This is a genomic window from Rossellomorea vietnamensis, from assembly GCF_001305855.1.
Classification (GTDB): domain Bacteria; phylum Bacillota; class Bacilli; order Bacillales; family Bacillaceae_B; genus Rossellomorea; species Rossellomorea vietnamensis_A.
Map to the genome: position 1 here is coordinate 173,015 of NZ_LIXZ01000006.1, position 57,671 is coordinate 230,685.

Below are 57,671 nucleotides of genomic sequence, written 5' to 3' on the forward strand. Positions count from 1 at the left end.
GTACAGTGGATTTCGACTGCCATGTTATTGCAGATAGCCCTTGATACACATGAAAAGGTTACAATCTCTGAACGTGATTCCTTAAAGGAAAGGCAGCTGACTGTACTCGCTGGAGTTTATTTCAGCAGCCTCTATTACAAGATCCTCGCAGCAACAGATGATGTAGAACTTATCTCACATTTAGCAAAAGCAATTAAAGAAATAAATGAAAGCAAAATTTCCATATACAAGGACGAACATAAGAGCATAGCAGAACTCATGAAGAAGTTAAAGACCAGAGAATCAGCGATTGTGTCCAACTTCTATCGTTCCTTTGCAGATAATCAATGGATCGAGATCGTAGAAGAAGCGTTGCTTTACAAGAAGCTCGTTCAGGAGAAAATCAGTCTTGGGCATTCGCAGTATACGAGCTTTATCCGGGCTTTGACCACTTTGTCCAATCGAACGGATCATGATGCACCGGACTTCGACTTAACAAAGGAACAGACGGGACATCTGCTACTTCAAATAGATGGACTCATAGAAGTGACAAAGAGAAAGGTCCAAGAGCAGTTAGAGACCATCGAGCCGGCCACGCCCTATTTTAAGAAGCTTATTGTAGAGCTGTTACCTTATGTGGAGCCTGAACCAATGACCAAACTATACGCGGAAGAAGGGTAAAACGACATGCAGCAGTCGAAAGAACAAAAAGTCCACGGAGTATTTGAAAAAATTTATTCCAATTATGATAAGATGAACTCCGTAATCAGTTTCCAACAGCATAAAAAGTGGAGAAAAGAAACCATGAAACATATGAATGTGAAGCCTGGCTCCAAGGCACTTGACGTTTGCTGCGGTACTGCGGACTGGACATTGGCCATCGGGGAAGAAGTCGGTGAGTCCGGCAGTGTGGTGGGTCTTGATTTCAGTCAAAATATGCTTTCGATCGGTAAAGAGAAAGTCAAAGAGTCCCACCTGAACAATATCGAACTGATTCATGGGAACGCCATGGAGCTACCTTTCGACGATAATACGTTTGATTATGTGACCATTGGCTTCGGTTTACGTAATGTTCCCGACTATCTCCACGTCTTGAAGGAAATGAACCGCGTAGTGAAACCCGGGGGGATGGCCGTCTGCCTTGAAACCTCCCAGCCCACCATGTTCGGGTTCAAGCAGATGTATTACGCATATTTCCGTTTTGTGATGCCTCTGTTCGGGAAGATATTTGCCAAAAGCTTTAATGAATATTCCTGGCTTCAGGAATCTGCCAGGGATTTTCCGGGAATGAAGGAGCTTGCCCAGATGTTTGAAGAAGCCGGCTTTAAAGACATACATGTGAAGCCATATAGTGGCGGCGTTGCTGCTATGCATGCCGGCAAAAAGTAAGAAATTCGTAAATTAGGTGGAAAAACTATGAAGCTAAACAGGATGTATTCGTATCTTAAAACGGATATAGATGAAATTGAAAAGGAATTGGAAGTAGCGATCGAGTCAGAATCCCGGCTTTTACAAGAAGCCTCCCTTCACCTTCTTCAAGCAGGCGGGAAGAGAATCCGGCCGGTGTTTGTATTGCTGTCTGCGAAATTCGGACAATATGATATTAATATTGTTAAAAATGTAGCAGTTGCATTAGAGCTGATGCACATGGCTTCCCTCGTACACGACGATGTGATTGACGACGCAGAGTTGAGAAGGGGAAAACCGACGATTAAAGCCCAATGGGATAATCGTATTGCGATGTATACTGGGGATTATATTTTTGCACGGGCCCTTGAATATATGACATCTATAAAAGTTCCTGAAGCACATCAGATTTTATCACACACACTGGTGGAGTTATGTAAAGGTGAAATCGCTCAAATCGAAGACAAATATCGATTTGATCAAAACCTGCGGGATTATCTTTTACGGATTAAAAGGAAAACCGCTTTGCTTATTGCCGTAAGCTGCCAGCTCGGTGCTATCTCTTCCGGAGCGCCTGAAGAGATTCACAGGCGCCTTTACCGATTTGGTTACAATGTGGGAATGAGTTTTCAGATCACGGATGATATCCTGGACCTTACAGCAAGTGAGGAAGAACTGGGGAAACCTGCGGGAAGTGACTTGTGGCAAGGGAATATCACCCTTCCGATTCTCTACGCCATGGAAAACCCGGATTTGAAATCCAAGATTGAAAGAGTGACGGAATATACCACCCCCGAGGAAATGAAAGAGGTCATATCCTCCATCCTGGCTACCGACGCTATAGACCGGTCCCATGAGCTCAGCAGGATGTATCTGGACAGAGCCTTGAAAGATCTGGAGCACCTTCCATATAACCGGGTAAAGAAAACCCTTAAAAATATCGCAAACTATATCGGCAAGAGAAAATATTAAGAAAATTTAAAATGGAAACGTTGCCAAAACCCCCAATCAGTGTTACTATTTTCGTGGGATGTCCTTAGGAGTTCCATACATACATATTAGGAGTGGGGAAGATGGAAAAGACATTTTTAATGGTAAAGCCGGACGGCGTACAAAGAGGGTTAATCGGTGATATCGTATCCCGTTTTGAAAAAAAGGGCTTTCAATTGGTCGGTGCCAAGCTTATGAGCATTTCAAACGAGCTTGCCGAAGAGCATTATGGTGAGCATAAGGAAAGACCATTCTTTGGGGAACTTGTTGACTTTATTACTTCAGGACCTGTATTTGCAATGGTCTGGCAGGGTGAAAACGTCATCACGACTGCACGTGGCATGATGGGGGCTACTAATCCTAAAGATGCCGCTCTTGGTACGATCCGCGGTGATTTCGGTCTGACTGTCGGCAAGAACATCATCCACGGTTCGGACTCTGCTGAAAGCGCTGTAAGAGAAATCGGTCTATTCTTCAAAGAAGAAGAACTGGTTGAATATTCCAAGTTAATGAATGAGTGGGTTTACTAATATTCGTAAGCCTTTACGATTTAGAAGCAGGTCGTGATCAGCGGCTTGCTTTTTTCTATGGATAAAGGTTTAACATTTCCTTGAAACGTTCGATATAGATAATATAGCTTTATACCTTTATCGCAGCAAAGAGAGTGTGGATCCGAATGTCAAATGATTATAGTGAGTTTATTCAAGGGATTAAACGAAAAACGGGTATTGATCTTTCCCTTTATAAAGAAGCACAGATGAAAAGGAGACTGACTGCCCTTTATGAAAAGAAAGGATTTGGAAGTTTTCAGGAATTCTTTAGTGCGTTGAATCGGGATAGAGAAGAAATGGAAGGGTTTCTGGATCGTATGACAATCAACGTGTCAGAATTCTTTCGTAACTACAAGCGTTGGGAAATACTCGAAACAAAGATCCTTCCGAGACTGTTAGGCGGGACTGCAACTTTGAAAGTATGGAGCGCAGCATGCTCAACAGGTGAAGAACCTTACACCCTTTCTATGATGCTGTCGAAGTATATTCCCCTTTCAGGCGGTTCCATCATCGCAACAGACATAGACAAAAATGCACTTCAACGCGCCAAGAACGGGGTCTATCCGGAAAGGTCACTATCTGAAATCCCGGAAGAAATGAAAAAAATCCATTTCACCCGGGAAGGACCCTTGTTTAAACTGAAGGACGAAGTAAAGAGAACGGTGACCTTTAAGCAGCAAAACCTGCTATCGGACCCATTCGAAGGGAAATACGACCTGATCGTATGCCGAAATGTAATGATCTATTTCACAGAAGAGGCCAAACACCTTCTTTACCATAAATTCAATAGTTCACTAAAGCCAGGCGGCGTTCTCTTCGTAGGCAGCACAGAACAAATCTTCAACCCCTCACAATACGGCTTCGAAACAGAAGACACCTTCTTCTACAAGAAAATATAATAACCGACGATGTAAATCTGCATATCTTGAATCACCTTTTTCTTCCCTTAGGGGGGGGAAGAAGTGAACTCTCAAAATATGATGGATTCACATCGTTTTATATTTTTCAGGAAAATAGAATATTAGAAAAGTTTTTAAACGTAAGGACTAGGAAAGAATATAAATTCTATGTTATATTGGTACATAATTCTTTAACGAGTTGAAGGGGGAAAGTAAATGAGATACTTAACATCTGGAGAATCACATGGACCACAGTTAACGACCATCATTGAAGGGCTGCCGGCTGGAATGCCGCTTGAAGCTGAAGATATAAATGAAAACCTGGCAAGAAGGCAGAAAGGGTATGGACGCGGACGAAGAATGCAGATTGAAAAAGACCGTGCCTCGATCGTCGGCGGGGTGAGACATGGATATACTCTCGGATCCCCATTAGGATTGGTAGTGGAGAATAAAGACTGGACTCACTGGACGAAGGTGATGGGGATCGATCCCCTTCTTGAGGGTGGAGAAGAAGAAGTGAAGAGAAAGATCTCGAGGCCGAGACCAGGGCATGCGGATCTCGTCGGTGGAATGAAATATGGTCATAGAGATCTCAGAAATGTCCTGGAAAGGTCTTCTGCAAGGGAGACGACTGTAAGAGTAGCAGCAGGAGCTGTTGCCAAGAAGCTATTGAAATTACTGGATATTGAAGTTGTCGGACATGTCCTTGAGATTGGGGGCATTAAAGCCGAGAAGCTTCATTATGATTCTATAAATGAACTGAGAGAGATCACAGAAGAATCACCTGTTCGCTGCCTGGATGAAGAAGCCGCCGGGAAAATGATGAACCTGATTGATGAAGCGAAGCAGAATGGTGATTCCATAGGTGGAGTGGTGGAAGTCATTGTTGAAGGGATGCCTGCAGGAGTGGGAAGTTACGTTCACTATGACCGTAAGCTTGATGCGAAGATTGCAATGGCGGTTATGAGTATTAATGCATTTAAAGGAGTCGAATTCGGCTTGGGCTTTGAAATGGCAAGGAAGCCTGGAAGTGAAGTGCATGATGAAATCGCGTGGAGTGAAGAGTTGGGATACTACCGGAAAACGAATCGTTTAGGAGGGTTTGAAGGCGGTATGACAACGGGGATGCCAATCCGTGTCAAAGGTGTCATGAAGCCGATCCCTACTCTGTACAAGCCTCTTCAGAGTGTGGACATCGAAACGAAGGAACCTTTTAAAGCAAGCATCGAAAGATCCGACAGCTGTGCGGTTCCAGCTGCAAGCGTAGTAGCAGAAGCCGTAGTGGCTTGGGAACTTGCCGCTGGCATCGTCGAACAATTCAATAGTGATCAATTCGAGAAGCTTCGTCAGGATATCGACAGACAACGTCAGGAATCAAAGGAGTATTAAAGAAATGAAACAGATAACCATCCAAACTGCTTCCAAGACATATGACGTGAGAATTGGAGTGGAGATGACGAATGAGATTGTTTCTTTTATTAAAAAGTACTTCCCTGATGTTTCAAAGCTATGGCTCATTGCCGATGAATCAGTATATAAGCTTCATGGGCGAACATTCTCAGAAGATCTAGCTCAGTCCTTTGATTTAACCATTTATCAGGCTCCCAAAGGGGAAAAGGCGAAGACCTTTGCCACATATGAAGAAGCGATAACACATGGACTCAAACATCATGTGGATCGTAAATCCATCGTGATTGCTTTCGGTGGCGGTGCCATAGGTGATCTTGCGGGCTTTATCGCTTCCACTTATATGAGGGGGATCCCTTTCATCGGCGTACCGACAACGATATTGGCCCATGACAGTGCCGTGGGAGGGAAAGTGGCGATCAATCACCCCCTGGGGAAAAATATGGTCGGTCAGTTTTATCAGCCTGAAGGCGTATTCTTTGATTTGAATTACTTTTCGAGCCTCCCCGAAACGGAAATCCTATCGGGATTCGCCGAAGTGATCAAACACGCCTTCTTATCTGATCAGGAGTTTTTACAGAAACTCATGCATTCCTTCCGATCGCCGGCAAAACTGGATGAAGACTTTTTAACAGATTGCCTGATTAAAGGAATACAGGTAGCGGCTATGGGAATCGGACACACGGGGAATCGGTGATGATCGGGATGGTCTATGCTTTGTATCTCAGTGAACGCTGCTGCAACCTCTCATTTGACATGGAGAGGTTCATAGGGTGGATAGAGTCTCTTGGGTACAATCTGAAGGTCCCGTCAAACATCGGTTTTGACACATTATATGAAGGGATGAAGCGTGATAAGAAGTCCCTGAACGGCAATCCGGTTTTCGTGTTGTTGAAGGATATCGGTGAACCCGTGTTGGCAGACGTTACGGACGAGGATTTAAAACAGGCGGATGCATACATTCGACAGTTATAGATCACGGCGTTTAAGAAAGCATAGAATATCAAGAAAAAAGGGAGAGTGGAAGAATGATCAGGGGAATTCGAGGTGCCACTACAGCAGATCGAGATAATGAAAAGGACGTTCTCCTTTCAACTGAAAGTCTCTTAAAGGAAATGATTTTACATAATAATATTACGGCAGAAAATGTGGCTTCCGTTTTTATTTCTGCCACAAAAGACATTACGAGCGTATTTCCAGCCAGAGCATTAAGATCATTAGAAGAGTGGAAATATGTCCCCGTTATGTGCATGCAGGAGCTGGAAGTGCCTAATGGACTGCCCCTGTGCATCAGAGTGATGATCCACTACAATACATCAACACCCCAGAGTGACATCCAACATATTTATATGAAAAATGCAGTCAGCCTTCGCCCTGACTTGAAGAAATAAGCGGCTTTTATGAAAACGACTGAAAGGAAGTTAAACATGAAGTGGAAATCCCAGATACAAAATCTTAAAGCATACCAGCCTGGAAAAACGATGGATGATGTAAAAGAGTTATTCAATCTTGAGAAGGTAGTGAAGCTTGCATCGAATGAAAATCCCTTTGGATGCTCCAGAAATGTTGAAACATATCTGAAAACCAGTGCCCTTTCCCACGCGATCTATCCTGACGGTTATGCGAAGGAGCTGCGTTTTAAGGTGGCAGGACATTTATCTGTAGAACCTGGACAGTTGTTGTTTGGGAATGGCTCGGATGAAGTGATCGAGATCATCTCAAGGGCGTTATTGGATGGTGGTAAAAGTACGGTAATGGCAACCCCTACCTTCCCTCAATATAAGCATAATGCCATCGTTGAAGGAGCAGAGGTCCGTGAAGTACCCCTGGATGCGGAAGGAAGGCATCAACTGGACAAAATGCTGGAAGAAATCGATGACACCACTTCGGTCGTCTGGTTATGTTCGCCCAATAACCCAACAGGGGAATATATCCGTAACAGGGAACTCATTTCCTTCTTGGATGCTGTCCCTTCCCATGTCCTTGTCGTATTGGACGAAGCTTATTATGAATATGTAGTGGCAGAGGATTATTATGATTCTTTGGAATTGTTGAAGTCATATCCTCAATTACTGATTACACGCACCTTTTCAAAAGCGTATGGCCTTGCCGGGTTCAGGGTGGGATTCGGGATCGGGAATAAAGACGTGATCGGGAAACTGGAGCCGATCCGTGAACCTTTCAATAATAATACACTGGCTCAAGGAGCGGCTTCAGCGGCAATCGAAGATCAGACCTTCATCGAGGAATGCAGGAGGGAGAACCGAAAAGGACTAGAGCAGTACTACCGCTTCTGTGAGGAACAAGGCCTCGCCTATGTCCCGTCTCAAGCGAACTTCGTATTGATCGATTTCGGCGTAAGCGGGGACGAAGTATTTCAATACTTGATGAGCAAGGGCTATATCGTCCGGTCCGGAGAAGCACTTGGATACCCTCATTCTGTCAGGATAACAGTCGGATCCCATGATCAAAATAAAGAGGTCATCGAAAGAATGACGGAATTTCTGCTGCTTCAGAAACAAGCATGATGAGCGGTCGGAGGGGCGTTGGTCCTTTCCGGCTTTTTTAAATCGGATGATGGAGGGGAAACGATGAATGGAACAGTGTTGATCATTGGGATGGGGCTGATCGGTGGGTCCCTTTCCCTCTGCATAAAAAAAGAACACCCACATACCACAATCATTGGGCATGATGTGAATCATAAAGAATTAAGGCTGGCAAGATCACTGGGGGTAATCGACGAGATGTCCCTTTCTTTACAGACTGCCGCCGAACGAGCGGATCTTATTGTTATCTCTACACCTGTTTTTCAAACAGAAAAGATACTCGCACAATTTGAATCCCTTTCCTTGAAAGAAAATGTCTTGATCACCGATACAGGCAGTACAAAGGAACAGATTATGAGATGTTCGGAGAAGCTGACCAAAAATGGGATTCAATTTATCGGGGGCCACCCGATGGCAGGATCTCATAAGAGCGGTGTGGCAGCTGCGAAAGAAATCCTATTTGAAAATGCCTTCTATATGCTTACGCCTGGATCCGGTGTGGCAGAGGAAAACGTAGGCAGGCTTCAAGACTGGCTGAAAGGAACTCATGCAAAATTCTTAATAATAGAACCAAGGGAACATGATGAGTTAACGGGCATGATCAGCCACTTTCCCCATATTGTTGCGGCATCACTGGTTCATCAGGCGAAGGGCTCATCGACTGAACACCCCTATTTGAGAAGGCTTGCTGCAGGAGGCTTTCGTGATATAACCCGTATAGCCTCATCCAACCCAACGATGTGGAAAGACATCACCATTCAGAACAGAGGGGTCCTGCTTTCCTTGTTAAGGGAGTGGAAAGTGGAGATGGATGAGGTCGTATCGCTCATCGAAATGAATGATTCACAGAAAATATACGATTATTTCAACGATGCGAAGACATTCAGGGATGAGCTGCCGATCTTAGAAAAAGGGGCCATTCCTTCATTCTATGATTTATTTGTGGATGTCCCGGATTATCCAGGGGTGATCTCCGAAGTGACAGGGTATCTTGCACAGGAGAAGATCAGTTTGACGAATATCAGGATAATGGAAACAAGAGAAGATATATACGGAGTATTAGCGATCAGCTTTCAAACGTTGGAAGATAGAGAAAGAGCTTTGAACTGCTTAAGAGAACAAACAAATTATGAACTATTCTTAGGATAAAGGGTGATAAGGATGGAAGCGAAGAAAAGACTGACGAATCCAAACAGTGGTCTGAATGGAGAGCTTCATGTACCCGGGGACAAATCAATCTCCCACCGCTCCATTATGTTTGGGTCGGTTGCTGAAGGCAAAACGGTTATACATAATTTTCTTATGGGGGAGGATTGTTTAAGCACGATTTCCTGCTTTCGTAAATTAGGCGTTGAGATTGAGGTCTCTGAAGGTGAAGTAATCGTCCACGGTAATGGCTGGGATCACTTGAAAGAACCTGTGGAAATCCTTGACGTTGGGAATTCAGGGACCACGACCCGTCTCATCATGGGAATTCTGGCAGGAAGACCATTTCATTCGGTTCTGATAGGTGATTCCTCGATTGCAAGAAGGCCTATGAGTAGGGTGACAGAGCCCTTAAAGCAATTCGGGACAGTGATAGATGGTCGTTCCGGAGGCAACTTCACGCCAATATCCATTAGGGGCGGCAATCTGAAAGGAATCCACTATTCTTTGCCTGTGGCAAGTGCACAGGTGAAATCAGCCCTCATATTGGCAGGACTTCAGGCTGAAGGGATGACTGAAATAGTTGAAAGAGAGCAAACGAGGAATCATACAGAAAAGATGATTGTCGAGTTTGGCGGAAAAATTGAAAAGCATGGAGATACGATTAAGGTAGAGGGAGGGCAAGTATTGAAAGGGACGGAAGTCTATGTTCCCGGAGATATTTCCTCGGCGGCCTTTTTCATGGTGGCGGCAGCCATCGTTCCGGAAAGCAGAGTACGGTTGAAGAATGTAGGGCTGAATGAAACGCGGACGGGCATTGTGGAAGTGATGAAGAAAATGGGTGCGTCGATTGAAGTCGTGGAACATTCGAATGAAGGGGAACCGATTGGGGATATTCTCGTGGAAACATCCAATCTTACAGGGATTGAAATAGGAGGGGACCTGATCCCATCATTGATTGACGAAATTCCGATCATTGCTCTTTTAGCGTCACAAGCTGAGGGGAAAACGGTGATCAAGGATGCCGAAGAATTAAAAGTGAAGGAAACCAATCGAATCGATGCCGTTGTGAAGGAGCTTGGAAAACTGGGGGCGAAGATTCAGGGTACGGCCGACGGGATGATCATCGAGGGGAAAACCCCATTACACGGTGGAGAAGTCCATTCCTGGGGCGATCACCGGATTGGTATGACATTGGCAGTCGCGTCCCTTCTGACTGACTCAGATGTATATTTAGAAGATGCAGAGGCCGTAAAGATCTCGTATCCGACTTTCTTTGAACATATCAATAAACTGTTGACGAAATAAAACTGAATAAATTATGTGAGAGGTGGTTGGTCTGCTTGAAGGCTGGATCCGCCTCTCTTTTTAATGAGCGGGTGGCATGAATTCTCCCTTCCCTTCATAGCTTGTCTATAAAGGAAGGTGATGAAGGATTGAGCACTTATATTATTGATAACGCCAATTGGGTAAAGGGCACCAAGCTTACTCACAGTTCTCTATTGGTAAAAGACGGAAAAATTTCAGCCATCAGGGACAGCTTTCAGTACTACAAGTACACGAAAATGGATGTTTCACATTTTCTGATGACCCCCGGACATGTCATGTGTGACTTAATGGTACCCCAAGGGAGTGATTTCATCACCGTAAAGAACTATTACCTTGACAACTTTATTAAAAGAGGGTGCACCACGGTTTTAACGGCTTTTTCCATACAGTATGAGTATGAATTCCTTCCACAATTAAATAAACGGAGAACATCGTTGCTCAACAGTCCACTTGATTATACAATTGGCTTAAAAACACCTGCGAATCTGGTTACCCCGAACATCATCCGGGCATGTAAGCGGCATAAAGTTCCTGTCATCTGGATCGATCTGGATGAAGCAGGTGGATTCAAAGACATTCCATGGGGATGGATAAAAGGATTATTGTATGATTACCCTATTACTTTTGTCCCTTTTTTTACGACAAACATAGACAATAAAACCAAAATGAAGAATCTTAAAATATGGCAGAATTCGATGAAAAGCGAGGGTATTCCCCATATTCCCGTTGAAATCCCCGAAAAACAACCACTGAACTTAAACATATTGAAGAAAATTGGAATATATCCCCTTAGAGGAAATTTTTTGGTTGGTGGAGAAATATGTTATAACCTCTATATGAAGCCTGAGGATGAGCCGGGTACTGAGCCATTATCATTTCAATATGATCATCATGTGCTAAAATGTACTATGAACAAAGGGAAATATCATTATGTGAATAATAGAGGTCATTTTTATCCTGGAGCGGGTGAAGAACTGATCATACAAACCCCGGGATATTTTACTTAATTGAATACAAGCTTTTTTATAGAAAGGGATTGACCATGTCATACAAAGAACAAATGTTAACTTCTTTAGAAGAAGGTAATTTAGAAGAAGCAAAGAAACAGTATAATCAGGTTCTGAAATTCGGAAGTCATGAAGAAAAATTCAGTCTTGCCGAAGAATTACATCATTTGGGATTTCTGGAGGAAGCAAAAGAGCTGTACGGAAATCTTCTTCAATATTATCCAGGTGAAGGTGAGCTTCTCATTGAACTGGCAGAAATTCTGGTGGAGATGGACAAAGAAGAAGAAGCCATCGAGACGCTTGCAGAATTGGATGAGGGAGACCCTACCTATCCAAGGTCACTTCTTCTGTTAGCAGACCTTTATCAAATGCAGGGTTTGTTTGAAGTAAGCGAACAAAAGCTTCTTCAAGCTAAGAAGTTATTGCCTCATGAACCCGTCATCGATTTCGGACTGGGGGAATTGTATTCTGAAACGGGCAGATTCCTGGAAGCGATCAGGCATTACCAGACCCTAATAGAAAAGGGGACGACGGAGCTTGGCGGAACCAATGTACACCAGAGATTGGCAGAGGCCTATAGTGTAGGGGGAGCATTTGAAGAAGCTTTGACTCATTATGAAAAAGCACTTCAAGAACATCTGGAAATCAATACATTGTTCGGCTATGCCTTTACAGCCTATCAGGCAGGTTATTACGAAAAGGCGATTGAAAAATTCGAATCCGTCAAGGAACTGGATCCTGAATATCATTCTGTCTATTTACTATTGGCGAAGTCGTATGAGCGTGAAGAAAAGCTTCAAGAGAGCCTGGAAGCCGTTCAGGCTGGGGTGAAGCAGGATGAATACAATAAAGAACTGAACGTTTTCGGAGGGAAAATTTCATTGAAGATGGGCCTTGAAAAAGAAGCGGAATCGTTTCTTCGGGAAGCCTTGGCGCTCGACCCCGGTTATGTGGAGGCTGCGCTTATCATCAATAAATTGTTCTTTACACAGGAGCGGTACGAAGATGTGCTGGAAATAGCGCAGATGCTTACGGTTGAAGGAGAAGAAGAGCCTCAGATCAACTGGGATCTGGCAAAGGCTTATGAAGGGCTTGAACAATATAATCATGCATTAAAACAATACCGTATTGCATATACTTACTTTAAGAATCATCAGGAGTTTTTACTAGAGTTCGGACAATTTCTAGTAGAAGAAGGACTCAGGGGTGAAGCAGTAGAAGTATATAAACACCTGATTGAAATGGATCCTTCAAATGACGAATGGCAGTACCTGATTGAAAGATTGCAAGACTGATCAGTGACGATGGGTTCAAGGGACTTGGACGTTGGTAAATGTATATGGCTAAGAGCTTATTAATGTGACTTAAACTTTATGATGAAAGAAAAACGGACCTTTTAAAAAGGATTCTGCAGAGGAGGGAAAACCATGACCACCCCTGTTTCTGTCAACGAGAAGAAAGAATTTATCCGCTGGTTTTTGAACCGGTATCAATTAAAACGAAGAGAATGTGTGTGGATCTTGAATTATCTGATGAGTCATGACCAACTCATGAAAAAGGTTCACTTTGTCGAAGAATCCCAGTACTGTCCGAGAGGCCTGGTGATGTCCACCCATTGTGTCGAAGATGTTCCATTCCGATTCTACAAAGAGAATATCATGACAACGGACGCCGAAAAGTCATTTCATGATATCCGATTGAATAAGGATGAAGATATTTACATTCAGCTTAACTTCAGTAAGGCCAATTCCAGTTATCAGTTTGCAGCCGTACTGGAAGAAAATCCGTTTATGCCGAAATACTTACTTATCAATGAAAAAGACAGAATGGTAGCTGAACAGTTTCTGGAGGACAGCCTGCAGACGTTCAGGAAGGACCGCTTGTTAAAGGCCATCGATCAAGCATTGGATACCGGTGACAAAAAGGCTTTCAATAAATTGACCAAAGAATTGAATAGCCTGACCTGATAAGTCGAATGAAGAGAAATCCTCTCTTCATTCGATTTTTTATTGTCTTTTTAGATAGTAAGATTCAGAATGGTGCATACTATGAACGAGGCTCTTTTCGTGTCCTGAGTTGAGAATTATCCATTAGTTTACTTATCCCGGGGTCTATTTCACCGGGAAGCACGTTTAGTTGTAAAGCGCTTGTATAAAAAAAGTGAAATCGCTTTATATGAGGTGATATAAAGTGATAAGATGGGAAGTGGAAAATGAAAGAAAAAAAGTGAGGGTTATACATGAATTGGAACGTAAAAGATATTGAAGTATTTGAAGCCGAAAAAGCATATGTTGATACGGCTGTCATCCCTGTTGTCCCTGTTGATTTCGGGGAGGATAAAAGAGTCTCAGCAGCACAATCAGAGTTTATCAATCTACTCACCCTGCATCTGGAAAGGCAATTCAAAGGAAGAATGATGATGATCCCTTCATTTACATATAGAATGTCATCATCGATGGATAGCGAGGTATCCGAATTATCCCAATGGGCCGAGGAATTAACCGGGAGTGGTGTGAAGCATGTCTTCTTTCTGACTTCAGACAGCGGGTGGAAAAAGGTCGAGGATAAACTCGGGGAAGGCTTGATCTGGGTCCCATCTATCCCACTTGAAAACCTGGACGAACAATATAAGCATTCGATCATGGAAGATCAGGTAAAGCAACTGTTAAATGTGATTGTACAAAAATGGCAAAAAAATTCATAAAAACTTCACATTGTTTCCATCTTTTAGATTAGAGAGTTATTGACCTTGTATAGAGTTTAATATATCATAGTTATGTCCTAGTTTTATATTTGTGCGAAATATGTCCGACGGACTTACCTTACGATAGAGGGGGGAAAAGGATGAGCAAACATCGTGTATCTAGACGTCAATTCCTTAACTATACACTTACGGGTGTAGGCGGTTTCATGGCGGCGGGAATGTTAATGCCGATGGTTCGCTTTGCAGTGGATCCAGTATTGAAAACGGAAGCTGCGGGAGATTTTAGAGCGACTAAGCAAAAGGTTTCAGAATTAACGAATGAACCAGTACGTGTCGATTTCTCATATGAGCAAAAAGATGCGTGGTACACATCAGAAGTGACACAAACCGCTTGGGTTTATAAAAACAAAGAAGGCAAGGTCGTTGCTCTTTCACCGGTTTGTAAACACCTGGGTTGTACAGTTAACTGGAATGGGAATCCGGATCATAAAGAAATGTTCTATTGCCCATGTCATGGCGGAATGTACCACAAAAACGGTAAAAATGTACCTGGTACACCACCGACAGCACCGTTGGATTCATATCCAACAAAAGAGAAAGACGGGATTTTATATCTTGGAAAACCAGAACCAAATAAATTTGTTAAGTAAGGGGGCGTAATCTGTGCTGAACAAGATCTATGATTGGGTTGACGAGCGTTTAGACATTACGCCTTTGTGGCGCGATATCGCGGATCACGAAGTACCTGAACATGTAAACCCTGCGCATCACTTTTCTGCGTTTGTTTACTGCTTCGGAGGATTGACATTCTTCGTAACCGTCATTCAAATTTTATCCGGAATGTTCTTAACGATGTACTATGTTCCAGATATTAAAAACGCTTGGGAATCTGTGTATTATCTGCAAAATGAAGTTGCATTTGGACAAATTGTCCGCGGAATGCATCACTGGGGAGCCAGTTTGGTAATCGTAATGATGTTCTTACATACACTGCGCGTCTTCTTCCAAGGTGCATACAAAAAACCTCGTGAATTGAACTGGGTTGTTGGGGTTCTTATTTTCTTCGTTATGTTAGGGCTTGGCTTCACCGGTTATTTACTGCCGTGGGATATGAAAGCGCTATTCGCGACGAAAGTAGGTCTTGAAATTGCAGGAGCGACTCCATTTATCGGAGACCAGGTGAAAATGTTATTAGCGGGTGATGCTCACATCGTCGGAGCACAGACTCTGACTCGATTCTTCGCTATTCACGTATTCTTCCTGCCTGCTGCTCTACTTGGTTTGATGGGAGCTCACTTCCTGATGATCCGTAAGCAAGGTATTTCCGGACCACTATAAGAAACAATTGTAAATGATAAACCTAATAAAAGGAGGGGGACACTATGCATCGAGGAAAAGGGATGAAGTTTGTAGGGGACTCCCGGGTTCCTGCAGACAGAAAGCCGAATATACCGAAAGACTATTCGGAGTTCCCTGGTAAAACAGAAGCTTTCTGGCCGAACTTCTTATTGAAGGAGTGGCTGGTAGGAGCTGTTTTCCTTATCGGTTATCTTTGTTTAACGGTTGCTCATCCATCACCGTTAGAACGTATAGCCGATCCAACGGATACTGGATATATTCCATTACCTGACTGGTATTTCTTATTCTTATACCAATTACTTAAGTACACATATGCATCTGGACCTTATAATGTTATCGGAGCGTTCGTCGTTCCTGGAATCGCGTTTGGGGCACTTTTACTTGCACCATTCATCGATAAAGGACCTGAACGCCGTCCAACAAAACGTCCATTTGCAGTCGGATTCATGTTATTGGCGTTGGCAGCTACGTACTTCCTGACTTGGGAATCCGTTGCGACTCATGACTGGGAAGCGGCAGAGGAACAAGGAAAGATCCGTGCTGAAGTAGATATCGATAAAGAATCTGAAGGATATAAGATATTTTCTGATCAGAAGAATGGTTGTATCAACTGTCATGGTGAGAATTTGCAAGGTGGGGCGGGTCCTTCCTTAATCGGAACGGGTCTTGCACCTGAAGAAATTGCGAAAATTGCTAAAAACGGTAAACCACCGGGCATGCCTGCAGGTTTATTTAAAGGGACAGATGAAGAGTTGAAGAAACTCTCTGAATTCATCTCTGGTTTAGAAGAATAATGTTTGAGAAAGGGCCGGCTGCTGTTGGCCCTTTTTTTCTACTTTAAAGTGAGGTGCAATACATGCTCTGGCTCATGACGATTTTAAGAAATAAAATGTTTTTATGGTTGCTGCTTTTAGTGAATGTATTCGGTACCATCTATGGATACATATGGTATATTCCACAACTCCGAAATACTCCTCCCCAGTTTTTATTGTTTGTCCCTGATAGCCCGACAGCCAGTTTGTTTTTTTGTTTCGTATTAATCGCATTTATACTTAAACGTAATTGGCCGATTTTCGAAGTGCTGGCGATCATCACCCTGTTTAAATACGGTGTTTGGGCAGTGATCATGAACTTGTTGACCCTCATGGTATCGGGAGATTTGCCTTGGGAAGGGTATATGCTGATGGCTTCACACGCGGCAATGGCCGTGCAGGGTATCCTATATTCCTCGTTTTATCGGGTGAAGTTGTGGCATATTGCCGCAGGGGCAGTCTGGACCGTCCATAATGATATCATCGATTATGTTTATATGCAGTTTCCTGTTTATTCAAGACTCTATATGTATATCCAGAATATTGGATATTTCACTTTCTGGTTAAGTATCATCTCCATCGCCATTGCGTATTATTTCACCCAGAAAACAAATCGTCTCTCACTTGACTATAAGTTTGACTGATTTATGGTCTACTCTTGTCCACCCCTTCATAAACTCTATTAGTAGTTTTAGGGGGGACAAGTATGAAATTAATCCAATTTTTTATCACGCTTTTCTTATTTCTCATTTTAGTACCTCACCCATTAATCGCAGTAGAATCTCCGTCTCCAATCAACGAGCTCGATGATATATCAGATCAGGCTTTACAGATGACAAAGGCTGGCCGGTATGAAGAAGCCAAGCATCTGTTGGTTTATTTCTCCGAAGAATTTGCCTCTTTGAGTGCCCAACAGTCCTTCTCGATGGATGAGCTTAGAATTCTTACCATTTCACATAATCTTGCATTGGAAAGTATCAACCAATCCTCCCTTGCTCTTGAGCAAAAGGTGAATGCCGTTACGAAGTTCCGCCTGGTGATGGATGCATTAAACAGTCAGCATCAGCCTTTATGGGTCGAAATGGAAGACCCGATCATGGAAGCCTTTAATGGTGTAAAGGTTGCGGCGGAAAATGGAAACGTTGATGAATACCAAACGACATTGAATGTATTTTTATCAAAATATAATATCATTCAACCGAGTATTAAATTGGATATTCCAGTTGAGCGGGCTCAATCACTGGATGCGAGGATCACTTACTTGGATCATTATCGTCAGGATGTGCTGGAAGGGGAGCAAACGATGAGCGAGCTGACGGCTTTGGAAACGGATCTTCAAAAACTATTCGAGAACATGACAGAGGATGAAGCGGATCCTTCCCTTTGGTGGGTCATCATATCGACTGGCAGTATCATTGTTTCTACATTATCTTATGTAGGTTGGAGAAAATATAAGGGACAGGGTGAAGTAAAAAAGTCCGAACGTCAAAAAAATTGACAGTACGATGATGGCGCTATAAAATTTAGTTAATCTATACATCTGGAGGTTTTTGCGATAATGGCAGGATTTTTGATTTACTTTTTACTCATTGCTCTTATTCCGATAGGAGCACAAATGCGTGTAAAGAGTACGTTTAAGAAATATTCAAGAGTGGCCACCACTTCGGGTATGACCGGCAGGGAAATGGCCAGAAGGATTCTTGATGAAAATGGCTTGCATAATGTAAAAGTCGTGGAAGGCAGAGGGTTTCTGAGTGATCACTATAATCCTATGACCAAAACGGTTGCCCTATCACCTGATAACTACCACGGGCACTCGGTAGCCGGGGCGGCAGTGGCTGCGCATGAAGTGGGGCACGCCATACAGGACGCTGAAAGCTATGCGTTTCTAAGATTCCGCCATGCCCTCGTACCGGTAGCGAATATCGGTTCTAATATGTCCTGGATCTTCTTGATGATCGGTATTTTCACTCAATTATCCGGTATGTTCCTGCTCGGGATCATATTGATGGCTGCAGGGGTTGTGTTCCAATTGATCACGCTTCCTGTTGAGTTCAATGCTTCATCGAGGGCCATGAATCAAATCGTTTCCCTTGGATTGATCCGCAATGAAGAAGAGCGTCATGCCAGGAAAGTGCTGAACGCAGCAGCAATGACTTATGTAGCCGCGGCAGCAGTCGCAATCATTGAACTGTTAAGACTGGTACTTATTTTCACCGGCATGAATGGTGACGATTAAGAATACAATAAAAGAAGCCGGACTAAAGGGATCCCTTTAGTCCGGCTTCTTTTGGTTTGATTCTCTCTAGTCCAGTATAGGATTTTTATCTGCATCGAGCGTGAAACCTTCGCCGAGAACGTCATGGACCACAGTGACGGATACGAAGGCGTGAGGATCAACGCTTGTGATGATGTTTTTCAGTCTGACGATTTCATTTTTCCCGACTACGCAGTAAAGGACTTCCCGCTCTTGTTTCGTAAACGAACCGTGGCCGCGTAATACGGTCACTCCCCGGTCCATCTTTTCATTTATGACAGTGGCGATTTCTTCATTGTGTTCTGAAATGATCATGGCCCCTCTGGCAGCGTAAGCCCCTTCCTGCATGAAATCAATGACCCTTGCAGCCACAAATACAGCAACCAGCGTGTACATCGCTTCCCTGTATTCCAAATACGTAATGAGTGAGACGCCGATGACGACGGCATCAAACATGAACATCGTCTTTCCCATGCTCCATCCTATGTATTTATGAGCAAGTCGGGCGATGATATCCACCCCGCCTGTCGTTCCTCCGTATCTGAAAATGATCCCCAGTCCAATTCCAATGAAGACACCCGCAAATAAGGCCGCGAGAAAAAGATCCCCTTCCAGGTTGATGGTCATTTGATACCGTTGGAAAATCCATAGAAATACGGATAGAGCTACAGTCCCAATCACCGTATAATAGAAAGCTTTCTTTCCGAGGAGCTTCCATCCCAGGAAGAATAGGGGTATATTTAAGGCAAGGTTGGAGTACGACGGATCGATATCGAATAAGAAATAAAGGATGAGCGTTATTCCCGTGAATCCACCTTCAGCCAGTTTATTTTGGATATTAAAATGTACGAGTCCAAAAGCAAATATAGCCGAACCTAATAAGATGAACAATATATTTTTAATACGTAATCCCAACATTTGTGTTTCCCTCCTTTTATAGTATTATCTCGTAGACAGAGACATTATATAAGAAGAAAAACAAACTGGCAACGGAGACTTTCGAAATCAAACGTAATATTTGTCAAACGGGAAGGATTTAGCTAACATGATAGGAGATAATGAAGGAGTGAGGCTTCTTATGGATAAAAATAAAACGATGAATCAATTACAAAATGAAGTGGACCAATACATAAGTCAATTCAAAGAGGGTTATTTCAGTCCATTGGCGATGGTGGCGCGTCTTACCGAGGAGCTTGGTGAATTAGCGAGAGAAGTGAATCATTACCATGGTGAAAAACCTAAGAAACATACAGAAAAAGAAAACACCATCGAGGAAGAACTGGGAGATCTGTTGTTTGTGGTCATCTGTTTGGCCAACTCCCTGGATATCAGTCTTGAAGAAGCCCATAATACGGTAATGCATAAGTTTAATACAAGAGATAAAGATCGATGGACCAGAATTGAAAGTGGGGATGAAGATGGAGCAAATTAACATCACGATTGCAGGACCAAGAGGAAGAATGGGGAAGGAAGCTGTTCAATTGGTGAATGACACCGAACATTTTAACCTTATTAGCGTAATCGATCACAAGAAGGAAGCGGATCTGGATGTGCCGGTGTATACAGATATAGAAGCATGCTTTCAACATGAGGCGCCACATGTGTTGATTGACTTGACGACACCTGAAGTCGGGTATCATCATACTAAAACGGCCCTGGAATATGGAGTCAGACCGGTTGTTGGGACAACGGGTTTTTCTGCAGATGAACTGGAAGAATTGAGGGAACTGGCAGAATCCAAGTCGCTTGGATGCATCATTGCTCCCAATTTCGCGATTGGGGCTGTGCTTATGATGAAATTCTCTCAGATGGCAGCAAAATATTTCGATGATGTGGAAATCATTGAACTGCATCATGATCGAAAATTGGATGCGCCATCGGGTACGGCTGTGAAAACAGCGGAAATGATTCGGGAAGTAAGACAATCGAAGGAGCAGGGACATCCTGATGAAAAGGAAACACATAGCGGTGCCAGGGGAGCGAATGTAGATGGGATGCATATTCACAGCGTCCGACTTCCTGGCCTAATCGCCCATCAGCAGGTGATGTTAGGAGCGGAAGGACAAACATTGACGATACGTCATGATTCCTTTAACAGAGGAAGCTTCATGTCGGGAGTGAAGGTGTCTGTAGACACTGTCATGAAACTGGACACATTAGTGTATGGACTTGAAAATATATTAGACTAAAGGGTGAGTGTTATGAATATTGCGCTGATTGCTCATGATAAGAAAAAAGATGATCTTATTCGTTTTGTGCTTGCATACAAATCAATCATAGAGAAACACTCCCTCTTTGCCACGGGTACAACGGGAAAAAGAATCGGGGAAGAAACGGGTTTATCCGTCCATCGATTCCGGTCGGGTCCTTTGGGAGGGGATCAGGAAATCGGTTCCTACATCGCTAATAATAAAATGGACCTTATCCTCTTCTTCCGGGATCCCCTGACCGCACAGCCCCATGAACCGGATGTATCCGCTTTGATCAGGCTTTGTGATGTGTACGCCGTACCGCTCGCGACCAATATGGGTACTGCTGAAGTACTGGTAAGGGGTCTTGACAGAGGGGACATCGCGTGGCGGAGTGTAGTGAAAGAGAAGGAGGAATAATGTGGATCAACAAATAGACATACTTGCGTTCGGGGCACATGCAGACGATGTGGAGATCGGTATGGGAGGGACCCTGGCGAAATATGCTGCTGCGGGAAAGAATATTGTCATCTGCGATATGACAGAGGCAGAGCTGTCTTCCAATGGGACGGTTTCCTTGCGAAAAGAGGAAGCGCTGATGGCAGCAGATATATTAGGGGCATATAAGAGAGTGACCCTCGATATACCTGATCGGGGAATATACATAACGGACGAACACATTGAGAAAGTCGTCAACTTGATTAGAACGTATAAACCGAAAGCAATATTTGCGCCATTTGACCAAGATCGCCATCCTGATCATGGAAATGCTTCCCGACTGGTGAAAGAGGCATTTTTCTCTGCGGGAATCCGGAAGTTTCATTCCGAAACCCCGGTCCATAAAGCGGATCACCTCTATTTCTATATGATCAACGGGTTTCATAAACCTCAATTTGTCGTGGATATCGAGCCGTATATGCAAGCAAAGATTGCCAGCCTTCAAGCATACGGAAGCCAATTCTCTAAAGGATCCGGCGGGGTGTCGACACCTTTAACAGACGGATACATCGAAGCCGTCGAAGCAAGGGAGAGAATGATGGGGAAAGAAGCCGGACTCCGCTATGCAGAAGGATTCTTTTCCTATAACACCCTTATCTTGCATAATGATTTGTTAGGAGATTAAGTGTATGAAGAAGTTGAAGATAGGAATTACCTGCTATCCGACGGTTGGAGGATCAGGGGTAGTAGCGACGGAGCTCGGGAAATTACTGGCTGAGAAGGGCCATGAAATACATTTTATTACTTCGAGCATCCCGTTCAGATTGAACAAGATGTATCACAATATTTATTTTCATCAAGTGGAAGTGAGTCAATATTCAGTGTTTCAATATCCTCCTTATGATCTCGCGCTGGCGAATAAGATGGCGGAAATCACTGACCGGGAAAACCTGGATATCCTCCACGTTCATTACGCGATCCCCCATGCTGTCTGTGCCATATTGGGGAAACAAATGTCCGGAAAAGACGTAAAGATCGTCACCACATTACACGGCACGGATATTACGGTTCTTGGGTACGATCCATCTCTGACAGGGGCCATCCGCTTCGGCATTGAAAAGTCGGATGTCGTGACCGCGGTTTCTTCTGCTTTAGTAAAACAAACCCATGATTTGATCCAGCCTGATAAAGAGATTCAAACAGTTTATAATTTCATTGATGAGAGGGTATACCGGGAAGTGGATTCCAGCCATCTGAGAAGCGAATATGGAATTAAGGATCATGAAAAAGTCATCATCCATGTATCAAACTTCCGTGGTGTGAAAAGGGTGACCGATGTAGTCGCTTCCTTCCATCTCATCCAGAAGGAAATTCCATCCAAGCTTCTCCTAGTAGGGGACGGACCTGAAATGACACTCATATGCAAGCAGGTAAAGGAGCTTGGATTAGAAGACCGGGTTTTATTCCTTGGGAAACAGGATAATCTGGAAGAACTTTATTCGATCAGCGATATCAAACTATTACTTTCAGAAAAAGAGAGCTTCGGCTTAGTCGCACTCGAGGCGATGGCTTGTGGTGTTCCAAGCATCGGAACGAATGTTGGCGGTATCCCTGAAGTGATCGAGGATGGATACAACGGCTTTATTTGTGAAATCGGAAACGTCAAACAAGTTGCCGGAAAGGCATTGCAATTGCTGAAGGACGAGGAGCTCCATATGGAACTATCGAAGAATGCCCTCCATACGGCACGGACGAAATTTCACTCGAGCAAAATAGTCGAACAGTATGAACGAATCTATAAGAATCTTTTGTGAACAGCCAGGGATCTGTGAAGACGATTCAAGAAAAGCAGGTGTTAAGAATGTTACCGACCATATTCCAACAAGCTGTTCCCGTATTAAAAAAGCTTGAAAAGGCAGGGTTCGAAGCCTATTTCGTTGGAGGATCTGTCCGGGATCACTTACTTGGCAGAACGATCAATGACGTAGATATCGCCACTTCTGCCTATCCGGAAGAGGTAAAAGTGGTATTCCATAGAACAATTGATATCGGTATTGAACATGGAACGGTCCTCGTTTTGGAAGGGGGCAGAGAATATGAAATCACCACGTTCAGAACCGAGTCTGCCTATACGGATTATAGAAGACCTGATAAGGTGGAATTTATCCGTTCACTAGACGGGGACTTGAAGCGCCGGGATTTCACCATGAACAGCATGGCCATGAACGGGGATGGCTTGATCATTGATCCTTATCATGGTAAAGAAGATATACATAATCGGTTGATACGGACCGTAGGCTCACCGGAAATGAGGTTTACTGAAGATGCCTTGCGCATGATGAGGGCAGTCCGGTTTGTCAGTCAGCTCGGCTTCAGTCTCGAACCCTCTACATTAACAAGCCTTAGGGAGCACTCGCGGCTGCTCGAGCATATAGCAGTCGAACGAAAAACAATGGAATTCGAGAAAATACTGGCTGGCCAATGGAAACAGGAAGGGCTGAACCTCCTTGTGGACACCAATTTGTATAAGGAGCTTCCTTTTCTAAGTGGATACGGCGCAGAGCTCAAAGCGTTGGCAGACCTCCCTGGTTTGGACATATTAAATAACGATCAAGCCTGGCTTCTCTTATTGACATATATAGGGGAGGCAGATGTGCAGGGCTTTCTGAAAGGGTGGAGACTTCCTGTCAAAATGATCAGGAGCCGATCCAAAGAGCTTGAAATTTTAAAGGAACGTAAATCTGGATGGACAAAGACTTTGCTATATCATGCCGGGCTAGAAGCTGCACTTAATGTCGAGAAGGTATACGGCTGCCTGGAACCGTCATCAGCCGTTTCGGTGGAAAGAGTAATGGAGCAATATCGGAAGCTCGCAATCTCGTCCAGGCAGGAACTCGATGTAACAGGTACGGACTTAATGGCATGGTCCGGCCAAAAGGGTGGTCCATGGGTGAAAGAACGATTGCTTGAAATTGAATCAGCTATCATTAATGAAAGTATCCCAAATGATAAAGAAGAGATAAGGAGGTGGCTCGCAACATGCAATCGACTATAAGAAAAAAAGTCCTTCAAGCGTTATTCGAATCGGATCAGGAATTTTTATCAGGACAAGCCCTTGCTGATATTGCGGGTTGTTCCCGAACTGCGATCTGGAAGCATATCGAAGAGCTTCGTAAAGAAGGTTTTGTATTGGAAGCGGTAAGAAAAAAAGGATACCGGATCATTGAGACTCCTGACAGTGTCACAGAAAGTAAAATACGTTTAGGCCTGCAAACCAATACGTTAGGATCCGTGATCCATTATGAAGAATCTGTTCCAAGCACCCAGCGGATCGCTCATACCCTTGCAAGTGATGGAGCGGAAGAAGGTACGTTGGTCATTGCTGACGAACAGACTGCCGGAAGGGGCAGATTGATGAGGGAGTGGCATTCTTCAAAAGGTACGGGTATTTGGATGAGCTTAATCTTAAAGCCGCATCTGCCGCCTCAAAAGGCCCCTCAATTTACACTCATTGCAGCCGTGGCCGTGGTTCAGGCGATCGAGGAGGTTACAGGCCTCCATCCAGAGATTAAATGGCCAAACGATATACTCATTGATGGGAAAAAGGTGACGGGCATCCTGACGGAACTTCAGGCTGAATCGGATAAAATCAATTCCATCATCATCGGGATCGGGATGAATGTCAACCAGACGAAAGACCACTTCCCCGATGAGATTCAGAAGATTGCAACGTCGCTAGCCATCGAGGAAGGAAGTTCATTATCAAGATCTGTCATTGTCCAAAGATTACTTGAACGGATCGAGGCGTTGTATTCACTCTACATGAAAGAAGGATTCACACCGATCAAGCTTTTATGGGAAAGCTATGCCATCAGTATCGGGAAGAAGATCCGGGCAAGGACCATCAATGGAACCATTGAAGGCAGGGCACTCGGAATCACGGATGAAGGAGTTCTGAAGATCGAAGACTCAGGAGGGACGATCCATCAGATCTACTCTGCCGATATTGAAGTAAATGTATGAACGAGTAGCGGGATGGAAATCTGTGTAGCCATCCCGTTCTTTTATGGTATAATCCAATTGGGCAGTATCCTAGGAACTGCACCTCGAAAGAACGTACATTCAATTTTCAATACTATTTCTGCCTTGATCCATTGTGGACTGGGACAGAGGGTCGAAACAATGATATAAAACACTTATGATCCTTCTGTCATTTTTTTCAGGAGGTTTTTTTGTTTTCAATATGAAAGTGCTTTCATTTCGTTTCGTCACCTCTGACTGAAAAGAAGGAGGATCACATGAAACAAACAACAGATTTTCTTAAGATGAAGAATGAAAAAGAAAAGATTGCCATGGTTACAGCTTATGACTATCCAAGTGCGAAAGTAGCAGAGGAAGCGGGAATCGATGTCATTTTGGTAGGGGACAGCCTGGGGATGGTCGTGTTAGGATATGACTCCACGGTACCTGTGACGGTATTCGATATGATTCATCATACGAAGGCCGTAAAAAGAGGGGCGCCGAACACGTTTATCGTGACGGATATGCCGTTTATGTCGTATCACTTATCAAGGGAAGAAACCCTTAAAACAGCTGCGGACATCCTTCAACAGGGAGGGGCCCATGCCGTAAAGGTCGAGGGAGGTGCCCACGTCATCGATCGAATAAGGGACCTTACAGGTGCGGGAATTCCCGTGGTGGCCCATTTGGGATTGACTCCTCAATCCGTCGGGATACTTGGAGGGTATAAAGTTCAGGGGAAGACAGCAGACACAGCAAAGAAATTGATCGAAGATAGTATCAAATGTGAAGAGGCAGGTGCCTTCGCCCTGGTACTGGAATGTGTACCTAAGCAAATCGCAAAGGAGATATCAGAGGCCTTAACGATTCCAACGATCGGGATCGGTGCCGGAGTCAACACCGACGGTCAGGTATTAGTATTCCATGACCTTGTGACTTATGGTGTGAACCGCGTGCCTAAGTTTGTCAAACCATATGGGAATGCATCCGACGTCATGCATGGCAGCCTAAAGAGTTATATTGGTGAAGTAAAGGATCAGAGCTTTCCGACAGATGAATTTTCCTTTACTATGCGGGATGAGGAACTTCATTCTCTCTATGGCGGGATGAAGAAATGAACGTTATAACAAAGATAAGTGATTTGAGACAGAGTATAGAATCTTTGAAGAAAAAAGGGAAAACGATCGGATTCGTTCCTACAATGGGATTTCTTCATGAGGGCCATTTGACCCTGGCGAAAGAAGCAAGAAACCACAATGAAATCGTCGTGATGAGTATTTTCGTAAACCCCCTGCAGTTCGGGCCGAATGAAGATTTTGACCGCTATCCCCGTGATGTGGAGAGAGATACGGAGTTAGCAAGGATGTCAGGGGTGGACATCCTTTTCATTCCTGAAGCGGCTGACATGTACAGGGGGAGTCAGTCAGTGACTATGAGGGTGAAAGAGCGTGTAGATGTACTGTGTGGCCGGAAGCGGGAAGGTCACTTTGATGGAGTCGTGACCGTCCTTGCGAAATTGTTTCATCTTGTGCAGCCTACCAGGGCCTACTTTGGCCAGAAGGATGCACAACAGGTTGCAGTGGTGGAAGGTATGGTGAGCGATTATTTCTTTCCTGTTGAAATCATCCGTGTCCCGACCGTCCGGGAAGAGGACGGACTGGCCAAGAGCTCGAGAAATGTCTATCTGTCTCAAGAGGAAAGACAAGTTGCCCCTATCCTTTATAGAAGTTTGAAAGAAGCGGCTAACCGTATTGAAGACGGAGAGAGAACTCCGTCTGTCATTACGGGGGAAATGTATAAAATCATTCAGGAAAACACTTCTGGTACCATTGATTACGTTGAAGTGTATTCATACCCGGAGCTTGAGGAAATGAAGCGGCTGGAAGGTGACATCATCATAGCTATAGCCGTGCAATTTCAACAGGCCAGATTAATAGATAATATAATCATCAGAGTACAACCGGAGGAGGATTACCATGTTTAGAACGATGATGAGTGGAAAAATTCATAGAGCGACTGTAACCGAAGCAAACCTTGACTATGTCGGGAGCATTACCATCGATCAGGATATTCTGGATGCTGTCGGAATGATGGCTAATGAAAAGGTGCAGATTGTCAACAACAATAACGGCGCACGCCTGGAAACCTATATCATACCGGGTGAAAGAGGGAGCGGCGTCATCTGTCTGAACGGTGCGGCTGCAAGACTCGTACAAAAAGGGGATATCGTCATCATCATATCGTATAAGCTGGTTGCTGAGGAAATGGTTCATGACCATCTCCCGAAAGTTGCGATCATGGGGGAAAATAACAGGGTGATCGATATGATCGGAACAGAACCGGAAGCGACAATACTATAAAAAATGGGCAAGTCTTCTAATTTAGGAATAGGAGACTTGCTTTTTTGTTTATGGTACACTTATTTAGAAAATCATAAGAGTAGGATCTATATAAAGGCAGTGAATAACATGTACCCATTTAAACTGGTTGTCATCGACTTGGAAACAACAGGAAATTCCCCGAAAAAGGGAGAAAAAATCATTCAACTATCAGCGGTTATAATAGAGGGCGGTAAAATCATCGATCAATTTACGTCCTTTGTATCTCCCGGAAAACCAATTCCTGCTTTTATAGAGGAGTTAACGGGGATCAACGATGATATGGTGAAGGACGCTCCGTCCTTTCATGAAATTGCACCGAAAATCCTCGAATTATTGGATCATGGTATCTTTGTGGCCCACAACGTCCAATTTGATCTTTCATTTCTTCAGGCAGAACTGGAAGAAGCAGGGTATAACCCATTTAATGGACCTGCCTTTGATACAGTGGAACTTGCAAAGGTGGCTTTGCCGTCGGCGGACAGCTTTAAATTGACGGAGCTTTCCAATTCATTGAATTTGAGCCATGTCAGGCCCCATCAAGCGGACAGTGATGCGTATGTGACAGCTGAAATCCTTCTTTATTTTATCGAAGAACTTTCAAAGCTGCCGTTGGTCACCCTTGAAAAACTTCATAAACTCTCGAACCACTTGAAAAGTGATCTTGATTTGTTATTTGACAGCATCGTGACAAAGAAACAGAAACATGTAGAGGATCTCTCAGAAGAAGTAGAAGTATACCGGGGTCTAGCCCTTCGTAAGAGAAAGCAGCTTCTGACAACCGATGAAGAGATTGATCTTAATATATCCGATATAGAAGGACACCTGGCGCAACATGTTCCTTTCTACGAAAAAAGAGAGCAGCAAATGGAAATGATGAAAGAAATAGGACATGCATTTGATGAATCACAGCATGTGGTCATCGAAGCTGGTACCGGTGTTGGAAAGTCACTGGGTTATTTATGGCCGGCCGTTCTGTTTGCCAAACGTACTCGCGAAAAAGTGGTCATCAGTACATATACCATTCAATTACAAGAGCAACTGCTCCATAAAGAAATTAAATTACTGGAGAAAATCAGTCCAACCCCATTCAGGACGGTCCTCTTGAAGGGGAAGAATCATTACATCAATCTGTTTAAATTCGAGCAGTCCCTCAGGGAAGATGAGTCCCAGTACGATGTGGTCCTGACAAAGATGCAGATTCTTGTATGGCTGACAAGTACAGAGACCGGGGATATGGATGAATTGAACCTCACTTCCGGGGGGCAGTTGTTTTGGAATCGATTAAAACATGACGGCTGGCATCTCACCCATTCAAAAGATCCATGGATCGGAAAGGATTTCTATCTTGCTGCAAGAAAGAATGCCCAGGAAGCAGATATCATCATCACAAACCATTCGATGCTTTTAACCGATATGGTGAGGGAGAGCAGCATGCTTCCTCCCTACGATTATTTAGTGATCGACGAGGCCCATCATCTGGAAAAGTCAGCACGACAGCATCTGGGGGTAATCATGGATTATCTCTCCATTAAATTCAGTACATCACAATTAGGGATGCTGGATCACAAACAGCTGTTTTACCGGCTGGATCAACTTCTTTCGAATCACTCAGTGGAGTTGATTACCCATCCCTTTGAGTTGGATAAAATCATCGGTCAATTTTATATGGATCTGGAAGAAGCCTTTTCCGTATTGACAAGTGTATTCTATAAAAAGGCGAAAAAGAGACCGGGGATTCAGAAGATCCAGCTGCGCATTACCGATGACATGAAAAACAGCAGTTATTGGCAGCCTGTCATCATGTCAATGGAGCGTGTGATTTCAGGAATGAAGCATATTGAAAGGGAGTTTCAGCAGGTGCTGGATACCATCAAGGAAAAGAAAATCAAACTCCTTGATAAGGAAAAAGCACTCATTGAAGAATTCTATAGCTTCCTGGTGGATTTGACCGAAGTGAGAACAAACTTTCAAACCGTCTTTCTTAAAGACATGAACAACCATGTTCTCTGGCTTGATGGAGACACAAGGTCACTGCCGAACAGCCTGATTATCCAGGCTCAGCCAATCACAGTCGACGGGAATCTCCAGAGTGAGATTTTCGCCAAGAAGAAAAGTGTGGTGTTGACATCTGCCACGTTGACCGTCAGCGGATCATTTCATTATTTCCTGAATGAAATCGGACTTACAGATAATGTGAAAAAGTTGCAGTTAACTTCACCCTTCGACTATCATGAGGTCTCAAGGCTTTTCGTTCCGACGGATGTACCTGAAATTCAACAGGTTCAAAGCGAGGAGTATATAGAAGCCATCAGCTCCCATTTGATAGGGGTCGCCCAGGCGACAAAAGGTCGGATGCTCATATTATTCACGTCTTACGATATGCTGAGGAAAACATATGAGCTCATGAAAGAAAGTGGCTTATTGGAAGAATATGTGTTGATGGCGCAGGGCATCACATCAGGGAGCCGTACCCGGTTGACCAAGAACTTCCAACGCTTCGATAAGGCGATATTATTTGGGACGAGCAGTTTCTGGGAAGGGGTGGACATTCCGGGAGAGGACCTGTCCTGCCTTGCCATGGTGAGACTTCCGTTTTCCCCGCCGGATGAGCCGGTTAATCAGGCGAAATCGGATATCCTGAAAGCCCAGGGGAAGAACCCGTTTTCTTCACACTCTCTACCTGAAGCCATCATCCGTTTCAAGCAAGGGGTAGGAAGGTTGATCAGAAGAAGCAGCGATCGGGGAATCGTGATTGTGTATGATCGGAGAATCAAGACAACACGGTACGGTAAAGCATTCCTGCAATCGATTCCTTCAATGGAAGTCAAAGAAGGAGATTTATATGATCTGGTTTCCTGGATTGAAGATTGGCTCTGAATCCGTTTAAATTTCAGTGATAAAATCTCTCCATTAACACAATCTAAAGGGTAGATGTGAAACTGGAGGATTGTAAATGAGAGTGATTTTACTGGTTATGCTGTCTTTTCTCCTGATGATGTCAGATGCCTATGGAATGAAAGTCCCCAAGGTGGATTTAAACGTATCCCAAGAGGAGTATGCGATTAGTTTCCTCCCTGTTCAAAATGGGGAGGTCGCTGTCCTTCACCTGGCATCCGGAAATCATTATTTGATCAATACGGGATCATACAAGGACCGCAGGCAACTTTATTATTATTTCAATCAAATTCATATAGACGACATCAAGGGATTGATCATCACTGAGAAGAGTGAAGTTGATGGAAGAATGATTGCTGAACTGGTGAAAAAGTTCGGCATTGAAGAAATCGTGGCGGGGAAATCCCTCGAACCGTTTATGCCGAAAGAAGTCTCACAATTCATTCATACCATACAAGAGGACCAGACCTTTCCATTCTCTGATGAATTAACCATGAGGGCTGTGCACGAAGGAAATGAAAAGAGAGAAGGATTGGACTTTTCCATTACCTTTTTTCAGCATCGCTTTCTCTGGCTGAGTTCTCAATCCTCTCATGCTGAAGGAATATTACTCAGGAAACCACTGGAAAATGTCAACATCGTTAAACTGCCTGTCCATGCCAAAACAGAAGGCATGTCTCACAAGCTTCTTAAGCATGTTGACCCTCAAACAGCCATTCTTTATCGTTCCAAAGAAAGGCTCCTGAATAGTGAAATGCTTGAAGCCATCAACGAAGCTTGGATCGATCTTTACTTAACGGGTCAACACGGGCTGATAGCAGTGAAATTTAACAAGAGAAACTACGAGGTGCTCACGTTTGATCAGGAAGATGGAGTATTCAAGGAGGGAGGCTGACAGTTCAGCTTCCATGTGTGAATTCATTGGTGTTTTTATGATATTCCCCTACCAAGGTGGCCCCTTATGTTGTTATAATATGTGTAGAGTTTTTTACTCGAATTAGGGTAGTAGTTAAAAGGAGGAGCAACATGGAAAGTCGAATTGAAGTTCTTTCCACCGTTCGTATCGAATATACGGATAACTTATATAAAGTGGTTGATACGTTGAATAGAACGTTAAAAAAAGATGATTATATGTTTGGTTTAGCATTAGATCCGGAAGATCAGAATCAAGCAGTATTAACAATTTATCGTACATAAAGAGTGATTGTAATGAAAAAATGGATAACCATCATCGTACTATTGTTCATCGTCATTGGAATATCGGCCTCCGTCCTGTTGTATCAGGTTTCCCGGAATCCTCTCGATCATCAGAGAGACCTTGCCCTGAAGCGGGTAAAAGACGAGACAGCCATCGTGAAAGTGGAGGACACGAGCTTCTATAATGGTTCTAAATCCTATGTAGTGGTAACGGGTGAAAATGAACAGAGGGAAAAGCTGGTCGCATGGGTTCCCAATAAGAAAGGGAAAATTATTGATAAAAAATGGGCCAATGGCATTACAAAAGATCAAGCGATCAATAAACTAAATGATGAAAAGGAACCGAAAGAATTATTATCGGTCCGTTTAGGGTATGAATCTGTCGGTCCGGTATGGGAAATGACCTACTTAGATCAGCAAGACAATTTAAATTATTATTATCTGCTGTTTTCTTCAGGGGAATGGTGGAGAAAAATTGAAAATTTATGATCAGGGGGAACACGCCAAATGAAATTCACATTAGCTGATAGAGTCAGTGCACTAACTCCATCCACGACGTTAGCGATCACGGCTAAAGCGAAGGAAATGAAGTCAAAGGGAATCGATGTCATCGGTTTGGGTGCCGGAGAACCCGATTTTAATACACCCGAACACATCATCAAGGCAGCCTATGAATCCATGACGGAAGGGCATACGAAATATACTCCTTCCGGGGGGATGGCCAAACTGAAGGAAGCAATCATCCATAAGTTTGAAACCGATCAGCACCTGACATACAAACCATCTGAGATCATCGTGACAAGTGGTGCCAAGCATGCTCTATATACATTATTTCAAGTACTATTAAATGAAGGGGATGAAGTCATCATCCCTACCCCTTACTGGGTCAGCTATCCTGAACAGGTGAAGCTCGCCGGTGGAACTCCTGTTATTGTTGAAGGAAAAGAAGAGAATGAGTACAAAATCACTCCACAGCAGCTGGAAGAGTCAGTCACTTTGAAAACGAAGGCAGTCATTCTCAACACACCAAGCAACCCTACAGGTATGCTGTATTCCCGTGAAGAGCTTCGGGCTATCGGGGAAGTTTGCTTGGAAAAGGGTATCATGATCGTGTCGGATGAAATTTACGAGAAGCTGGTTTATGGTGGGAACACCCATACTTCCATCGCAGAATTGTCCCCGGAATTGAAAGACCAAACCATCGTGATCAATGGGGTCTCCAAATCCCATTCCATGACAGGTTGGAGAATCGGGTATGCGGCAGGAGACGAATCGGTCATCAAAGCTATGACCAATCTTGCAAGCCACTCAACCTCCAACCCTACTACGACCTCACAATACGGGACCGTTGCAGCGTATCTTGGAGATCAACAGCCTGTAGAGGATATGAGAGAGGCATTCGAAGGTCGCCTAAACATTGTGTTTGATAAATTAAACGCTATTCCAGGGTTCCATTGTTTGAAGCCCCAAGGTGCGTTCTATCTATTCCCGAATGTGTCGGAAGCTGCTGAGAAAACTGGCTACAACAACGTAGATGAGTTCACGAAAGCACTGCTGGAAGAGGCGAAGGTAGCCGTCATCCCGGGTTCAGGTTTCGGGTCAGACAACAATATCCGTCTTTCGTATGCCACAAGTCTTGATGCTCTTGAAGAAGCAATCGAGCGCATGCACAAATTCGTGGTCAATAAGAGCAAATAATACAGGGGACCCGCAGACCGTATGCCGGTCTGCTTTTTCCTTAAAATCATCTCGTTTTGCTCTATCTATTGCGACGGGATAATGGTAAATGTATAATAAATAACGATACATAAGCGTCTTAGTTTTTTTGGAGGGAAAAAATCGTGAAAACTACTATATCTCAAGTAAGTAAGTTCGTTGGTGAAGAAGTAACCATCGGGGCATGGCTTGCCAACAAACGTTCAAGTGGAAAAATTGCCTTTCTACAGCTTCGTGATGGTACTGGATTCATTCAAGGTGTTGTCGTTAAAAGTGAAGTGGAAGAAGAAGTCTTTCAAAAAGCAAAATCATTGACTCAAGAAACGTCTCTATATGTAACAGGAACGGTTTCTGAAGATTCCCGTTCACCGTTTGGATACGAACTGCAAGTGAAAAGCGTGGAAGTGATCCATGAAGCCGTGGATTATCCAATCACACCGAAGGAGCATGGAACTGAATTCCTGATGGACCATCGTCACCTTTGGTTACGTTCCCGTAAACAGCATGCCGTGATGAAAGTGCGGAACGAAATCATCCGTGCTACATATGAATTCTTCAATCAAGAAGGATTCGTTAAGGTGGATCCACCGATCCTAACGGGAAGCGCACCGGAAGGAACGACTGAATTATTTGCTACTAAATATTTTGAAGAAGACGCATACCTTTCCCAAAGCGGTCAGCTTTACATGGAAGCTGCAGCCATGGCATTAGGAAAAGTATTCTCTTTCGGTCCTACATTCAGGGCGGAGAAGTCAAAGACCCGTCGTCATCTGATCGAGTTCTGGATGATTGAGCCTGAAATGGCATTTTATGATTTCAAGGATAATCTGGAAGTACAGGAGCAATATGTGTCTTATATCGTTCAATCCGTACTGGATAACTGCAAGCTTGAATTGGACCGCCTGGGAAGAGACCTGTCTAAACTTGAGCAGATCAAAGCTCCGTTCCCGCGCATCACGTATGACGATGCCCTGAAATTATTGCATGAAAAAGGCTTTGATGATATCGAGTGGGGAGATGACTTCGGTGCCCCACACGAAACAGCCATTGCTGAAAGTTACGATAAGCCTGTGTTCATCACCCATTATCCGACTTCACTAAAACCGTTTTATATGCAGCCGGATCCAGATCGTGATGATGTGGTATTATGTGCAGACTTAATTGCTCCAGAAGGGTATGGAGAGATCATCGGTGGTTCAGAACGTATCCATGATGCAGAGCTGATGAAAGCGCGCATCGAAGAGCATGAACTGGCTTCAGACGCATACAAGTGGTACCTGGAATTAAGAGAATATGGATCTGTTCCTCATTCCGGCTTCGGTCTTGGGCTTGAAAGAACAGTAGCCTGGATCAGCGGAGTAGAACACGTAAGGGAAACCATCCCATTCCCACGCCTACTAAACCGTCTGTATCCTTAATAAAAACAGCCAAGAGCTGGCAGGATTGCAAACTCAATCCTTGCCGGTTCTTTTCTTTTCACTCATAATAGTAAAATTACCCAGGAGGCTCAACTCACGCCCGGCGGAAAGTGGGCACCTTACGCAGAAATCAACCATTGCTCTCTTCTTTAAAGCAACAAAGTTTACGGAAAGAACCGCTCATTTTCCAACTTTCTTCTAATCCATAACCATGTCCACATATATTGAATCGTGATATACTAATGAGTGAGGTGTACTGAATATGGATTATAAACAATTAATGGTGTCCTGGATCGAAGAGGGGACACTGAACATCCCGCAATTATTATTATCAAATTACCATACACTGGGTTTAAATGAATCAGAGTTTGTCCTGGTATTGCATATTTACGGTCATTTGGAAAAGGGAAACCATTTTCCGACACCGGAAGAGCTTTCCAAGCCCATGAGTATTTCCAGTGAATTTTGCTCATCCCTATTACGAAAGCTCATTCAACAACGATTTTTATCGATTGAAGAAGGTTCATCAGCAGAAGGAATCCTGTTTGAGAAGTATTCTCTCAATCCACTATGGGAAAAAATGGCAGAATTTGTCATCCATGATTCGAAAATGAAACAAATGCAGCAATCGATGGAAGAAGAAGCGGATATCTATACGACATTCGAACAGGAATTCGGTCGTCCTCTGTCTCCATTAGAATGTGAAACCCTGGCCATGTGGCTTGATCAGGATGATCACAATGCCATCATCATTAAAGCAGCATTGAGGGAAGCGGTCATTTCAGGGAAACTGAACTTCAGATACATCGATCGGATTCTTTTTGAATGGAAGAAGAGTGGTGTGAAAACCATTGAAGATGCACGAAGTCAAAGCCAGCGCTTCAGGTCCCACCAAAAACCGGCTGCTTCGAATGAATCAGCTTCTTCTCCTAAACGAAAATCAGTACCATTCTATAATTGGCTTGAGCAATAAAACAATGAAAGGGACTGACTCTCAAATTTTTAGGGTTGGTCTCTTTTTTTGATACAAACCATTCCTTGGGTTGGAGGTAGCAGGATATATGTTAAATAAAAAACAAATACATATTTGTCTCGATGAAATGAGAAAGATGTTCCCCGATGCACATTGCGAACTACGTCATGACAATCCTTTCGAACTCGTCATAGCAGTTCTTCTATCGGCACAGTGTACGGATGTCCTTGTGAATAAAGTGACAAAAAGTTTATTTGAAAAATATAAAAGACCTGAGGACTATCTGGAGGTCACGTTAGAAGAGCTTCAACAAGATATACGCTCAATCGGTCTGTATCGAAATAAAGCTAAAAATATCCGCAAATTGTGTGAAATCCTTCTTACTGAGCACGGGGGAGAAGTACCGAATAGCCATGAAGAGTTAGTGGAGCTTCCCGGGGTGGGCAGGAAGACGGCGAACGTCGTGGTTTCCGTTGCCTTTGGAGAACCGGCCCTCGCTGTCGACACCCATGTTGAACGGGTCAGTAAAAGATTGGGGATCTGCAGGTGGAAAGACAGCGTATTGGAAGTGGAAAAAACGTTAATGAAAAAAATTCCGAGAGAAGAGTGGTCGGAAACTCATCACCGGTTGATCTTTTTCGGGAGGTATCACTGTAAAGCGCAATCTCCCCAATGCGAGGTCTGTCCCTTGGTAGACCTGTGCAGGGAAGGTCAAAAAAGATTGAAGAAAAAGGGCAGCATATGAGTGGTACCTTATTCAATGTCCCTAGAGAATTGAGAGATCCTTTTTTCTTTTCCGAGGATAGAGTGAAGATAGAGGAGTCCAACATCGATCCTTGTGATCCTGTTTTTGCATATGAGATCCTTTATTACAATGAGATGAGTCCAGATTCCCTGCCTTGGCTGGTTCAAGGGGAATGGGTGAAAGATATCATCATGGAGTGGGAAAAAGAAGAGGACCATCTTAAAGGGCTATTCAAAAGCCGCTCAAAAGGCCTATTAGAGTGGATGAGAAAAAGTATCGGCAGGTTTTATGTGCTTTTGTATTGGAGCAATAAGCAGCCGGTTAATTTGGATAATTGGCAGTCATCAATTGAACACTTTACCTTAAAGCCTGTTAATGTCATTGAACGTTTAATCTTCATCAGAAATAATCCGGCACTCTATCATTCATTCATTCAGCTGTCTCAGCTTTTTGAAGAACTATATAAACAATATGCCAAGCATCAGGCGCTTAAATCAATCAGAAATAAATAAGGCAACGAGAGGAGTCTCCCGTTGCCTTATTTTTATTCTTGATTTCTTCTAGGTTCTGATTGAGTAGCAGGTGTACCAGTGCCAGCCCCGCTACCATCTCCGGTTCCAGTTCCCCCAGTGCCATCTCCGGTCGTTCCGCCATCACCGGTTCCAGCGTCACCGCCACCGTCTGTTCCACCGTCACCTGTCCCGTCTCCTTCAGGAGGAGGAGTGGTGCCATCTTCGTCACCTGTAGTACCGCCATCGTTACCGGAGTTATCATCATTTCCGTTTCCTTGGTCGTTACCGTTACCATTTCCATTTTCATTACCATTTCCTTGGTCATTCCCGTTTCCTTGACCATTTCCATTATTACCTTCGTTATCTCCATCAGGTTTTTCTTCATCCTTTTTATCCGCTTTTACTTCTACGTTTACGGATGCAGGGTTACTTCGTTGATCACCTGAAATGGCTACAACTTCAAAGGTAAAGGTTCCTTCGGATTGAATGTTTTCGACATTTAATCCTTTTTTGTCTGTAGTCGTCAAGACTTGTTTCGCTTCACCATTGATGGATACGGAAACCTCAAACTGTACGTCTTTCTTTTTACCGTAATCCCATGCAAGGGTGATGGTTTTATCCTTCTTATTAAACTTACCTTTCAGTTTGGAAGGAGCATCGATTTTATCGAATTCCTTGGAAACCTTGGAAGGTTCCGTTCCCTTAACGAACAGCTCTGTGATGATTCTGTCATCAGGCGTATATTCGCTTGGCAGTCTCGCAGGATCGCTTCCCATTTCCACTTTTGATTCCACTACGCTGTCAGGCTTTTTAAAGTCAGCTGTATCGACACCATCGTGAACATAGCTCATCAAATCACTTACGATATACTGAGCGACATGTCGATCAGTAGGAGAAAGCGGGATGGATTGAGTCTTATAGCCGGTCCAGACCGCTGCCGTGTAATTTGTTGTGTATCCCACGAACCATGAATCTGGAGCACCAGATTTAGCGATGCCGTATTTTTCACGTTCGTCTTGAGAATAGTTGGTCGTACCGGATTTACCTGCCATCGGCAACCCGGGCACTTTAGCGAATTTACCCGTACCTTGAGGGTGATCGATGACGCTTTTCAGCATATCGGAAACCATATAAGCCGTGTATTCCTTCATGGCCGGTTCTGGCTTGTTTTCATTCTTAATTTCTGTTTCACCGTCACGCAGGACGACTTTCGTTACAGTGTGGGGCTTATTATAAACACCTTCATTACCGAATGCAGCATACGCCCCGGCCATTTGTACGGAGTTTACACCAGGTGAAACCCCTCCAATGGAGGCAGATTCATAGTAATGATCGAACTTCAGTCCGAGTCCGTTGACGAAATCGGCCGCTTTCTCGGCACCAACTGCCTGGAAGGCTTTTAAAGCTGTGATATTCCTGGAATCCCACAATCCTTCACGGATGGTGATCGGTCCTTTGAATTGACCGTCGTAATTGTTGATTTCCGTTCCGTTTGAATATTCATATGGCTCATCTTTTAAAATATGGTAAGTTGACCATTTTAGATGTTCGATGGCAGGAGCGTAATCAAGTAATGGCTTGATGGTCGATCCCGGCTGACGCTTTGAGTCGATGGCATAGTTAAAGCCACGCTTGACCTCGGGATCTTGTTCTCTTCCTCCACCAATGGCTCTGATTTCACCGGTTTTCGTATCCATAAGGGTTACGCCGGCCTGCATCGGCTCATCCGCATTCTCCGGATAGCTGAAACTCGTATTTTCACCCGCCAGGATTTCTTCCAAACGTTGTTGTGCATCAGGGTCGACAGTAGTATAGACTTTTAAGCCATCAGAGAATAAATTGTAATCTCCCATTTTCTGAACTTCATCTATCACCGCATCCACAAATGCAGGATACTTATCTCCATTTTTCTTTTCCACATCTTCAGCCGATACCAGTCCTTCTGTAATTGGGACGGCTTGAGCAGCTTTCTTTTCTTTTTCAGTAATCTTACCGTGCTGAGCCATTAATGACAGAACGATATTACGTCTTTTTTCAGCACTTTCAGGATGCTTAAGAGGGTTATAATTGTTTGGACTTTGAGGAAGTCCTGCAATCATAGCTGCTTCGTTCAGCTTGATATCCTTGATGTCTTTCCCGTAATAATGATCAGCAGCTGTCGCCATACCATTGATCCCGTCAGACATATATACCTTATTGAAGTACATTTCAAAGATTTCTTCTTTTGTATATTCCTGCTCAAGTTTCAAAGCAAGCCATGCTTCCTGAGCTTTTCTCTTTAAGGTTTTCTCAGGACTTAAAAAAGAGCCCTTGATGACCTGCTGTGTGATCGTAGAAGCACCTTCTGAACCGAATCCTCCGGTTACATTGGCAATGACTGCCCCGCCTAAACGGATCAGATCGATCCCGTTATGTTTATAGAATCGGTTATCCTCCGTTGCAATGACAGCGTCCTGCATGACCTGAGGGATGTCGTCGAAGTTTGCATACTCCCGTTTTTCTTTTCCCACAGTCGTGATCAGATCTCCGTTCATATCATAAATTTCAGATGCGATCGGATCCTTCAGCAATTTTTCGTCGAGCTTTGGTGCGCTAGATGCGTAATAGGCAAATAACCCTGCACCTGCGAGCATCCCGATGATCCCGATAATAAATAATGATATAATGACGCGCTTAACCATAGAGCCTTTCTTCTTGCCCTTAGGGGATTTAGACTTCTGTTGGGCCAGGCGTTTTTCTTCCCTTGACTTATATTGACCAGCCATATTGTTTCCTCACTTTCAGGTCTTCTCTGTTTTTAGTATTGTCTAAGATTAAAAATATACTACTCATAATGAGATGAAATATAGATTAACTCATTTTCCTTAAACTAAAAATATAACTGATGGACTATTTTTAAATAATCGACCCTTGGATGGAGTCCCAATGGAATGGAAAACCCTTTCTCTTCCATTTCCTCCCGCTTGATTGATTTTCTTCCGCCTCCTGCCATGCGATCCCAGTATACACGCAGTGCTTCATAGGGGAGAAGGAAGACTTCTTCTGAGACGGAGAATCTTATAAGTACGAATGTGATGCCTTCCTGCTTATGGACATTTTCCATATGAAGAATCTGGTGTTCATGAAAATTTTGAAGGGGGAATGAAGTCTTATTTTTCGTTTCCTTCGCTTCAAAGTCAATGTATCTTCCTTTGTAGACCCCGTTATAGTCTGTCGTTGACGGCTGCTTAAAGTACGCTTCCTTTATGACAGCGGCACTCCTTGAAGGATAGTGAACATCCACAATTTGAACCGGGGTGGGTTTTTTATGAATCACCGCTTTTTGAAACGTCAAGTAATATTGATTCGTTTCATTGATATCTTCTTCCAGTGTCATCCCCCTGTTGCTATATGATATTTGTTTCGGTTTTGCCTTGGGCTTTTTTGAGGGTAATGTCGCTTCCACATATTTCTTTCCATTGGGGTAATGGAATTTCATGGTAATTCACCTCGCAGACTAATCTATATCATAACAGAAACCACTCCATTTTGTGTGAATAATTGTTTACAAATCTCCTCACTCTAGGACTAGATGGGAAGGAGGGATAAAAAGGATGAATAAATTCAGCAATACTTATCGCTTTTTACCCTATATACCTGAACTTAAACGTAGAAATGATTGGATTAAATGTGTAAATCAACTGGTGGATGAATACAATGAGGATAATATATCGCGCACCAAAGCTTATCAAGCATTTTTTCTCCTTCATCCCGAGATCAAATGGTCTTTCCTGGCCGCTATGGTATCAAGGAATGCAGGGTGGAATATGACCGATTTGAAGGGGGAGATCTTCCCGGGCCTTTTGAGCCGTAAGACATGCGACCTTCTATTTAAGACTTATGAAAGAGCGAATTGGAGCATCTTTCAGGATGCTTTTCCTCAACTCCTTCTCTATCATTATTCGACGTTATATAAGAAGAAAATGTTTCATTTCCTTAAAGACTTTCACATCTCGCATTTTATGGAAGAAGAATGGAATCGGTTCTGGGAGGAGAGGGATGAAAGGAGATTGGTGCAGTCACTCATCATAAATGAACAGAACCTCATACAGGGACCGGTCATCGAACATGGGATTTATAAGAAAAAGGTGTTTGGCACGTCGCTCTTCTTTATTGAAGATCACCTGCACTTCAGTTCCGTACTCTTCCCGACATTATATGGAGATCTTTACGGAGCAAGTGTACATGGTTTCAGAAAAGTTGATAATAGAATCAAGTTGGGAAATATCTTATTTGAGCTATTATTCCATCCTGATTACCATTGTATTTTTCTTGAGTTTGCATCGAAAGTAGAGCATACAGGTTCAAGGACGGATTATGAACGATATTGCCATGGAGCACCTGATACGAATACACCTGTTCTAAAAAAGGCATACGGAGAAATATCACATAATTGGGGTCATCACACGGATTGGTCCGTGGACAAAACAATCGAGGAAACATGGTATAAAAGACAAGGTCTCCCGGAAGAGGTGATCATGACCAAGTGGTATTTCCATAAGCAACGGCAGCTAAAAAAACTGGCAGTCGCAAAAAGGGCTTTCAAGAGGATATGGCCATGGCGAAAGAAAAAGAAGATGCGGACATCTTGATATGTCCGCATCTTCTTTTTGAATTGGTCCGGGCAAAGCCCATCCGCTTTTTTAGTAGTCCAGCTCCGGGGCTTAGAGGCTCGAGGTCATAAGTCAAGAACACCAAAAAGGCAAAGGGCGCCTTTCCGGTGTTCTCGCCTTATGCTTGTCGCCTCTGAGCAAAGCCCCTCCGCTTTCTTAGTAGTCCAGCTCCGGCGGCTAGACCCTCGAGGTCATAAGTCAAACCATCCAAAAAGGCAAAGGGCGCCTTTCCGGATGGTTCGCCTTATGCTTGTCGGGTCTGATCAAGCCGCCTCCGCTTTCTTATGTCGAAGGTCTGTTTTCACCTTCTAGTTTGGGGTTGCCTTTGGATGCTTTGGTTTCGGCTGTTTGTTGTTTGCTTTGTTTGTTTTTAGGATTTTTCATTGAGTAACACCTCCACCCATAGTATTTTGAGTTTTGGTACCTTTTATTCAGGAGCTGTCGAAACATCATTTTCTGCATGTCCTTTTTGCACTTTCTTTGGCGAAACGCTTCTAGTTTTGTCAGGGGGGAAGGGAAAGGAATGCGGACGGAGAATTACTGTATTAATCCAAAAAAAAGGTGGGAGGATTCACATGCTTCCAAAACAAGATATTATGTTAAAGTTAGCTGAAATCGAAGAGAGCCTCAATCAATTAGAACAGAGCCTGCATGACCGAATCTCAGTTGAAGAGCATGAAGGATTGAGTACCCTATCCGATCAGATACAGAAAATGGACAATCACTTAAGCTCTGTGGAAAGAAACACAGGATCAAAATCCATCCTTAAGAATAGAGAAAAGTCCTATGTCTTACAAAAACTTGAATTATCCTTTAAGACGTCTTAAACTGATTTTATAAGAAAGTAGCATGGTGCTACTTTTATTTTTTGTCTAGATTTTTCATGGAGGGCTTTTTTTGAAGGAATTGAAAGAAGTAACTGAAGAGCTTCTCGTACTGGTCGAGAGGATGATGAATGAATATAAAAGCAGGCGCGAGTCAGGTGAAAAAGGGGAATTTTACAGTGAAGTGAAGCCCTTTGCTGATGAAGTAAAAGAAAAGAATGATCGCTGGAAGGACTTGTCCCTGAATTGGATTAAAGAGTGTAAACCGAAGCATATCCATTTTCCTCAGATTATCAATACTTTCGACAATATTGAAATGTTATCGGTCCATTGCTTCTTTCCTGAGTCCAGTTACAACCGGTTCATCAGCCATTACCAATCTGTTTCGTACGTTCTTGGAACAGAGCTCGATGAACTGAAAGAAAAATAAGAGGCTGCCCTTGGCAGCCTCTTTCTTATGGAGTTGAAATCGCGTTTTCTTCTAGTGTATTGATCTCTTTCGCTAACCCTTTGTAGTGATGAAAGGAGATTTCATTTGAAATATAAAGTTTTTTAGCCAGTGTAAGAAGTTCTTGTTGGTCGGTTGCTTGATACTGTTTATTGCTTTCATATCTTTTCAGCAATTCGTTAAGGTCCATCTTGATTCCTCCCAATACACATATTTCATATGAATGATGATAGCTCTCTATCTACCTTCATCCTATCATAGAAAACCCTTTCTTTAAGTTGTAAGAATAGTGTAACTTCCGACAATTTTCTCAGGGGTTGTCGAAAGATCTTAATGGGTTCTTTCACCATTTTTCCGTATGTACATAAAGTATAGTAACCACGAACAGTAGGGGGGCTAAGTATGAATTCTTCACCTTATTCGAGACAGATGCGATATCAGCCATACCCATATCACCATTCTCAGACTCAGAATATGGTTCCGTTGGTGAACTATCCTTTACACGGGATGAGACCGCCGAATTATGGACCTTATCAACCCAATTATTTACCACAGCCGGATGGACCATTCACAGGTGGCGGGGGGCAGATAAACCAATATCAGCAGATGAATCAACCTCAGCAGATGAATCCATATTTTGAAAATCCTCTTCAGCACAAAGAATACAATCCATATCAAATGAAAGCGATGGAACAGCAGTCATACGCGAATCCCTACCCGAAAGCCTCTTTTATGGCGAAACCTTCTTCAGGTGGGGTAAGCGGGATCATGAACTCCTTTAAGTCGCAGGACGGATCGTTGGATTTCAACAAAATGATGAATACGACAGGACAAATGATGGGTGCCATCAATCAGGTTTCCTCTCTTGTAAAAGGCTTAGGCGGGATATTTAAATTCTAGACCAAAAAGGAGCTGCACTCCCGCAGCTCCTTTTTCATTTATTCAATTGGTATTCGCTTCCCTGATTCCTTGTTCACTTTTACTGTTAATAAACCATCTTTATAAGAAGCCTTCACATTCTTTTCATTAACAAGCCTTGGAAATGAAACAGTTCTACTGCTTTTTCTCATGGATTGCTTCCTTTTGATTGTCTGGTGCTTTTCATTTTCTTCTGAATATATTTCTTTATGGGTCACTGAAATCGTGATGTACTGTGGGAACACATCGAGTTGTATTTGCTCTTTATTTACACCGGGAAGTTCCGCAGTGACGAGATAATGATCATCTAGTTCAGTCAGTTCAACCGGGAATGAACCAAAAGGGTTCGCAGAGGACGTGAAGAATTCATCGATACTTTGTAACATTCCTTTCATCGGCCTTTCATGAAAGAATTCATTCATGGTATGCATCAGGTCACCAAAACCGCCTTTGTTTGAATCCTTGGACATGGGGATGCTCCTTTCACAAGAAACGTATTCATACTAGCCTATGTCCGACTAAAGAAAATGTGCATTTGTCCTATGAAACCAATCGATAAAAAAGGGGGGAGAGTGACTCTTCGCTCAGCTCTTTCATTTTTTTGAAAAAGGATGAATATGGAAAGGTGGTTTTTTTACTTTAGTTTCGAACATAGATTCGGTAAAATGAGTAGTAGAGGTGATAGAGGTGTTCAAGAGAAATAACCTTCAGCAGTTGATTGAATATTTTAAGAACGATCCGGATTTCAATAAACAGATAATTCATTGGCATACCATTGATGAAAAACCTGCCCAATTGGTAGAATTGCCATTTGAAATAGATGAAAGAATTAAAGAAGCATTGCACAAGAGAGGGATGGAAAAGCTTTATACCCATCAACATTCAGCTTTCCAGCTGGCAATGGAAGGGAAAAGCTTCACGGCCGTCACACCAACCGCTTCCGGTAAGACGCTTTGCTATAATCTCCCTGTGCTTCAAACCATTTTGAATAATCCTGATTCCCGTGCCTTATACATTTTCCCAACGAAGGCACTTGCACAGGATCAGAAGAGTGAGCTGAACGAAATCATCGCAGAAGCCGAGGTTTCCATCAACAGCTATACATATGACGGTGACACGTCTGCAAATATCCGTCAAAAGGTGAGGAAAGCGGGGCATATCGTCATCACGAATCCTGATATGCTGCATTCAGCTATCCTCCCTCATCATACGAAGTGGGTGTCCCTATTTGAGAACCTGAAATATGTCATTATCGATGAACTTCATATATATAGAGGGGTGTTTGGCTCCCATGTCAGCAATGTGATCAGAAGATTGAAACGCATTTGTGAATTCTATGGGGCCTCACCCGTATTCATCTGTACATCTGCAACGATCGCCAACCCAAAAGAACTGGCGGAGCAATTGACGGGAACGGAAATGAATTTAATAGAGAATAACGGGGCGCCAAGTGCAAAGAAACATTTCGTCTTCTACAATCCACCCATCGTCAATAAACCTCTCAATATCCGACGGAGCGCGACGCTCGAGGTGAGGAGGATCGCTGGCGAACTATTGAAAAATAAGGTGCAAACCATCATATTTGCGAGAAGCAGGGTAAGGGTGGAAATCATTCTTACGTACTTACAGGAGTTGGTGAAAGGTCAATTAGGTCCGAAATCCATCAGGGGTTATCGGGGCGGGTACCTTCCCACCCAGCGAAGGGAAATTGAGAAAGGCTTAAGGCAGGGTGACATATACGGGGTTGTCAGCACAAATGCCCTTGAATTAGGTGTCGATATCGGACAATTGCAAGTATGCATCATGACTGGATATCCCGGGACGATCGCAAGCGCCTGGCAGCAGGCAGGAAGAGCGGGAAGAAGACATGGGGAGTCCTTGGTCATCATGGTGGCGAGCTCCAGTCCACTGGATCAATTCATCATCGAACATCCCGATTATTTCTTTGAGCAGACCCCTGAAACCGCGCGGATCAATCCTGATAATTTAATCATTCTCATTGATCATATCAAGTGTGCGGCTTACGAGCTCCCATTCAGGGAAGGGGAGCAATTTGGAAGACATGAAATGGAAGATATACTGGAATTTCTCGTAGAAGAGCGGGTCGTTCATAAAAATGGTGATAAGTGGTATTGGATGAACGATGTTTTCCCGGCACATAACATCAGCCTTCGCTCGGCGTCACAGGAGAATGTCATCATCATCGATCAAACCGATATTTCATCCGTGAAGGTCATTGGGGAAATGGACCGTTTCTCTGCCATGACGTTATTGCATGATGAAGCGATATATTTACATCAGGGTGTTCAGTTTCAGGTTGAAAAGCTCGATTGGGAAGAAAAGAAGGCGTTTGTACGAGAGGTCGATGTCGATTATTTTACGGATGCCAATCTAGCTGTACAATTAAGGGTACTTGAAACCGACAAAATGAGAGAATCGGACATGTTCGATGTGGCGTACGGGGATGTAACCGTTCAAGCGATGGCCACGATATTCAAGAAAATAAAATTCGACACCCATGAAAATATCGGTTCAGGACCGATTCATCTTCCTGAAGAAGAGCTCCATACGAGCTCAAGCTGGATATCGTTAAAAGACGCGGCCGCTTTCAGTCAGGAACGACTTGAAGAGGGGCTTATCGGGGTTTCCCAAAGCCTGAAATCGATCATCCCTCTATTTGTCATGTGTGACCCAAGCGACATTTTCGTTGTGCCACAAATCAAGGCCGCCCATAATGAGCTGCCCACCATCTTTATTTACGACCGGTATCCCGGCGGAATCGGACTCAGTGAAAAAGTATATGAACAGATAGAGAAGATTCTTCTTGAGACATCTTCCATGATTGAACGATGTCCATGTCAAAACGGCTGTCCGTCCTGCATCGGTATGGAGCATTCTATGGAGACTGCCAAACTCGATTCATTGAAACTTCTTCGTCAGTTCCTTCAATGAAAAATGGAAGGAGGGAACCGGGATGTCTTTGAAAAATAAATTAACAAGAATGAAAAAGCATATTATCCGGGAAGAGGAAGGGGAGCCTGCAGCGCAATCGGAAGACCATTCATCGGATCTGCCTTTTTGGGATCTATGGAAAGAAAATGGAACGACTGCGTATTATATTGATGATGATTTCTGCCTGGTAAAGGAAAAGCGTTATCCCATTCATCACCAACATGGTGATTACACGTTTAAAGATTTTATAAAAGCCGTAGAGGCATGGCAGGGGTTTACAGGCGATCATCCCTTGTCTTCTAAGGGGCTTCACCATGAAGATTTGTTTTTTTTCGATACGGAAACGACCGGACTCGGCGGAGGGGTAGGAAATACCATCTTTCTATTGGGACATGGCAGGGTAACGGATACAGAAGTGATCGTGACCCAGCACTTCCTGCCACAGCCGGGAAGTGAGATCCCTTTGTATCACAGCTTCTTGAGCAATGTAGATTACAATACGCTTGTCACGTACAACGGAAAGGCATTTGATTGGCCTCAGGTCAAGACAAGGCATACCCTTATTAAAGACCATGTACCAAAACTGCCTGCATTTGGCCATTTCGACCTTTACCACGGTTCCAGAAGACTCTTTAAACATAAATTGGACTCCGTCAAGCTCATAAACGTCGAACGGAATATCCTTGGGTTTAATAGAGTAGATGATGTACCCGGGTACCTTGCTCCGATGATTTATTTCGATTATATCGAGCGAAAAGATCCTGAAGGTATCTTCAAGGTCATGACCCACAACGAACTGGATATCTTATCCCTCATCACGCTTTATACTCACCTGACGTTCCAACTCCTGAACGTTCATGAAAAGGCGACCGGGCATGAACGGTTCGAAGTCGGCAGATGGCTCGAATATACAGGTAACAGGAAAATAGCGAGGGAACGCTACGAGGAAATCATTAAAGAGGATCATGACCCAAACTTTAAGGCAGTACATCAGCTTGCCCTTCAATATAAAAAAGAAAAGCAGGAGGAAAAGGCAATTGAGTTGTGGGAAGGCATCCATAAAAATGCACCTGTTCCCATACGGAAAGCTGTTCTGTTGGAATTGGCAAAATTGTATGAGCACAAAACGAAAGACCTAGAGCGGGCTCTGGAGATGTGCAATCGACTTTTGGCCTTGACTGATGAAACGGTGGAAACGAAAGATAAGCACCTCAAAATAATAGGGAATCTGAATCATCGCAAGTCACGGATAGAGGATAAATTAGACAAAAATACAGGTTTTCTTTCCCGGAGGAGCAAAGAGAAAAATTTATAGTGAGAAAGTGGTTCCATCTCCTTATTTTTATATTGAGAATTTTCTAAAGTAGATGTAAAATGAATAATTGTGTTGAAAATTTTTAACTAAAAAAGGAATGATGAAATGAACCGTGCAATCTTAATTTTGTTCTTTGTCGTCATTGGTTTAACAGCCTTTGTTTTTACCAATTATTCACAAAGTTTATATAGCTTAATGTAAGCCTTCGAAAATAACTTCCTAAAAATAGGTATTTTCATTAGTACATGTACCCTCTCTATTTCATAGGCTATTAATGTAGCAACCAAGAGATGAAAGGAGAGCGTTACGATGTATTGTAGACCAAGACCTAATCAAGTGCTTCCTGCAGTTATGCACCCGACAAAATGTTGTGTGAATCACAACATGACTACCTATGAGGTGCCTCATATTCACCCGACACACACAACCAATGTGAATAATGTTATGTATCAACATAAACATTATTTCCCACATACACAATCACAAGTAGACAGTGTGTCACACCAACAGTTTAATTGTGGTGGCGGACCAGGGGGACCTCAAGGACCAGGTGGCCCGGGATTCGGACCTCGTCCAAGACCACCATTCGGACCATACGGTATGGGAAGATAATAAAATCAATGATGTCAGAGGGATGACTCTAAAGACTGGATTCAGTGATACAGTGCCCTGCACTGTATCACTTTCCTAAGGAGAGCGCAGTCTTTTATGGAGTCATCTCTTCTTTTTCTGATGGGAAATCGCAACATGGTTATTTCCCCGTCTCAGAAATCAGTGAAATATGATACAATAGAGTGAGAAAGTTTGGGGTACGCTAGTAAAGAGAATCGAAGGTGCCCAAAGATTATTAAAGGGGTTTTCCATGTGGGGAAAGTTGCATGCATTACTGGATATAAATCCTTTGAATTAGGAATTTTTAAGCAGGATGACAAAGCGGTTCATTACATAAAGCAAGCATTGAAGAAAGAACTGGTATCTCTCCTCGATGAAGGATTGGAATGGGTGCTCATCAGCGGGCAGCTTGGTGTAGAGCTGTGGGGAGCAGAAGTTGTATTTGAACTTCAGGAAGATTACGCCGATCTTAAACTGGCTGTTCTGACCCCTTTTATTTCTCAGGAGGAAAACTGGAACGAACAGAATAAGGAATACTATGAACTGATTCTTTCTCAAGCCGATTTTGTCGAAACCATCTCGAAAGACCCTTATAAGAATCCTCAGCAGTTTCGCAACAAGAATCAATTATTTTTGCACAAAAGCCATTCGTGTGTGATTCTATATGATGAGGAAAAAGAAGGTTCGCCCAAATATTTTTATGAAGAAGCGAAAAAAAAGAAACAGTCCGATCCTTCATTTGATCTCAGGGCAATCAGCTTCCATGATTTACAGTGGATCGTTGAAGAGGAACAGTGGAAGACAGACTGAAGATTTCGTGACTTAACGGGCTTTTCAGAGGTATTGGAATCACTGAAGTATGAAATGCGATTGACAAATTGATGGTTATTTGAAAAAATGATATTGATAAATATAGAGGTGAATAGAATGATCTCAGATAAAGTGAAGTTAACGGCAAAGGATATTCTCGAGAAAGAGTTCAAAAGTGGAATGCGAGGGTATAAGCCGGAAGATGTCGATAAATTTTTAGATTTGATTATTAAAGATTATGAAACCTTTCATCAGGAGATAGAAGACTTACAGCAGGAAAACCTGCGACTCAAAAAGCAGGCAGAGGGTGCTCTGAAGCAACAGCGTTCAGCTGCTCCCCCTCAACAGACCGGGACTACGAATTTCGATATTTTAAAGCGTTTATCGAATTTAGAGAAACACGTTTTTGGTAACAAATTATACGACTGATATTTCCAGTTGAATAATTGGGGGATTTACCGTATAATTAGGTATTGCTGATCCTTAATAGTGTTTGGGTAATCGCTGCAACGATTCGTTGTAGAGGAAAGTCCATGCTCGCACGGTGCTGAGATGCACGTAGTGTTCGTGCCTAGCCAATTCATAAGCTAGGGCAGTCCAACCCGGGCTGACGGCAGGGAAAACACCTACGTCCTTTACGGATATGGTGTGACTACTTTGAAAGTGCCACAGTGACGAAGTCCTGTTAGAAATGGCAGGAGTGGAACGAGGTAAACCCCACGAGCGAGAAACCCAAATTTGGTAGGGGAACCCTCTCAAAGGAATTGAACGAAGAGAGGGACAAAGGGATTTCCTTTGTAGATAGATGATTACCACCCGAGTACGAGACGAACAGTCGCCTGCAGTACAACGGAACAAAACATGGCTTACAGGACACTGTTACGGGATAAGAGCAATATGGATTAAATAATGCAAGTGACTGATACATGCAGGTAATACACTGCTCTTTTGTATCAGTCCTTTTTATTTTATAGGAAACAGGACCATACTATCGATATAGGCATATTTATGAACGGGGTGACAAAGATGAGTACATATACATTGATCGCAACGGCTGCCATGGGTTTAGAATCCATCGTTGCCAAAGAAGTGAAGGATTTGGGGTATGAATGTCAGGTCGAAAATGGAAAGGTCATCTTCAAGGGAGATGAAACGGCCATTGCACGGGCCAATATGTGGCTTAGGACCGCTGACAGGATCAAAATCCTTGTAGGTGATTTCAAGGCTTATTCCTTCGATGAATTATTTGAAAATACAAAGAAGCTTCCGTGGGAGGACTTTCTCCCTGTAGACGCAGAGTTCCCTGTGCAGGGGAAATCCGTTAAATCAAAACTTTATAGTGTCCCTGACTGTCAGGCAATCGTGAAAAAAGCGATTGTAGAACGGCTGCGTACCGCTTACAAGCGAACCTCATGGCTGGACGAAACCGGTCCTCTATTCAAGATCGAGGTAGCCATCCACAAAGATGTGGCGAGCATCACCCTCGATACAAGCGGTCAAGGCCTCCATAAACGCGGGTATAGAATCGGACAAGGTGAAGCGCCTTTAAAGGAAACTCTCGCAGCTGCCCTGATTCAATTAACCACCTGGAATCCTGACCGTCCTTTTGTGGATCCATTCTGCGGGTCCGGGACGATTGCCATCGAAGCTGCGTTGATCGGACAAAATATTGCTCCTGGCTTCAATCGTGAATTTCTGTCAGAGGAGTGGCCGTTGATGCCTGCCGGTGTGTGGGAGAAAACACGTTTGGAAGCCGAGGATTTGGCTAACTATGACCAGCCACTTGAAATACTCGGTACGGACATCGATCACCGAATGATTGAAATATCGAAAGAGAATGCACTTGAAGCGGGGCTTGGCGATCTGGTGAAATTCAAGCAAATGCAAGTCCGGGATTTTACTTCGGAATTGGAATATGGCATCATCGTCGGAAATCCTCCATACGGAGAACGTTTGGGTGAACGTAAAGAAGTAGAGAAGATGTATCAAGAAATGGGAAGGGCCTTTGAAAAACTGGATACATGGTCTGTATACATGCTGACTTCCCATGAGAACTTTGAACAATGCTACGGAAAACAGGCTACAAAAAAACGGAAATTGTTCAATGGATTCATCCGGACAGACTATTATCAATTCTTCGGGCCACGTCCGCCAAGAAAGTGATAATCATCAGATTAGTGGAAAAAGATGTTGAAGTTCAGAATAACCCTCTCACTTCCTGCGTATAATAGTTCTATCATTTTTAGAGGAGTGAAAGAGGATGGACCATTCTTTCATCGATTTCCACAAAATCTATCAGGCATTACAAAGCTCTATTTCTTCCATTTCAGGTGAAGAAGCGGAGGCCGTACAAATGAACCTCCATGAAGCCTCAAAAAACCTGGATCAGGCATTTCAATATGAATTATTGAAAAAAAAGAGAATATACGACTGAGTGCACTCTCGAAAAGCTAGGGACATCCATACAACTGGTAGACTCACCCTTTGTATGGAGAGTCTCTTTTCTTTTGGTTGTAGAAGGATCCAGAGCTCGTGAAATAAAATATCGATTATCCCTTTTCAATCAGAAAGAATTCTAGTAAATTAGAAATATTGCGTTACGCAGGAGGTCCATATGAGAAGGAAATTACCATTTGAATTAACCAAGGAGCAATCCTTTTATGAAGCATTATCCGATTGGGTCGGGGATGTTTTTTATGATGTACTGCCAGATAAGGGTTTTGATCTTCGGGATGAACAGGTCTTCATGGCCTTTCAGCTCAATCAGGCGTATAAGAATAAGCAGGTCATGTTTGCAGAAGCGGGTGTTGGTACCGGTAAGACCCTTGTGTATCTTTTATATGCCCTATCATATGCAAGGTATACGGGAAAGCCTGCCATCATCGCCTGTGCGGATGAAACCCTCATCGAGCAGATCGTCAAAAAAGAAGGGGATATTGAGAAGCTTGAGAATGCCCTCGATTTAGACATAGATGTTCGTCTGGCAAAGTCAAGGGAGCAATATCTGTGTATCAAGAAATTAGAAGAAAATGCGTCTCAAAATGACATCTATCAGGATATGTGGGAAGAACTGCCGGGCTTCGTCCATGATAATTCCTCCATGAGAAGCTTCAGTCATTACGGGGATCGCAAAGAATATGCCGGGTTGTCAGATGAAGCATGGAATTCTGTAGGCTGGGACTCCCTTCAGGACTGCATGTCCTGCGCCTATCGCCATCGCTGCGGACTTACGCTTCATCGTGAGCACTACCGGAATGCGGCTGACTTGATCATCTGTTCCCATGACTTTTATATGGAACATATCTGGACGAAAGACAGCAGAAAACGGGAAGGTCAGCTGCCTCTTCTTCCGGAAGCAAGTTCAGTCGTCTTTGATGAAGGCCACCTGTTGGAATTTGCTTCACAGAAAGCGATGACCTACCGGATGAGGATGGAGACACTTGAAGGACTGTTGGAAAAGCTGTCATCATCTGATATGAGGGAGGAGACCCTTTATATCATTGAAGATATCATGCTCGACAATGAAAAGTGGTTCGAGCTTCTTGAGAAAGAATCCAAAGGGGAATCTGGATCCGATAGGCAGTACATCCTGCGTTCACAAGCGATTTTACAACAGGCCAGGTCTCTTACGGAAAAAATCGAGAACCTGCTGAATGAACTCGTTTTTGAAAGTGAAATGTATGTTATGGATGATTACCTGTTGAAAGTAGTGGAAGAATATCTGGAGCAGATTCAGTATTCATTGAAGCTGTTTATAGATGATGAAAAAGGAATCTACTGGTTGGAAACTTCAGAGGAAGAACACACCTTTGTGGTAATGCCGAGATTAGTGGAGGAAATCCTGAAAGAACACGTGTTCAATCAAAATATACCATTTATCTTCTCTTCTGCAACCCTATCCTATAACGGGGACTTTTCTTATGTGTCACGATCGCTGGGGATTGAGAAATATGAGAAATTTTCAGTGGAATCTCCTTATGAATATGAAGAGATGATGAAAGCACATATCCATTCTTTGAATTCAGGTATCCATTCGAAAAATCAATATGTTTGGGATAAATTACAGAGTAATCAAGGGAAATCATTGATTCTTTTCACATCCAAGGATGAGATGAACGCCTTTAGGTCGTATCAGAATCAACAGGCGGATCAAAACTGGAGTGTCATATATGAAGGTGACCGTGAGATAAGTGATACGGTAGAACAGTTCCAGCAGGAAACGTCTACGGTCCTTTGTTCCTATCACCTGTGGGAAGGATTGGATGTGCCAGGGGAGTCCCTATCACAAGTGATCATATACTCACTGCCATTCCCGCCAAAAGACCCCGTCTTTGATGCGAAACGAAAACATGCCACCGATTCCGTGGAAGAAGTGGATCTTCCTTACATGATCCTTCGCTTGAGGCAGGGAATCGGACGTCTGATTCGGACAAGTGACGACAAGGGGAGCATCCACGTTCTTTTGAATGATGACGAAACCTCATATAGAGAATTGGTAGAGTCCGTTTTACCCGTTGGGATTGAAGTATTGAACGCCTAGTCAATTGAAGTTGAAAACCGCCTTATTGGGCGGTTTTTTTGTAATATGATAAAATAGATTGAATGTTAAAAAAAAGGGGGCTTTTTAAATGAAAGAATCAGTACTAGAGACAAAAGATCAATTTCATGAATATGTTAAAAAGATGTCGGCTTACAACGAAGCGCTTGGTTTGATGTTCTGGGATTTGCGTACAGGCGCTCCAAAAAACGGCGCAGAACAACGATCAGAAGTAATCGGGATGCTTTCCTCTGAACTCTTCGAGATGTCCACTTCCAATGAAATGGCCGCTTACTTAGCGAAACTATCTCAAGAGACGGATCAACTGGATCCCATGACACAAAAACTAATAGAAGAGTGTCAAAAAGAGTATGATCGAAATAAAAAGATTCCAGCATCTGAATACAGGGAATACGTGGTATTACAGTCAAAAGCGGAAGGTAAATGGGAAGAAGCGAAAGAAAAAGCGGATTTTGACATGTTCAAGCCTTATTTAGAAAAGCTTGTGGCTTTCACAAAACGCTTCATAGATTATTGGGGATACGAAGATAATAAATACAATACATTATTGGATATGTATGAGCCTGGTGTCACGGTAGATGTATTGGATAAGGTATTTGGTGATCTTCGTGATAGAATCGTCCCTCTTGTACATAAGATTTCCCAATCAGAAAATAAGCCAAAAACGGATTTCCTTTTTGAACATTTCCCAAAGGAACGTCAAAAAGATTTCAGTTTAAAAGTCCTTGAACAAATGGGGTATGATTTCAATTCAGGAAGACTGGATGAAACGGTTCATCCGTTTGCGATTGGTTTGAACCCTGGGGATGTAAGGGTAACAACTAAATATGACGAAAAGGATTGGAGAACAGCCGTCTTCGGAACGATCCACGAGGGTGGACATGCCCTGTATGAACAGAACATATCAAAGGATTTGATGGGCACACCCCTATGTACGGGAACATCCATGGGCATCCATGAATCTCAATCCCTTTTTTACGAGAATTTTGTAGGCCGGGACCATTCTTTCTGGAAGCGAAATTATTCGTTATTGAAGGAGTATTCAACGGGACAGTTTGATTCTGTTGAATTGGACGATTTCTACAGAGCGATCAATGAATCCAAGCCTTCGTTGATCAGGATCGAAGCAGATGAATTAACATATGCCCTGCATATCATCATCCGCTATGAAATTGAAAAAGGATTATTCAATGATGAGATTGAAGTGAAGAATCTCCCGGAAATCTGGAATCAGAAATATGAAGAGTACTTAGGTATCCGCCCTTCCCATAATGGAGAAGGTGTCCTCCAGGATGTCCATTGGGCCGGTGGAAGCTTTGGTTACTTTCCGTCATACGCACTGGGTTATATGTATGCTGCACAATTAAAGCGTGCGATGTTAGAAGATATTCCTCATTATGAAGAGCTCCTGGAAAAAGGGGATCTTGCTCCCGTGAGAGAATGGTTGACTGAGCATGTCCATCAATGGGGCAAAATGAAAAAACCGCTTGAAATCATCAGGGAAGTGACTGGAGAAGGGCTTAATGCCCAATACTTGGCCGATTATTTAACGGAGAAGTATTCAAAGGTATATTCCTTAAATTAGACACTGGAGGCAAAAATCATGGAGATTAATGTAGCATCACTAGAGGATAAATTGCTGGTTGGGATAGGCTGGACAGGTCCATATGGAAGAGGGTCCGAGATCCCGAGACTATTCACCAAGTTTCAACAGATGATTCCATCCATTCATCATATAAATGGAGATGAATGCATATACGCACCTTTCCATGATAGGGCGACTGATTTTACGTACTATTGTACCGTTGAGGTTGATCGTGTCGAGAAGCTTCCACCGGGGTTAGTGGAACTGTCACTCCCTGCGGGTGAATACGCACACGCACTATATGAAGGTCTGTCGACGGAAGTGGAACAAGCCTATTTCGCCATCTTTAATTGGATTAAAGAAAACGGGTTTGAAAAAGACTACTCCAGACTGAGTGTCGAGAAGTACCTCTCCCAGGACCGTGAAATCAACGAAACGGAAGATAGAAGGAAATTAGAGCTGTTTGTTCCAATTAAACAGAAATAGAAAGCGGATGCTGCTTCAATCGAAGCAGCATCCGCTTTTCTTTTTACCACATACGATACCCCTTCGATGCGGGTGGGGCATTTTGAATCATGTCGATGAATGGGACGGTGTAGGCAACGAGTATGAGTGCGGCCAGGATGGTTAACCATATTCTCCAGTTCTCGAGAGCCATTGGTGTTTTTTCGGCTGTCTCAGCCGTTTCACCGACAGGAAATTCCTCCTCTCCTTTGGGAGCGAAGAATGCCAGGTTGATAAAGATGTATAGAACGAGAATGATACCAATGAAAAGGATCGTGCCCCCGATCGCCTGTGCGATTTGGTATGGAATCCAATCGATTGCCTGCGGTGCATCCCCATAAGTAGAGTAGGAAGATCTTCTAGGTGCACCAAGTAAACCAACCGCGTGCATGGCGCCGGACATGATGCTCATTCCAACCGCCCATACGATGGCCTGCACGATGGCCAATTTGTTCATCGCTTTCGTTAAGACACGCCCCGTCAGATGAGGAACAAGCCAATAAGCAATTCCGAAGAAAGTCAAGACGACAGATGTGGCCAGTGTTAAATGAAAGTGACCGGTGACCCAAATCGTGTTATGGACCACCTGATTCATTTGATTAGATGCATTGATCAATCCGCCTGCTCCTGCAGGAATGAAAGCAACCATTCCGATGAACGGTACTGTAAAGCGGGCGTCACCCCATGGCAGCTTCTTGAACCATCCGAATAACCCCGTAGCTCCCTTGGATCTCCCGTACATTTCAAAAGTGGCAAATAAAGAGAATGCTGTCATCAGGGAAGGGATGACTACCATGAACGTCAGGGTTACCTGCAGGAACTTCCAATTGGCATCAATTCCCGGCTCCACCAATTGATGGTGAAAACCGACCGGTATCGAGAACAGAAGGAAAAGGATAAAGGATAGTCGTGCCAATGAATCTGAAAATATTTTTCCGCCAATGATTTTCGGAATGATCACATACCATGCCATATATGCCGGCAGCAGCCAGAAATAGACGAGTGGATGTCCGAAATACCAGAACAAGGTACGACTGACAAGAACGTCGACCCTGTCCACCAGGCCAAGGGACCAGGGGAGGAGCTGAAATAGAACAGTTCCTGCAACGCCGATAGTGGCAACAATCCATAAGACGATGTTGATGATGCTCATGAAGGTTAACAAAGGACTCGGTTGTCCAGGATGTTCTTTTCTCCAGCTCATATATTTCATGATCATTCCTGATCCGCCAAGCCAGCTGCCCACCACTACGAACGTCAATCCTAAATAGAAGATCCAATGGGCCTGCAGGGGAGCATAAAATGTATAAAGGACCGTAGCTTCATTTAATAGAATCATGACTGCTGCCATGATCGTTCCAAGAAGCATGACCCAGAATCCCAACCACCCCATAAACCGGGATTTTCCAGAGTAAGTCCCTGAAGTCCTGGAAATGGCAGCATGCTGGAATCCGAGTATGAAGAATGTCGTCAGTACCAACCCGAGTAAGACCCCGTGAACAGTCAATACTTGATAATAACCGATTCCTGCAGGGAGAGTGAATCTGCCTGAACGGACCAAAACCTGTAACAGGCCGGCAAGCCCCCCTAATGCAAGCGCGGCAAATCCAACGTAA

General features: G+C 43.5%; 61 protein-coding genes and 1 other RNA gene (2 of these 62 running past the window's edge). 56 read left to right on the top strand and 6 right to left on the bottom strand.

Annotated elements, in window-relative coordinates; all coding sequences use genetic code 11:
* From AM506_RS09945 to AM506_RS10050, 22 genes are all read left to right on the top strand, one after another.
* Window positions 1-660, top strand: partial view of a heptaprenyl diphosphate synthase component 1 gene (locus AM506_RS09945; RefSeq protein ID WP_060672338.1) — the 3' portion only. The gene continues 174 nt to the left of window position 1, outside the view; only the last 660 of its 834 coding nucleotides appear in the window; the start codon falls outside the window, past its left edge; the stop codon is at window positions 658-660.
* A 6-nt stretch (window positions 661-666) separates the two neighbouring features.
* A complete protein-coding gene (locus tag AM506_RS09950) occupies window positions 667-1,368 on the top strand; it encodes a demethylmenaquinone methyltransferase (RefSeq protein WP_060672339.1) in 702 nt (233 codons plus the stop codon).
* 27 nt (window positions 1,369-1,395) lie between these two features.
* On the top strand, window positions 1,396-2,358 hold the full coding sequence (hepT, locus tag AM506_RS09955) for a heptaprenyl diphosphate synthase component II (RefSeq protein ID WP_060672340.1): 963 nt from the start codon (window positions 1,396-1,398) through the stop codon (window positions 2,356-2,358).
* 101 nt (window positions 2,359-2,459) lie between these two features.
* On the top strand, window positions 2,460-2,906 hold the full coding sequence (ndk, locus tag AM506_RS09960; protein ID WP_034758349.1) for a nucleoside-diphosphate kinase: 447 nt from the start codon (window positions 2,460-2,462) through the stop codon (window positions 2,904-2,906).
* A 146-nt stretch (window positions 2,907-3,052) separates the two neighbouring features.
* Window positions 3,053-3,826 carry a CheR family methyltransferase gene (locus AM506_RS09965; RefSeq protein WP_060672341.1) on the top strand — a complete coding sequence of 258 codons (774 nt, stop codon included), beginning with the start codon at window positions 3,053-3,055 and terminating at the stop codon, window positions 3,824-3,826.
* 216 nt (window positions 3,827-4,042) lie between these two features.
* Window positions 4,043-5,215 carry a chorismate synthase gene (gene aroC / locus AM506_RS09970; RefSeq protein WP_060672342.1) on the top strand — a complete coding sequence of 391 codons (1,173 nt, stop codon included), beginning with the start codon at window positions 4,043-4,045 and terminating at the stop codon, window positions 5,213-5,215.
* A 4-nt stretch (window positions 5,216-5,219) separates the two neighbouring features.
* Window positions 5,220-5,930, top strand: a complete 711-nt coding sequence (locus AM506_RS09975; RefSeq protein ID WP_060672343.1) for an iron-containing alcohol dehydrogenase — start codon at window positions 5,220-5,222, stop codon at window positions 5,928-5,930.
* On the top strand, window positions 5,930-6,208 hold the full coding sequence (locus AM506_RS23660; RefSeq protein WP_060672344.1) for a hypothetical protein: 279 nt from the start codon (window positions 5,930-5,932) through the stop codon (window positions 6,206-6,208). The genes AM506_RS09975 and AM506_RS23660 overlap by 1 nt, the downstream gene beginning before the upstream one ends.
* A gap of 53 nt (window positions 6,209-6,261) precedes the next feature.
* Window positions 6,262-6,624 carry a chorismate mutase gene (aroH, locus tag AM506_RS09985; RefSeq protein ID WP_060672345.1) on the top strand — a complete coding sequence of 121 codons (363 nt, stop codon included), beginning with the start codon at window positions 6,262-6,264 and terminating at the stop codon, window positions 6,622-6,624.
* A 36-nt stretch (window positions 6,625-6,660) separates the two neighbouring features.
* Entirely contained in the window at window positions 6,661-7,761 is a 1,101-nt protein-coding gene (hisC, locus tag AM506_RS09990) for a histidinol-phosphate transaminase (protein ID WP_060672346.1), read from the top strand.
* A 63-nt stretch (window positions 7,762-7,824) separates the two neighbouring features.
* Entirely contained in the window at window positions 7,825-8,928 is a 1,104-nt protein-coding gene (locus AM506_RS09995) for a prephenate dehydrogenase (protein ID WP_060672446.1), read from the top strand.
* A 12-nt stretch (window positions 8,929-8,940) separates the two neighbouring features.
* Window positions 8,941-10,233: a 3-phosphoshikimate 1-carboxyvinyltransferase gene (aroA, locus tag AM506_RS10000; RefSeq protein WP_060672347.1), complete on the top strand. Its 1,293-nt coding sequence runs from the start codon at window positions 8,941-8,943 to the stop codon at window positions 10,231-10,233.
* A gap of 128 nt (window positions 10,234-10,361) precedes the next feature.
* The gene (locus tag AM506_RS10005) at window positions 10,362-11,261 is read left to right on the top strand and encodes a hypothetical protein (protein ID WP_152968569.1); all 900 of its coding nucleotides are present in this window, start codon (window positions 10,362-10,364) and stop codon (window positions 11,259-11,261) included.
* Window positions 11,262-11,296: 35 nt separating this feature from the next.
* Window positions 11,297-12,556 carry a tetratricopeptide repeat protein gene (locus AM506_RS10010; protein WP_060672349.1) on the top strand — a complete coding sequence of 420 codons (1,260 nt, stop codon included), beginning with the start codon at window positions 11,297-11,299 and terminating at the stop codon, window positions 12,554-12,556.
* Window positions 12,557-12,688: 132 nt separating this feature from the next.
* The gene (locus AM506_RS10015; RefSeq protein ID WP_060672350.1) at window positions 12,689-13,228 is read left to right on the top strand and encodes a ReoY family proteolytic degradation factor; all 540 of its coding nucleotides are present in this window, start codon (window positions 12,689-12,691) and stop codon (window positions 13,226-13,228) included.
* Between the two features lie 272 nt (window positions 13,229-13,500).
* Window positions 13,501-13,965: a YpiF family protein gene (locus AM506_RS10020; protein WP_060672351.1), complete on the top strand. Its 465-nt coding sequence runs from the start codon at window positions 13,501-13,503 to the stop codon at window positions 13,963-13,965.
* Window positions 13,966-14,105: 140 nt separating this feature from the next.
* Window positions 14,106-14,615: a ubiquinol-cytochrome c reductase iron-sulfur subunit gene (locus tag AM506_RS10025; RefSeq protein ID WP_060672352.1), complete on the top strand. Its 510-nt coding sequence runs from the start codon at window positions 14,106-14,108 to the stop codon at window positions 14,613-14,615.
* A gap of 13 nt (window positions 14,616-14,628) precedes the next feature.
* The gene (qcrB, locus tag AM506_RS10030) at window positions 14,629-15,303 is read left to right on the top strand and encodes a menaquinol-cytochrome c reductase cytochrome b subunit (protein ID WP_032087896.1); all 675 of its coding nucleotides are present in this window, start codon (window positions 14,629-14,631) and stop codon (window positions 15,301-15,303) included.
* Between the two features lie 44 nt (window positions 15,304-15,347).
* Window positions 15,348-16,118, top strand: a complete 771-nt coding sequence (locus AM506_RS10035; protein WP_060672353.1) for a menaquinol-cytochrome c reductase cytochrome b/c subunit — start codon at window positions 15,348-15,350, stop codon at window positions 16,116-16,118.
* A gap of 62 nt (window positions 16,119-16,180) precedes the next feature.
* Complete coding sequence (locus AM506_RS10040; protein ID WP_060672354.1) at window positions 16,181-16,780, top strand: DUF1405 domain-containing protein; 600 nt, start codon at window positions 16,181-16,183, stop codon at window positions 16,778-16,780.
* Between the two features lie 62 nt (window positions 16,781-16,842).
* Window positions 16,843-17,634, top strand: coding sequence for a sporulation protein YpjB (gene ypjB, locus AM506_RS10045; RefSeq protein ID WP_152968570.1), 792 nt, complete (start codon window positions 16,843-16,845; stop codon window positions 17,632-17,634).
* Between the two features lie 60 nt (window positions 17,635-17,694).
* On the top strand, window positions 17,695-18,375 hold the full coding sequence (locus AM506_RS10050) for a zinc metallopeptidase (RefSeq protein ID WP_034758397.1): 681 nt from the start codon (window positions 17,695-17,697) through the stop codon (window positions 18,373-18,375).
* A gap of 66 nt (window positions 18,376-18,441) precedes the next feature.
* On the opposite strand, the gene AM506_RS10055 is transcribed toward AM506_RS10050, so the two are convergent.
* Window positions 18,442-19,311: a YitT family protein gene (locus AM506_RS10055; protein ID WP_060672355.1), complete on the bottom strand. Its 870-nt coding sequence runs from the start codon at window positions 19,309-19,311 to the stop codon at window positions 18,442-18,444.
* Window positions 19,312-19,411: 100 nt separating this feature from the next.
* Here AM506_RS10055 and AM506_RS10060 point away from each other — a divergent pair, with 100 nt between their 5' ends.
* The 19 genes from AM506_RS10060 to AM506_RS10145 all read left to right on the top strand — a co-directional run bounded on the left by AM506_RS10060 (window position 19,412) and on the right by AM506_RS10145 (window position 36,877).
* Window positions 19,412-19,825 (top strand): nucleotide pyrophosphohydrolase, encoded by a 414-nt coding sequence (locus tag AM506_RS10060; RefSeq protein WP_060672356.1) that lies wholly within the window; start codon window positions 19,412-19,414, stop codon window positions 19,823-19,825.
* Window positions 19,812-20,582 carry a 4-hydroxy-tetrahydrodipicolinate reductase gene (gene dapB, locus AM506_RS10065; protein WP_060672357.1) on the top strand — a complete coding sequence of 257 codons (771 nt, stop codon included), beginning with the start codon at window positions 19,812-19,814 and terminating at the stop codon, window positions 20,580-20,582. Before AM506_RS10060 ends, dapB begins: the two co-directional genes overlap by 14 nt.
* 12 nt (window positions 20,583-20,594) lie before the next feature.
* A complete protein-coding gene (gene mgsA, locus AM506_RS10070) occupies window positions 20,595-21,002 on the top strand; it encodes a methylglyoxal synthase (protein ID WP_060672358.1) in 408 nt (135 codons plus the stop codon).
* Between the two features lies 1 nt (window position 21,003).
* Window positions 21,004-21,705, top strand: coding sequence for a bacillithiol biosynthesis deacetylase BshB1 (gene bshB1, locus AM506_RS10075; RefSeq protein WP_082386310.1), 702 nt, complete (start codon window positions 21,004-21,006; stop codon window positions 21,703-21,705).
* A gap of 4 nt (window positions 21,706-21,709) precedes the next feature.
* On the top strand, window positions 21,710-22,834 hold the full coding sequence (gene bshA, locus AM506_RS10080) for an N-acetyl-alpha-D-glucosaminyl L-malate synthase BshA (RefSeq protein ID WP_060672359.1): 1,125 nt from the start codon (window positions 21,710-21,712) through the stop codon (window positions 22,832-22,834).
* A gap of 47 nt (window positions 22,835-22,881) precedes the next feature.
* Window positions 22,882-24,075 carry a CCA tRNA nucleotidyltransferase gene (locus AM506_RS10085; protein WP_060672449.1) on the top strand — a complete coding sequence of 398 codons (1,194 nt, stop codon included), beginning with the start codon at window positions 22,882-22,884 and terminating at the stop codon, window positions 24,073-24,075.
* On the top strand, window positions 24,060-25,043 hold the full coding sequence (locus AM506_RS10090) for a biotin--[acetyl-CoA-carboxylase] ligase (protein ID WP_060672360.1): 984 nt from the start codon (window positions 24,060-24,062) through the stop codon (window positions 25,041-25,043). Before AM506_RS10085 ends, AM506_RS10090 begins: the two co-directional genes overlap by 16 nt.
* A gap of 275 nt (window positions 25,044-25,318) precedes the next feature.
* Window positions 25,319-26,158 (top strand): 3-methyl-2-oxobutanoate hydroxymethyltransferase, encoded by an 840-nt coding sequence (gene panB / locus AM506_RS10095; protein ID WP_060672361.1) that lies wholly within the window; start codon window positions 25,319-25,321, stop codon window positions 26,156-26,158.
* Window positions 26,155-27,024: a pantoate--beta-alanine ligase gene (gene panC, locus AM506_RS10100; protein WP_060672362.1), complete on the top strand. Its 870-nt coding sequence runs from the start codon at window positions 26,155-26,157 to the stop codon at window positions 27,022-27,024. Before panB ends, panC begins: the two co-directional genes overlap by 4 nt.
* Window positions 27,017-27,400, top strand: a complete 384-nt coding sequence (gene panD, locus AM506_RS10105; protein WP_060672363.1) for an aspartate 1-decarboxylase — start codon at window positions 27,017-27,019, stop codon at window positions 27,398-27,400. Before panC ends, panD begins: the two co-directional genes overlap by 8 nt.
* Before the next feature lie 108 nt (window positions 27,401-27,508).
* Window positions 27,509-30,298, top strand: coding sequence for an ATP-dependent DNA helicase DinG (dinG, locus tag AM506_RS10110; RefSeq protein WP_060672364.1), 2,790 nt, complete (start codon window positions 27,509-27,511; stop codon window positions 30,296-30,298).
* 76 nt (window positions 30,299-30,374) lie between these two features.
* On the top strand, window positions 30,375-31,211 hold the full coding sequence (locus tag AM506_RS10115; protein WP_060672365.1) for a hypothetical protein: 837 nt from the start codon (window positions 30,375-30,377) through the stop codon (window positions 31,209-31,211).
* Window positions 31,212-31,342: 131 nt separating this feature from the next.
* Window positions 31,343-31,513: a YpmA family protein gene (locus tag AM506_RS22075; RefSeq protein WP_079533122.1), complete on the top strand. Its 171-nt coding sequence runs from the start codon at window positions 31,343-31,345 to the stop codon at window positions 31,511-31,513.
* Between the two features lie 12 nt (window positions 31,514-31,525).
* Entirely contained in the window at window positions 31,526-32,002 is a 477-nt protein-coding gene (locus AM506_RS10120; RefSeq protein ID WP_060672366.1) for a cell wall elongation regulator TseB-like domain-containing protein, read from the top strand.
* Window positions 32,003-32,020: 18 nt separating this feature from the next.
* The gene (locus AM506_RS10125; protein ID WP_060672367.1) at window positions 32,021-33,211 is read left to right on the top strand and encodes a pyridoxal phosphate-dependent aminotransferase; all 1,191 of its coding nucleotides are present in this window, start codon (window positions 32,021-32,023) and stop codon (window positions 33,209-33,211) included.
* A 143-nt stretch (window positions 33,212-33,354) separates the two neighbouring features.
* Window positions 33,355-34,647: an asparagine--tRNA ligase gene (asnS, locus tag AM506_RS10130; RefSeq protein ID WP_152968571.1), complete on the top strand. Its 1,293-nt coding sequence runs from the start codon at window positions 33,355-33,357 to the stop codon at window positions 34,645-34,647.
* A 262-nt stretch (window positions 34,648-34,909) separates the two neighbouring features.
* Window positions 34,910-35,620 (top strand): DnaD domain-containing protein, encoded by a 711-nt coding sequence (locus AM506_RS10135; protein WP_060672369.1) that lies wholly within the window; start codon window positions 34,910-34,912, stop codon window positions 35,618-35,620.
* Between the two features lie 88 nt (window positions 35,621-35,708).
* Window positions 35,709-36,365 (top strand): endonuclease III, encoded by a 657-nt coding sequence (gene nth / locus AM506_RS10140; protein ID WP_060672370.1) that lies wholly within the window; start codon window positions 35,709-35,711, stop codon window positions 36,363-36,365.
* Window positions 36,362-36,877 carry a YpoC family protein gene (locus tag AM506_RS10145; RefSeq protein ID WP_060672371.1) on the top strand — a complete coding sequence of 172 codons (516 nt, stop codon included), beginning with the start codon at window positions 36,362-36,364 and terminating at the stop codon, window positions 36,875-36,877. Before nth ends, AM506_RS10145 begins: the two co-directional genes overlap by 4 nt.
* Before the next feature lie 32 nt (window positions 36,878-36,909).
* On the opposite strand, the gene AM506_RS10150 is transcribed toward AM506_RS10145, so the two are convergent.
* Both AM506_RS10150 and recU read right to left on the bottom strand, forming a co-directional pair.
* Window positions 36,910-39,642 (bottom strand): transglycosylase domain-containing protein, encoded by a 2,733-nt coding sequence (locus AM506_RS10150; RefSeq protein WP_060672372.1) that lies wholly within the window; start codon window positions 39,640-39,642, stop codon window positions 36,910-36,912.
* A gap of 104 nt (window positions 39,643-39,746) precedes the next feature.
* Window positions 39,747-40,355: a Holliday junction resolvase RecU gene (gene recU / locus AM506_RS10155; protein WP_060672373.1), complete on the bottom strand. Its 609-nt coding sequence runs from the start codon at window positions 40,353-40,355 to the stop codon at window positions 39,747-39,749.
* Between the two features lie 115 nt (window positions 40,356-40,470).
* On the opposite strand from recU, the gene AM506_RS10160 reads away from it, so the two are divergent.
* From AM506_RS10160 to AM506_RS10170, 3 genes are all read left to right on the top strand, one after another.
* Complete coding sequence (locus AM506_RS10160; RefSeq protein ID WP_082386311.1) at window positions 40,471-41,508, top strand: DUF2515 family protein; 1,038 nt, start codon at window positions 40,471-40,473, stop codon at window positions 41,506-41,508.
* A gap of 596 nt (window positions 41,509-42,104) precedes the next feature.
* A complete protein-coding gene (locus tag AM506_RS10165) occupies window positions 42,105-42,356 on the top strand; it encodes a hypothetical protein (protein ID WP_060672374.1) in 252 nt (83 codons plus the stop codon).
* 70 nt (window positions 42,357-42,426) lie between these two features.
* Window positions 42,427-42,783: a YppE family protein gene (locus tag AM506_RS10170; RefSeq protein WP_152968572.1), complete on the top strand. Its 357-nt coding sequence runs from the start codon at window positions 42,427-42,429 to the stop codon at window positions 42,781-42,783.
* A gap of 25 nt (window positions 42,784-42,808) precedes the next feature.
* Here the strand turns inward: AM506_RS10170 and yppF are convergent, their stop codons facing one another.
* Window positions 42,809-42,991 (bottom strand): YppF family protein, encoded by a 183-nt coding sequence (gene yppF / locus AM506_RS10175; protein WP_060672375.1) that lies wholly within the window; start codon window positions 42,989-42,991, stop codon window positions 42,809-42,811.
* Window positions 42,992-43,203: 212 nt separating this feature from the next.
* Between yppF and AM506_RS10180 the strand changes: the two genes are divergently transcribed.
* Window positions 43,204-43,701 carry a YppG family protein gene (locus tag AM506_RS10180; protein WP_060672376.1) on the top strand — a complete coding sequence of 166 codons (498 nt, stop codon included), beginning with the start codon at window positions 43,204-43,206 and terminating at the stop codon, window positions 43,699-43,701.
* Between the two features lie 38 nt (window positions 43,702-43,739).
* Here AM506_RS10180 and AM506_RS10185 read toward each other — a convergent pair whose 3' ends face one another.
* On the bottom strand, window positions 43,740-44,189 hold the full coding sequence (locus tag AM506_RS10185) for an Hsp20/alpha crystallin family protein (RefSeq protein ID WP_060672377.1): 450 nt from the start codon (window positions 44,187-44,189) through the stop codon (window positions 43,740-43,742).
* Between the two features lie 217 nt (window positions 44,190-44,406).
* Between AM506_RS10185 and AM506_RS10190 the strand changes: the two genes are divergently transcribed.
* The 11 genes from AM506_RS10190 to AM506_RS10230 all read left to right on the top strand — a co-directional run bounded on the left by AM506_RS10190 (window position 44,407) and on the right by AM506_RS10230 (window position 56,037).
* Window positions 44,407-46,671 (top strand): DEAD/DEAH box helicase, encoded by a 2,265-nt coding sequence (locus AM506_RS10190; protein ID WP_060672378.1) that lies wholly within the window; start codon window positions 44,407-44,409, stop codon window positions 46,669-46,671.
* Between the two features lie 22 nt (window positions 46,672-46,693).
* Window positions 46,694-47,986: a ribonuclease H-like domain-containing protein gene (locus AM506_RS10195; RefSeq protein WP_060672379.1), complete on the top strand. Its 1,293-nt coding sequence runs from the start codon at window positions 46,694-46,696 to the stop codon at window positions 47,984-47,986.
* Window positions 47,987-48,337: 351 nt separating this feature from the next.
* The gene (locus AM506_RS22080; RefSeq protein ID WP_268788388.1) at window positions 48,338-48,598 is read left to right on the top strand and encodes a CotD family spore coat protein; all 261 of its coding nucleotides are present in this window, start codon (window positions 48,338-48,340) and stop codon (window positions 48,596-48,598) included.
* A gap of 252 nt (window positions 48,599-48,850) precedes the next feature.
* Window positions 48,851-49,408, top strand: a complete 558-nt coding sequence (locus tag AM506_RS10200) for a DUF1273 domain-containing protein (protein ID WP_060672380.1) — start codon at window positions 48,851-48,853, stop codon at window positions 49,406-49,408.
* A 117-nt stretch (window positions 49,409-49,525) separates the two neighbouring features.
* A complete protein-coding gene (gpsB, locus tag AM506_RS10205; RefSeq protein WP_034758475.1) occupies window positions 49,526-49,837 on the top strand; it encodes a cell division regulator GpsB in 312 nt (103 codons plus the stop codon).
* Window positions 49,838-49,897: 60 nt separating this feature from the next.
* An RNA gene (rnpB, locus tag AM506_RS10210) (RNase P RNA component class B) lies at window positions 49,898-50,282 on the top strand.
* 152 nt (window positions 50,283-50,434) lie between these two features.
* Window positions 50,435-51,571, top strand: coding sequence for a THUMP domain-containing class I SAM-dependent RNA methyltransferase (locus AM506_RS10215; protein WP_060672381.1), 1,137 nt, complete (start codon window positions 50,435-50,437; stop codon window positions 51,569-51,571).
* A gap of 97 nt (window positions 51,572-51,668) precedes the next feature.
* The gene (locus AM506_RS22755; protein ID WP_160316867.1) at window positions 51,669-51,842 is read left to right on the top strand and encodes a hypothetical protein; all 174 of its coding nucleotides are present in this window, start codon (window positions 51,669-51,671) and stop codon (window positions 51,840-51,842) included.
* Between the two features lie 180 nt (window positions 51,843-52,022).
* Window positions 52,023-53,948 (top strand): ATP-dependent DNA helicase, encoded by a 1,926-nt coding sequence (locus tag AM506_RS10220; protein WP_060672382.1) that lies wholly within the window; start codon window positions 52,023-52,025, stop codon window positions 53,946-53,948.
* Window positions 53,949-54,036: 88 nt separating this feature from the next.
* On the top strand, window positions 54,037-55,551 hold the full coding sequence (locus AM506_RS10225; protein ID WP_060672383.1) for a carboxypeptidase M32: 1,515 nt from the start codon (window positions 54,037-54,039) through the stop codon (window positions 55,549-55,551).
* An 18-nt stretch (window positions 55,552-55,569) separates the two neighbouring features.
* Window positions 55,570-56,037 carry a GyrI-like domain-containing protein gene (locus AM506_RS10230; protein WP_060672384.1) on the top strand — a complete coding sequence of 156 codons (468 nt, stop codon included), beginning with the start codon at window positions 55,570-55,572 and terminating at the stop codon, window positions 56,035-56,037.
* A gap of 43 nt (window positions 56,038-56,080) precedes the next feature.
* On the opposite strand, the gene AM506_RS10235 is transcribed toward AM506_RS10230, so the two are convergent.
* Window positions 56,081-57,671, bottom strand: partial view of a b(o/a)3-type cytochrome-c oxidase subunit 1 gene (locus tag AM506_RS10235; RefSeq protein ID WP_060672385.1) — the 3' portion only. The gene runs 56 nt beyond the window's last position; the window shows 1,591 of its 1,647 coding nt (coding positions 57-1,647); its start codon lies beyond the right edge, outside the window; it ends in the stop codon at window positions 56,081-56,083.

What these genes read in the sequence shown, in the direction of transcription:
- nth (WP_060672370.1), top strand. Translation starts at nt 35,709, where the DNA reads ATGTTAAATAAAAAACAAATACATATTTGTCTCGATGAAATGAGAAAG.
- AM506_RS10145 (WP_060672371.1), top strand. Translation starts at nt 36,362, where the DNA reads ATGAGTGGTACCTTATTCAATGTCCCTAGAGAATTGAGAGATCCTTTT.
- AM506_RS10180 (WP_060672376.1), top strand. Translation starts at nt 43,204, where the DNA reads ATGAATTCTTCACCTTATTCGAGACAGATGCGATATCAGCCATACCCA.
- AM506_RS22075 (WP_079533122.1), top strand. Translation starts at nt 31,343, where the DNA reads ATGGAAAGTCGAATTGAAGTTCTTTCCACCGTTCGTATCGAATATACG.
- AM506_RS10035 (WP_060672353.1), top strand. Translation starts at nt 15,348, where the DNA reads ATGCATCGAGGAAAAGGGATGAAGTTTGTAGGGGACTCCCGGGTTCCT.
- panC (WP_060672362.1), top strand. Translation starts at nt 26,155, where the DNA reads ATGAACGTTATAACAAAGATAAGTGATTTGAGACAGAGTATAGAATCT.
- AM506_RS10225 (WP_060672383.1), top strand. Translation starts at nt 54,037, where the DNA reads ATGAAAGAATCAGTACTAGAGACAAAAGATCAATTTCATGAATATGTT.
- AM506_RS10050 (WP_034758397.1), top strand. Translation starts at nt 17,695, where the DNA reads ATGGCAGGATTTTTGATTTACTTTTTACTCATTGCTCTTATTCCGATA.
- AM506_RS10230 (WP_060672384.1), top strand. Translation starts at nt 55,570, where the DNA reads ATGGAGATTAATGTAGCATCACTAGAGGATAAATTGCTGGTTGGGATA.
- AM506_RS09995 (WP_060672446.1), top strand. Translation starts at nt 7,825, where the DNA reads ATGAATGGAACAGTGTTGATCATTGGGATGGGGCTGATCGGTGGGTCC.
- AM506_RS10025 (WP_060672352.1), top strand. Translation starts at nt 14,106, where the DNA reads ATGAGCAAACATCGTGTATCTAGACGTCAATTCCTTAACTATACACTT.
- AM506_RS10195 (WP_060672379.1), top strand. Translation starts at nt 46,694, where the DNA reads ATGTCTTTGAAAAATAAATTAACAAGAATGAAAAAGCATATTATCCGG.
- AM506_RS22080 (WP_268788388.1), top strand. Translation starts at nt 48,338, where the DNA reads ATGCACCCGACAAAATGTTGTGTGAATCACAACATGACTACCTATGAG.
- mgsA (WP_060672358.1), top strand. Translation starts at nt 20,595, where the DNA reads ATGAATATTGCGCTGATTGCTCATGATAAGAAAAAAGATGATCTTATT.
- AM506_RS10055 (WP_060672355.1), bottom strand. Translation starts at nt 19,311, where the DNA reads ATGTTGGGATTACGTATTAAAAATATATTGTTCATCTTATTAGGTTCG.
- AM506_RS10090 (WP_060672360.1), top strand. Translation starts at nt 24,060, where the DNA reads ATGCAATCGACTATAAGAAAAAAAGTCCTTCAAGCGTTATTCGAATCG.
- AM506_RS10215 (WP_060672381.1), top strand. Translation starts at nt 50,435, where the DNA reads ATGAGTACATATACATTGATCGCAACGGCTGCCATGGGTTTAGAATCC.
- panD (WP_060672363.1), top strand. Translation starts at nt 27,017, where the DNA reads ATGTTTAGAACGATGATGAGTGGAAAAATTCATAGAGCGACTGTAACC.
- AM506_RS09950 (WP_060672339.1), top strand. Translation starts at nt 667, where the DNA reads ATGCAGCAGTCGAAAGAACAAAAAGTCCACGGAGTATTTGAAAAAATT.
- hepT (WP_060672340.1), top strand. Translation starts at nt 1,396, where the DNA reads ATGAAGCTAAACAGGATGTATTCGTATCTTAAAACGGATATAGATGAA.
- AM506_RS10150 (WP_060672372.1), bottom strand. Translation starts at nt 39,642, where the DNA reads ATGGCTGGTCAATATAAGTCAAGGGAAGAAAAACGCCTGGCCCAACAG.
- AM506_RS10020 (WP_060672351.1), top strand. Translation starts at nt 13,501, where the DNA reads ATGAATTGGAACGTAAAAGATATTGAAGTATTTGAAGCCGAAAAAGCA.
- AM506_RS10085 (WP_060672449.1), top strand. Translation starts at nt 22,882, where the DNA reads ATGTTACCGACCATATTCCAACAAGCTGTTCCCGTATTAAAAAAGCTT.
- AM506_RS10115 (WP_060672365.1), top strand. Translation starts at nt 30,375, where the DNA reads ATGAGAGTGATTTTACTGGTTATGCTGTCTTTTCTCCTGATGATGTCA.
- hisC (WP_060672346.1), top strand. Translation starts at nt 6,661, where the DNA reads ATGAAGTGGAAATCCCAGATACAAAATCTTAAAGCATACCAGCCTGGA.
- AM506_RS10120 (WP_060672366.1), top strand. Translation starts at nt 31,526, where the DNA reads ATGAAAAAATGGATAACCATCATCGTACTATTGTTCATCGTCATTGGA.
- dinG (WP_060672364.1), top strand. Translation starts at nt 27,509, where the DNA reads ATGTACCCATTTAAACTGGTTGTCATCGACTTGGAAACAACAGGAAAT.
- AM506_RS10160 (WP_082386311.1), top strand. Translation starts at nt 40,471, where the DNA reads ATGAATAAATTCAGCAATACTTATCGCTTTTTACCCTATATACCTGAA.
- ypjB (WP_152968570.1), top strand. Translation starts at nt 16,843, where the DNA reads ATGAAATTAATCCAATTTTTTATCACGCTTTTCTTATTTCTCATTTTA.
- AM506_RS09975 (WP_060672343.1), top strand. Translation starts at nt 5,220, where the DNA reads ATGAAACAGATAACCATCCAAACTGCTTCCAAGACATATGACGTGAGA.
- AM506_RS10125 (WP_060672367.1), top strand. Translation starts at nt 32,021, where the DNA reads ATGAAATTCACATTAGCTGATAGAGTCAGTGCACTAACTCCATCCACG.
- AM506_RS10040 (WP_060672354.1), top strand. Translation starts at nt 16,181, where the DNA reads ATGCTCTGGCTCATGACGATTTTAAGAAATAAAATGTTTTTATGGTTG.
- AM506_RS10015 (WP_060672350.1), top strand. Translation starts at nt 12,689, where the DNA reads ATGACCACCCCTGTTTCTGTCAACGAGAAGAAAGAATTTATCCGCTGG.
- bshA (WP_060672359.1), top strand. Translation starts at nt 21,710, where the DNA reads ATGAAGAAGTTGAAGATAGGAATTACCTGCTATCCGACGGTTGGAGGA.
- AM506_RS10010 (WP_060672349.1), top strand. Translation starts at nt 11,297, where the DNA reads ATGTCATACAAAGAACAAATGTTAACTTCTTTAGAAGAAGGTAATTTA.
- AM506_RS10185 (WP_060672377.1), bottom strand. Translation starts at nt 44,189, where the DNA reads ATGTCCAAGGATTCAAACAAAGGCGGTTTTGGTGACCTGATGCATACC.
- AM506_RS23660 (WP_060672344.1), top strand. Translation starts at nt 5,930, where the DNA reads ATGATCGGGATGGTCTATGCTTTGTATCTCAGTGAACGCTGCTGCAAC.
- panB (WP_060672361.1), top strand. Translation starts at nt 25,319, where the DNA reads ATGAAACAAACAACAGATTTTCTTAAGATGAAGAATGAAAAAGAAAAG.
- AM506_RS10165 (WP_060672374.1), top strand. Translation starts at nt 42,105, where the DNA reads ATGCTTCCAAAACAAGATATTATGTTAAAGTTAGCTGAAATCGAAGAG.
- aroH (WP_060672345.1), top strand. Translation starts at nt 6,262, where the DNA reads ATGATCAGGGGAATTCGAGGTGCCACTACAGCAGATCGAGATAATGAA.
- AM506_RS10135 (WP_060672369.1), top strand. Translation starts at nt 34,910, where the DNA reads ATGGATTATAAACAATTAATGGTGTCCTGGATCGAAGAGGGGACACTG.
- aroC (WP_060672342.1), top strand. Translation starts at nt 4,043, where the DNA reads ATGAGATACTTAACATCTGGAGAATCACATGGACCACAGTTAACGACC.
- AM506_RS22755 (WP_160316867.1), top strand. Translation starts at nt 51,669, where the DNA reads ATGGACCATTCTTTCATCGATTTCCACAAAATCTATCAGGCATTACAA.
- gpsB (WP_034758475.1), top strand. Translation starts at nt 49,526, where the DNA reads ATGATCTCAGATAAAGTGAAGTTAACGGCAAAGGATATTCTCGAGAAA.
- recU (WP_060672373.1), bottom strand. Translation starts at nt 40,355, where the DNA reads ATGAAATTCCATTACCCCAATGGAAAGAAATATGTGGAAGCGACATTA.
- AM506_RS10220 (WP_060672382.1), top strand. Translation starts at nt 52,023, where the DNA reads ATGAGAAGGAAATTACCATTTGAATTAACCAAGGAGCAATCCTTTTAT.
- aroA (WP_060672347.1), top strand. Translation starts at nt 8,941, where the DNA reads ATGGAAGCGAAGAAAAGACTGACGAATCCAAACAGTGGTCTGAATGGA.
- AM506_RS09965 (WP_060672341.1), top strand. Translation starts at nt 3,053, where the DNA reads ATGTCAAATGATTATAGTGAGTTTATTCAAGGGATTAAACGAAAAACG.
- ndk (WP_034758349.1), top strand. Translation starts at nt 2,460, where the DNA reads ATGGAAAAGACATTTTTAATGGTAAAGCCGGACGGCGTACAAAGAGGG.
- dapB (WP_060672357.1), top strand. Translation starts at nt 19,812, where the DNA reads ATGGAGCAAATTAACATCACGATTGCAGGACCAAGAGGAAGAATGGGG.
- yppF (WP_060672375.1), bottom strand. Translation starts at nt 42,991, where the DNA reads ATGGACCTTAACGAATTGCTGAAAAGATATGAAAGCAATAAACAGTAT.